Source organism: Thalassoroseus pseudoceratinae, from assembly GCF_011634775.1.
In the GTDB taxonomy this organism is placed as follows: Bacteria; Planctomycetota; Planctomycetia; order Planctomycetales; family Planctomycetaceae; genus Thalassoroseus; species Thalassoroseus pseudoceratinae.
This window is the reverse complement of the sequence record NZ_JAALXT010000003.1, coordinates 865073-922743: the sequence shown is the minus strand read 5'-3', so window position 1 is coordinate 922743 and position 57671 is coordinate 865073. Positions and strand designations below refer to the sequence as shown.

The 57671-nt window shown below is 54.0% G+C and carries 44 protein-coding genes (2 of these 44 running past the window's edge); 24 read left to right on the top strand and 20 right to left on the bottom strand.

Going from position 1 to position 57671, the window contains the following annotated elements; all coding sequences use genetic code 11:
• From G6R38_RS13585 to G6R38_RS27850, 7 genes are all read left to right on the top strand, one after another.
• On the top strand, positions 1–415 hold the 3' portion of the coding sequence (locus tag G6R38_RS13585; protein ID WP_166826140.1) for an ABC transporter ATP-binding protein. Its footprint begins 533 nt before the window's first position; 415 of the gene's 948 nt are visible here — the last part of the coding sequence; its start codon lies beyond the left edge, outside the window; it ends in the stop codon at positions 413–415.
• A gap of 75 nt (positions 416–490) precedes the next feature.
• A complete protein-coding gene (locus tag G6R38_RS13580) occupies positions 491–2539 on the top strand; it encodes an ABC transporter permease (protein WP_166826137.1) in 2049 nt (682 codons plus the stop codon).
• Positions 2536–3948, top strand: a complete 1413-nt coding sequence (locus G6R38_RS13575) for a hypothetical protein (RefSeq protein ID WP_166826133.1) — start codon at positions 2536–2538, stop codon at positions 3946–3948. The genes G6R38_RS13580 and G6R38_RS13575 overlap by 4 nt, the downstream gene beginning before the upstream one ends.
• Positions 3949–4092: 144 nt before the next feature.
• A complete protein-coding gene (locus G6R38_RS13570; protein ID WP_240928190.1) occupies positions 4093–4554 on the top strand; it encodes a hypothetical protein in 462 nt (153 codons plus the stop codon).
• 11 nt (positions 4555–4565) lie between these two features.
• Complete coding sequence (locus tag G6R38_RS13565) at positions 4566–4865, top strand: hypothetical protein (RefSeq protein ID WP_166826127.1); 300 nt, start codon at positions 4566–4568, stop codon at positions 4863–4865.
• A gap of 54 nt (positions 4866–4919) precedes the next feature.
• Positions 4920–6950, top strand: coding sequence for an NAD-dependent DNA ligase LigA (ligA, locus tag G6R38_RS13560; RefSeq protein WP_166826124.1), 2031 nt, complete (start codon positions 4920–4922; stop codon positions 6948–6950).
• A gap of 143 nt (positions 6951–7093) precedes the next feature.
• Complete coding sequence (locus G6R38_RS27850; RefSeq protein ID WP_206028573.1) at positions 7094–7615, top strand: hypothetical protein; 522 nt, start codon at positions 7094–7096, stop codon at positions 7613–7615.
• Positions 7616–7732: 117 nt separating this feature from the next.
• Here G6R38_RS27850 and G6R38_RS13550 read toward each other — a convergent pair whose 3' ends face one another.
• Positions 7733–8611, bottom strand: a complete 879-nt coding sequence (locus tag G6R38_RS13550) for an alpha/beta hydrolase (protein WP_166826121.1) — start codon at positions 8609–8611, stop codon at positions 7733–7735.
• Positions 8612–9168: 557 nt separating this feature from the next.
• On the opposite strand from G6R38_RS13550, the gene G6R38_RS13545 reads away from it, so the two are divergent.
• Both G6R38_RS13545 and G6R38_RS13540 read left to right on the top strand, forming a co-directional pair.
• Complete coding sequence (locus tag G6R38_RS13545; RefSeq protein ID WP_166826118.1) at positions 9169–11013, top strand: vWA domain-containing protein; 1845 nt, start codon at positions 9169–9171, stop codon at positions 11011–11013.
• 120 nt (positions 11014–11133) lie between these two features.
• A complete protein-coding gene (locus tag G6R38_RS13540; RefSeq protein WP_166826115.1) occupies positions 11134–13077 on the top strand; it encodes a vWA domain-containing protein in 1944 nt (647 codons plus the stop codon).
• Between the two features lie 63 nt (positions 13078–13140).
• Here the strand turns inward: G6R38_RS13540 and G6R38_RS13535 are convergent, their stop codons facing one another.
• The gene (locus G6R38_RS13535; RefSeq protein ID WP_166826112.1) at positions 13141–14187 is read right to left on the bottom strand and encodes a bile acid:sodium symporter family protein; all 1047 of its coding nucleotides are present in this window, start codon (positions 14185–14187) and stop codon (positions 13141–13143) included.
• Between the two features lie 646 nt (positions 14188–14833).
• Between G6R38_RS13535 and G6R38_RS13530 the strand changes: the two genes are divergently transcribed.
• The 6 genes from G6R38_RS13530 (at position 14834) to G6R38_RS13505 (ending at position 22823) form a co-directional block, all read left to right on the top strand.
• Positions 14834–15673 carry a sigma-70 family RNA polymerase sigma factor gene (locus tag G6R38_RS13530; RefSeq protein ID WP_166826109.1) on the top strand — a complete coding sequence of 280 codons (840 nt, stop codon included), beginning with the start codon at positions 14834–14836 and terminating at the stop codon, positions 15671–15673.
• Between the two features lie 104 nt (positions 15674–15777).
• Positions 15778–16389 (top strand): nitroreductase family protein, encoded by a 612-nt coding sequence (locus G6R38_RS13525; RefSeq protein ID WP_166826700.1) that lies wholly within the window; start codon positions 15778–15780, stop codon positions 16387–16389.
• A gap of 555 nt (positions 16390–16944) precedes the next feature.
• Entirely contained in the window at positions 16945–17577 is a 633-nt protein-coding gene (locus G6R38_RS13520; protein ID WP_166826106.1) for an RNA polymerase sigma factor, read from the top strand.
• Complete coding sequence (locus tag G6R38_RS13515) at positions 17574–20936, top strand: protein kinase domain-containing protein (RefSeq protein ID WP_166826103.1); 3363 nt, start codon at positions 17574–17576, stop codon at positions 20934–20936. The genes G6R38_RS13520 and G6R38_RS13515 overlap by 4 nt, the downstream gene beginning before the upstream one ends.
• Positions 20937–21052: 116 nt before the next feature.
• Positions 21053–21538, top strand: coding sequence for a hypothetical protein (locus tag G6R38_RS13510; protein ID WP_166826100.1), 486 nt, complete (start codon positions 21053–21055; stop codon positions 21536–21538).
• A gap of 148 nt (positions 21539–21686) precedes the next feature.
• Positions 21687–22823, top strand: a complete 1137-nt coding sequence (locus tag G6R38_RS13505; RefSeq protein WP_166826097.1) for a hypothetical protein — start codon at positions 21687–21689, stop codon at positions 22821–22823.
• A 20-nt stretch (positions 22824–22843) separates the two neighbouring features.
• On the opposite strand, the gene G6R38_RS13500 is transcribed toward G6R38_RS13505, so the two are convergent.
• From G6R38_RS13500 to G6R38_RS13490, 3 genes are all read right to left on the bottom strand, one after another.
• Positions 22844–23578, bottom strand: coding sequence for a BON domain-containing protein (locus G6R38_RS13500; RefSeq protein ID WP_166826094.1), 735 nt, complete (start codon positions 23576–23578; stop codon positions 22844–22846).
• Between the two features lie 238 nt (positions 23579–23816).
• Positions 23817–24797, bottom strand: a complete 981-nt coding sequence (locus G6R38_RS13495; protein WP_166826091.1) for a hypothetical protein — start codon at positions 24795–24797, stop codon at positions 23817–23819.
• A 148-nt stretch (positions 24798–24945) separates the two neighbouring features.
• Complete coding sequence (locus tag G6R38_RS13490; RefSeq protein WP_166826088.1) at positions 24946–28836, bottom strand: secretin N-terminal domain-containing protein; 3891 nt, start codon at positions 28834–28836, stop codon at positions 24946–24948.
• A 234-nt stretch (positions 28837–29070) separates the two neighbouring features.
• Here G6R38_RS13490 and G6R38_RS13485 point away from each other — a divergent pair, with 234 nt between their 5' ends.
• Entirely contained in the window at positions 29071–30204 is a 1134-nt protein-coding gene (locus tag G6R38_RS13485; protein ID WP_240928189.1) for a Gfo/Idh/MocA family protein, read from the top strand.
• A 38-nt stretch (positions 30205–30242) separates the two neighbouring features.
• Here the strand turns inward: G6R38_RS13485 and G6R38_RS13480 are convergent, their stop codons facing one another.
• From G6R38_RS13480 to G6R38_RS13470, 3 genes are read right to left on the bottom strand one after another with little or no spacing between them, the layout of a single operon-like run.
• Positions 30243–31961, bottom strand: a complete 1719-nt coding sequence (locus G6R38_RS13480; protein WP_240928204.1) for a serine/threonine protein kinase — start codon at positions 31959–31961, stop codon at positions 30243–30245.
• Positions 31939–32571, bottom strand: coding sequence for a sigma-70 family RNA polymerase sigma factor (locus G6R38_RS13475; protein WP_166826080.1), 633 nt, complete (start codon positions 32569–32571; stop codon positions 31939–31941). The genes G6R38_RS13480 and G6R38_RS13475 overlap by 23 nt, the downstream gene beginning before the upstream one ends.
• Positions 32572–32624: 53 nt before the next feature.
• On the bottom strand, positions 32625–33821 hold the full coding sequence (locus tag G6R38_RS13470) for a C45 family autoproteolytic acyltransferase/hydolase (RefSeq protein ID WP_166826075.1): 1197 nt from the start codon (positions 33819–33821) through the stop codon (positions 32625–32627).
• Between the two features lie 227 nt (positions 33822–34048).
• Here G6R38_RS13470 and G6R38_RS13465 point away from each other — a divergent pair, with 227 nt between their 5' ends.
• The 4 genes from G6R38_RS13465 (at position 34049) to G6R38_RS13450 (ending at position 41041) form a co-directional block, all read left to right on the top strand.
• A complete protein-coding gene (locus G6R38_RS13465; protein ID WP_166826070.1) occupies positions 34049–34813 on the top strand; it encodes an exodeoxyribonuclease III in 765 nt (254 codons plus the stop codon).
• Positions 34814–35001: 188 nt separating this feature from the next.
• Positions 35002–37011 (top strand): thioredoxin domain-containing protein, encoded by a 2010-nt coding sequence (locus tag G6R38_RS13460; protein ID WP_206028571.1) that lies wholly within the window; start codon positions 35002–35004, stop codon positions 37009–37011.
• Positions 37012–37071: 60 nt separating this feature from the next.
• Entirely contained in the window at positions 37072–39411 is a 2340-nt protein-coding gene (locus G6R38_RS13455) for a BatA domain-containing protein (RefSeq protein WP_166826061.1), read from the top strand.
• A gap of 166 nt (positions 39412–39577) precedes the next feature.
• A complete protein-coding gene (locus tag G6R38_RS13450) occupies positions 39578–41041 on the top strand; it encodes a sigma-54-dependent transcriptional regulator (RefSeq protein ID WP_166826055.1) in 1464 nt (487 codons plus the stop codon).
• A gap of 101 nt (positions 41042–41142) precedes the next feature.
• Here G6R38_RS13450 and G6R38_RS13445 read toward each other — a convergent pair whose 3' ends face one another.
• Positions 41143–43926, bottom strand: coding sequence for a response regulator (locus tag G6R38_RS13445; protein WP_166826051.1), 2784 nt, complete (start codon positions 43924–43926; stop codon positions 41143–41145).
• Positions 43927–44179: 253 nt separating this feature from the next.
• Positions 44180–44551: a hypothetical protein gene (locus tag G6R38_RS13440; protein ID WP_166826045.1), complete on the bottom strand. Its 372-nt coding sequence runs from the start codon at positions 44549–44551 to the stop codon at positions 44180–44182.
• A gap of 601 nt (positions 44552–45152) precedes the next feature.
• Here G6R38_RS13440 and G6R38_RS13435 point away from each other — a divergent pair.
• Complete coding sequence (locus G6R38_RS13435) at positions 45153–45626, top strand: PA2169 family four-helix-bundle protein (RefSeq protein ID WP_166826038.1); 474 nt, start codon at positions 45153–45155, stop codon at positions 45624–45626.
• A 75-nt stretch (positions 45627–45701) separates the two neighbouring features.
• Here G6R38_RS13435 and G6R38_RS13430 read toward each other — a convergent pair whose 3' ends face one another.
• The 5 genes from G6R38_RS13430 to G6R38_RS13410 all read right to left on the bottom strand — a co-directional run bounded on the left by G6R38_RS13430 (position 45702) and on the right by G6R38_RS13410 (position 49403).
• Positions 45702–46187: an ExbD/TolR family protein gene (locus tag G6R38_RS13430; protein ID WP_166826031.1), complete on the bottom strand. Its 486-nt coding sequence runs from the start codon at positions 46185–46187 to the stop codon at positions 45702–45704.
• Positions 46188–46233: 46 nt separating this feature from the next.
• Positions 46234–46644 carry an ExbD/TolR family protein gene (locus G6R38_RS13425; protein ID WP_166826022.1) on the bottom strand — a complete coding sequence of 137 codons (411 nt, stop codon included), beginning with the start codon at positions 46642–46644 and terminating at the stop codon, positions 46234–46236.
• A gap of 62 nt (positions 46645–46706) precedes the next feature.
• A complete protein-coding gene (locus tag G6R38_RS13420) occupies positions 46707–47513 on the bottom strand; it encodes a MotA/TolQ/ExbB proton channel family protein (protein ID WP_166826019.1) in 807 nt (268 codons plus the stop codon).
• A gap of 250 nt (positions 47514–47763) precedes the next feature.
• Complete coding sequence (locus G6R38_RS13415) at positions 47764–48498, bottom strand: response regulator transcription factor (RefSeq protein ID WP_166826016.1); 735 nt, start codon at positions 48496–48498, stop codon at positions 47764–47766.
• Positions 48495–49403: a sensor histidine kinase gene (locus G6R38_RS13410; protein ID WP_166826013.1), complete on the bottom strand. Its 909-nt coding sequence runs from the start codon at positions 49401–49403 to the stop codon at positions 48495–48497. The genes G6R38_RS13415 and G6R38_RS13410 overlap by 4 nt, the downstream gene beginning before the upstream one ends.
• 397 nt (positions 49404–49800) lie before the next feature.
• On the opposite strand from G6R38_RS13410, the gene G6R38_RS13405 reads away from it, so the two are divergent.
• The 3 genes from G6R38_RS13405 to G6R38_RS13395 all read left to right on the top strand — a co-directional run bounded on the left by G6R38_RS13405 (position 49801) and on the right by G6R38_RS13395 (position 54394).
• Positions 49801–50556: an ATP-binding cassette domain-containing protein gene (locus G6R38_RS13405; RefSeq protein WP_166826010.1), complete on the top strand. Its 756-nt coding sequence runs from the start codon at positions 49801–49803 to the stop codon at positions 50554–50556.
• 57 nt (positions 50557–50613) lie between these two features.
• Positions 50614–53040, top strand: a complete 2427-nt coding sequence (locus tag G6R38_RS13400; protein WP_206028570.1) for an ABC transporter permease subunit/CPBP intramembrane protease — start codon at positions 50614–50616, stop codon at positions 53038–53040.
• Positions 53041–53287: 247 nt separating this feature from the next.
• The gene (locus G6R38_RS13395; protein ID WP_166826007.1) at positions 53288–54394 is read left to right on the top strand and encodes an amidohydrolase family protein; all 1107 of its coding nucleotides are present in this window, start codon (positions 53288–53290) and stop codon (positions 54392–54394) included.
• On the opposite strand, the gene G6R38_RS13390 is transcribed toward G6R38_RS13395, so the two are convergent.
• From G6R38_RS13390 to G6R38_RS13370, 5 genes are all read right to left on the bottom strand, one after another.
• Entirely contained in the window at positions 54388–55065 is a 678-nt protein-coding gene (locus G6R38_RS13390; RefSeq protein WP_166826004.1) for a nuclear transport factor 2 family protein, read from the bottom strand. The two genes, G6R38_RS13395 and G6R38_RS13390, sit on opposite strands and share 7 nt — an antisense overlap.
• A 208-nt stretch (positions 55066–55273) precedes the next feature.
• Entirely contained in the window at positions 55274–55771 is a 498-nt protein-coding gene (locus G6R38_RS13385) for a hypothetical protein (protein ID WP_166826001.1), read from the bottom strand.
• Positions 55768–56292, bottom strand: coding sequence for an RNA polymerase sigma factor (locus tag G6R38_RS13380; RefSeq protein WP_166825998.1), 525 nt, complete (start codon positions 56290–56292; stop codon positions 55768–55770). The genes G6R38_RS13385 and G6R38_RS13380 overlap by 4 nt, the downstream gene beginning before the upstream one ends.
• Positions 56293–56428: 136 nt before the next feature.
• Complete coding sequence (gene pstB / locus G6R38_RS13375) at positions 56429–57238, bottom strand: phosphate ABC transporter ATP-binding protein PstB (RefSeq protein ID WP_206028588.1); 810 nt, start codon at positions 57236–57238, stop codon at positions 56429–56431.
• A 165-nt stretch (positions 57239–57403) separates the two neighbouring features.
• Positions 57404–57671: the 3' end of a PstA family ABC transporter permease gene (locus G6R38_RS13370; protein ID WP_166825992.1), read on the bottom strand. It continues 938 nt past the right edge of the window; 268 of the gene's 1206 nt are visible here — the last part of the coding sequence; its start codon lies beyond the right edge, outside the window — the gene reads right to left on this strand; its stop codon occupies positions 57404–57406.

The window sequence follows — 57671 nt, the reverse complement described above, 5'->3', positions numbered from 1 at the left end:
TCAGGAGATGAAGGAGATCATCCAAGGTCTGCGGGAGCAAGGCAAGACCGTCGTGATCTGCGGTCACTTGCTGCCGGACATCGAAGAGATTTGTGACCGAATTGCGATTCTGTACAGTGGTGAATTGAAGGTCTTGGGCCGGTTCGACGAACTGTTGGTCTCGCAGGGGGAAACGCAACTGCTCACCAGCAGTCTCAGCGAAGAAGCCATGGCAGATGTGCGGGCGGCGTTGGCGAAACACGGTGCGGAAGTTCGCGAAGTCACGCATCCGACGAACAGCCTCGACGACCTCTTCGTGAATACCGTGAAGGAAAGTCAAGCTCGTCCGGGACGCCGATTCGTTCCTTCGGGGCAATCGCAATCCAGCGGTGAAACCGGCGACAGCCCCGCAACCGCGAGTTCAAACGACGAGTAATCCGGGGATTGAATACCGCAGCCATTTTCCACCATTTGATTATTCCTTGTTTCTTTCTTACGCGGACTGCCACCCATGTCCTTTGATCCCACACCGTTCGATTTTTGGGCGGGATTGTTGAGCTGGGGAATTGTCTTCGGGCTTTTCCTTCTCGTTGCCATTCTCATGGTCTTCGCCGCCGCATTGTTGTCTTCAAAATTCCGGTTTGGTGAAGCGTTTTCGCGAGTCTCCACCGGTCTCACCGCTGCCGGTTCGGACCTGTTCCGACTGTCTTGCGGTCGCATTTGGGCGTTGACTCAATTGACGATTCGCGAAGCGATCCGCCGGAAAATCTTGCTGGTGTTTGTCGTCTTTGGGGCGTTGTTTATGTTCGCCGGTTGGTTCCTGGCGGACTCGGAACTGCCGACCTCCGAACAGCAGGTGGAAGTTCACGTTTCCGTCATGCTGCGAATGATCAGTTGGTTGACGCTGCCACTCGTGCTTCTGATGTCTTGCTGGGGAATTCCCCAGGACATCAAGAACCGCGCGATGCACACGGTCGTGACGAAACCGGCTCGGCGTAGCGAAATCTATCTCGGGCGACTCTTCGGCTACAGCGCGGTGGGAACGTTGATTCTCGCCGTGATGTCGGTGATTGGTTACTTCTGGATCGTGCGACTCGTGCCCGCATCCGCGAAAGATGCCTTGGTGGCTCGCGTTCCCATTTACGGGAACCTGTCATTCCTTGGTCCCGGTGGTCAGCCGGCTCAACTCGGTGTGAATGTCGGCGACGTCTGGGACTTCCGGAGTTACATTGCCGGTGCGACCCAAGCCGCCGCAATTTGGGATTTTGATGGCATTGACGAATCCGATACCGTCAGTTTGCCGGTTCAGTCAGAGGAAATCGAGTCCTTCAGTCTCGACCCCAGAAAGAACGAAGAACAGCCTGCTGATTCTGGCACCGAAACCGCCGAGCGATTGCAACTCGAGACACACTTCGAATCGTTCCGGACCAACAAAGGCGACATGACGCAGGGGCTGCTTTGTCGCATGCGAATCGTTCGCGATCTCCGGAACCGCACCGCTCGGGCATTGGGCGCCGGCGTGAGTTTTCAAGAGTTGACCGGAATCATCGAAGAAGGGGAATTCGAGCAAGCCGCGATTCGGATGGCGGAATTCTCCAACGGGATCGAGACCGGTGCTCTTGAGGTCAGCAGTGCGGAATTGAACGCCGCGGCCTCCGGCTATCGAGACTTCGCTAATTTAATGGAACCATTTGTCGGGCAAGATGTCGGTTTTCCCGCAAGTGAGTTCGTCTCAGCGGCCAACGCTGTGGTGAGTGCTGGCGAAAACGGAGATGTCAAAGCGTTTGCCAGTGCCTTGAAAGCTCAGAGCGATCTCATCCGCGACAACGCTGAAGCACTCAATGCGAAATTGACCAACCTTGCAGTCGATCACTTGTTCCGCGTCAGTGAATATCACGGAGACCTGCACTACATTCCCCGGGAATTGTTTAGCGAGACCGGTGAGCAAGTCGACTTGTTCAATGATCTCTGCCACGGTGGACGCCTGCGAGTCGAGATTTTCTGTCTGAGCCCTGGCCAATACCTCGGGATGGCTCGCCCCGACTTGTTCATCCGAACGCCCGACCGTCCATTTGCGTCGGCCTATTTCAAAGCGGTCGCCGGTGACTGGATGATGATTCTTCTTGTCGTGACGTTCGGCGTGACTGCAAGTACATTCGTCAAAGGCCCGGTCGCCACGCTGCTCACGATCACCTTGGTCATCGTCGGAGCGGGATTCTATCCGTTCTTGGAGAAGTTGGTGCTCGAAGACCGATGGGGTTCGATCGAGTCTGTGAAACGGATTATCGATCACAAGAACCCGACTGTGGATCTCGAACAATCACGAAGCCAGGAAATCATCGAGCGGTTTGACTCAGGGATTCTTGGCGGGCTGGAAGTGGTCTACAAAACATTTCCGGACTTCCGTGTCTATAATTTGTCTCCATACGCAGCGGCTGGGTTCGATGTTCCGTGGTCAGCGGGACTTCTACGTGCAGTCGCCACGACAATTGCTTATTTCATACCGTGTTTTCTGCTCGGATATCTTTCCTTGCGATTCCGTGAATTGGAGTCCAAATGAACAATCTGTCCGCTCAACAGCGAAAATTGGTTTATCTCGGCGGGATTGTCCTGCTGTTGATTGCCACAATTCTTTTAGGGCGTCCATCTTCGGGCCCCGAAGATCCTGGTGGCGTTCTGGCACAGCAACGAGTTGAATACGAACTCGGTGAAAGCACGCTGGGGAATGTCGACCCATCGAGTGCCGCCATGAATTTGGTGCTGCTCGGGATGCGTGGCATTGCCGTCAATCAGCTGTGGATGCAGCACGATGAAATGAAGAAAGTGAAAGCGTGGGGTGAGATGCGGGCTTTGGCCGACAGCATCATCACACTCCAACCGCACTTCCTGGATGTGTGGCGTTATCACGGTTGGGACCTGGCGTACAACGTTTCGTCGCAGTGGGATGCCGTCGAAGACCGATATTTCTGGGTCAAAGAGGGCACGAAGTTCACCAAGGAAGGCCAACAACGGAACCAGAAGTTCCCCGAATTGGCGTGGGACGTTGGTCGACTCGTCGGTCATAAGATTGGTCGGTCTGATGAATGGCGGTTCTTCCGCAAGTTCTTCCTCAGCGACCCTGATCCGAAATTTGAAGGCGGGATCGATCCCGAAGTCAACGATCTCCGACGAGACAACTACCTGGCCGCTCGTGATTGGTTCGTCGAAGCGAATCGGATCGATTCACTTCCCGGCATTCGCCAGCACATTATGGCCCCGATGTTGTTCCGGCATTATCCTTCGCGGTCATACTTCGACTACGCGGATGCCTTACAACGCGAAGGGAAGTTCACCGACAAAACGGAATTGGCCTGGAGCCAAGCGTATCAAGATTGGATCGAGCGTTTCGGTCGCGAAGAATTTGAAACCAGTGCCGGCAAAATGTTTCTGGAGTCCACATCCGAAGAGATGCGGGAACTCGCTAAACGAGAAGGGATCGCGCCGGAAGAGAAAATCCGTCGCTGGCGGTTCTATCAAAACCTGACCAACTATCGGTACTGGCGGGAACGGGCTCGGTTGGAGAGCGATCCCGAAATGGCTCAGGCTCACCAAGAAATGTACGAAGGCCGACTGGCGTTCAAACGCGGAGAGTTTGTGTTTGGTCCCGATGGAACTCCGCCGGAATCGGTTCAGAAGTTGGAATCTGGCATGAAGAAGTTTTCCAACATGCTGAAGAAGGCGTCCGAAGTGCAAGCCAACTACGAAGACAAAGAGCTTCGCGAAGCCAACAAATACGATTTGGCCGAGGACCGCAACTTGGTGGAGGAAGGCATGTTGGCGTTGATCTACTGGCGTCGAGCATTGGAGCAGAACAATCGCGACATCCCCAGAGATTACCCTTTGAAATGGCTTTGGGACCGTGAACAGGAAAACATGGCCGAGTACCTTCAAGAATTCGAACGCGATTTGCGAACGGTTCCGGAGTCGTAGTCGCGACGCTCTGTCGGCAGATCGTCAGAATTCATCGTGAGTATCTATTCAGTGAATGAAAGGGCTAGGTTTTCTTTGTTTGAGGAATTCGAGTATGAGCGTCAATTTCGTGAGGCTTGGAACGCCGTCCGGATTGAACGCTCAATGCCATACACGCTCTTCACTTTCGGAGACAACGAGCTTCCTTACTACTTAGTTCTTGAGCCCGATGAACCGGGTGGCATGGTCGCCGTCCGGCGCGGACAGGTGAATATCACCCGCCCGCAATTAATTACACCAGACACGCTTCGACCAGAGTTCCAAGACTTCTTCGACGAAACCGATGGAGAGCACATGATTGATTTCTTGCTCTCCCGAACGGCGGCATTCTCGAATCTCCGCATGGTGAATCGGCGGGGTTCGGAGCGTCTGGTCACAGATAGTGTCGAGGAAGCGGTCGCCAAGCTCGAGCGTGAACTTGACGACGAAGAGGAAGACCGTGTCGCAATCCTGAGCGGTCCCAAACCACTCGCGGGAATGGCCGTTTTGCGGTATGTTGCCGATCGCGTCACCGAAAGCGCGCCAGGAAATATTCAAGAATTGCGAGATCGAGGCTTCCTTTCGTAAGCTCTTTGCCCATGAGCAACCAACCGCACCCATCCAACGACGATTCGCAGTCCCATCATCTCAATTTCTTTTTTCGTTTGGCCGTCGTCGTCGCTACTGTCTTTGTGGTAACAATTCTTGCCTTCGTGGCGGCAATTTTCGGTGATCCAACTTCACCCGCAATCCGTATCATCAACCATTACGGTGGACAAATGATATTGTGGGAAGTGGTCGCACTGCTTGTTGTCGTCGTTTTGGCAATGGTGGTCGATCAATGGCGAAATCGGAAGCCACGGGAAACTCTCACCGAACGCCCGACCTCAAAGCATTGACACACCACCGGTTTCACGCCATTCCACTCGGTTTCATGTGAAGGGTTTCCGTCAATGTCGGCTCGTGTGAAAACCAAAATTGAGAAGTTGCGTACGGAACTCGAACGGCATTCGCGACTGTACTACGTCGAAGCACGCCCCGAAATCTCGGACCTGGAATTCGACAAGCTCCTGAAAGAATTGGAGCAACTTGAACAGAAGCACCCGGAATACGATTCTCCCGACAGTCCTACGAAGAAAGTTGGCGGGGAACCCATCAGTGGCTTCGAGACCGTCGATCATCGAGTGCCGATGCTCTCGATCGACAACGTCTACGACGAAGCCGGCGTGATCGAATTCGACAAGCGTGTTCGGAAGCTTCTTCCCGATCAGAAATTGCATTACACGGTCGAATACAAAATCGATGGCGTCGCCCTGGCGTTGTTGTATGTGGACGGCGAACTCAAACGTGGCGTGACGCGGGGTAATGGCGAGCAAGGCGACGATATCACGCATAACGCCCGAACGGTTGGTGGAGTTCCGCTACGTTTGGCAGGCAAGAATCCGCCAAAGGAACTAGAGATTCGCGGCGAAGCCTACATCGGGAATGCGGATTTTGCCAAGTTGGTGGCTGAACAAGAGCAACGCGGCGAACAGCCGTACGCGAATTCACGGAATGCGGCCGCTGGCGCTTTGAAACTTCTCGATCCGAAACTCTGTGCAAAACGAAAGATTCGCTTCATCGCACATGGCGTGGGCTATTACGATCACGACTTCAAAACGCATCAGAAGTATTTAGCATCCCTCGCGAAAATGGGAGTTCCGGTCACGCCGAATGTCGAGGCATTTGAGACCATTGAATCGGCTCTCGAACGTGCGCACGTGCTAGCGGAAGACATTCATAGTCTAGATTTTGAAGTCGATGGGATCGTCATCAAAGTCGATGAGTTCTCCCTTCGTGATCAGTTAGGATCGCGAGGAAAAAGCCCGCGTTGGGTCATTGCATATAAATGGGAACGTTACGAAGCGGCCACCAAGGTTAACAGCATCACGGTCCAAGTGGGAAAAACGGGCACACTGACCCCGGTCGCGGAATTAGACCCCGTGCAAATCGCCGGCACGACGGTTGCACGTTCAAGTCTTCACAACTGGGATGAAATCCACCGGTTGGGTGTCCAAGTGGGAGACCACGTCATTGTCGAAAAAGCGGGTAAGATCATCCCGCATGTGGTCCGCGTTGAAGAGCACCTTCGTGACGGCACCGAAAAACCGTTTCCCCAGCCTACAGAATGCCCAGAATGCGCAGCTGATGTGACGCAAGACGAAGGCGGTGTGTACCTCCGGTGCGTCAATCCACAGTGTCCGGCACAACTCCGCGAGACGCTTCGGTATTTCGCCAGTCGGGAAGGGATGGATATCGACGGACTTGGTATCAAACTCGTCGAACAGCTTCTCGAAGCCGATCTTCTACGTTCAATTCCCGATCTGTATCGGCTTTCGAGCAAACGAGAAGAGATTCTGCAACTGGAGCGGATGGGGGAAAAGTCGGTAGATAAGCTGCTCGCTGGCATCGAACAATCCAAAGCCCAGCCATTGTGGCGACTGCTTACGAGTTTGAATATCCGTCATGTAGGGGCCAGTAGTGCTCGGTTGCTCGCGGATCGCTTTGGGACCATGGACGAATTGCAGAGTCAAGACGAAACGGCGATCGCGGACGTCGACGAAATCGGCCCCGTGATTGCCCACTCGGTCCATAGTTTCTTTGCCTCTGAGGTTGGAAAAACGTTGATCGATGAACTCCGAGAACTCGGACTGAATTTCGGTGAGCCGGTTGAAAAAACGGAGTCCGGTGCCAACTCGGGCGTTCTGGCTGGAAAGACGGTTGTGGTGACCGGAAAACTCAGCGAGCTGGATCGGAACGGTGCGAAGGAGTTGATCCATCAGCACGGCGGACGGGCATCCGGGAGCGTATCGAAAAATACCGATTATCTCGTCGCTGGTGAGAAAGCCGGTAGCAAGCTATCCAAGGCTGAGGAGTATGGCGTGAAGGTTCTGACCGAACGCGAGTTCTTAGACCTGATCGGCGAATCTCCAAAAACACCCTAATTTGCCCATTTTGTGCTTGTTATCTACTGTCACAACAATCATCATGACTCTCAGTTTCGCCGCAGGGGCCCGCTTTCCATTTCAGGGCCACGATGTGCGATTGAGCCACAATTGATTGACATTGGGAAATTGGAGGGGAACAAATGAAGTTGTCTCATTCACTCGCAGCGATCGCTGTGCTCGTTTTCGGCACGCAATCGTTCGCAGGTCACTGCTTCAAATCTTCGGAACCAGCATGCACGCCGACCTACACAACTTGCGAGCCGGTTTACTACGAAGTTGAAACGCCTTGCACATCTTGCGAGACGGAAGTGGTCGTCGAGTGTGAAAGCTGCCACGCGGAACCGGCATGCGAAGGCTGCTCTGAAGCGGAAGTCATCATTGTCGAAGAGCACATCGTTCCAGAAGCGGAAACGGTGATCATCGAAGAAGTCGAAACACCAGAGCCAAAGAAGCCGGAAGCCAAAAAGCCAGAGGCGAAAAAAGCTAAGAAGCCAGCGGCCAAGAAACCAGAAGCCAAAAAGGCCAAGAAGCCGGGCGCGAAGAAGGCCAACAAACCTGCTGGGAAAAAACCCGCTGCGAAGAAGCCAATGGCAAAGCCAAAGGCCGCTCCAAAACCACCAGCACCGCCAAAAGTCCCAGCGGCTGAGAAAGCCACGACATAGTCGCGAACGTTCAATGAACGATCCCGCTCAAAAAACAAGCCGGCTCCGAACACACGGAGCCGGCTTATTTTATTGGGTGTCAGCGCAGCACGAGGCGATCGTTGCCAAGTTGACTCATCAGGCAGCCGACCGTGTGGTGACGTCGGCGTGGTTAAAACCCGTTGGCTTCCATCGTTCCTCCAACCATTGGGAAACGGTTCCCAAGATCAACTCCCATTCGGGTTCACTGTGAAGTTCATGGAAACAACCCGGAAACTTATGGAAGGTCCGATCGGTAGACGAGGTCCGTGGCAACCACTGTTCGGGGGCGTCCGGATCGACGATCCGATCTTCCCCCGCTTGCAGGATCAAGAACGGCTGTGTGATCTGGTTGGCTTGATCCCAGACGGTTCTCAATGCCGACTGGATCGCGAAAAACCAGCCAGCGGTGACGGAGCGATGGAGCAACACATCGGCTCGGCGATCGTCAACGACATCTTGACTGCGAGAAACGTCTTCATGCTGGATCGGTGTGCGGAACCGTGTTTTGGGCACTACCCAAGAGAGCACTCGACCAACGGCCTTCGTGTGAGGGGGAATCGGCACGCGGATTCCAAGCAACGGTGAACTCAAAATGAATGCTGGCACCAATTCGGGATCAGCTTGGGCCAAGCGTGCGGTGATTAATCCCCCCATGCTGTGTCCGATCCGAACACATTGATGAGGAGCAATTCCCAAATGCTCCTGAATGCGGCGTTGGTCGTTCAAGTACTGATCGAAATGTCGCAAATGCATCGGAACACCATCGGACAGACCGTGCCCCCGATGATCGTCAATGACGACATTCCAATTCCGTTTCAAGAACCAATCCACAACATGCCGGTATCGCGCACCGTGTTCGGCGGCTCCGTGGACCAGGAAAATCGTGCGATTTTGTGGAGTTTGAGGACGAGAGTAGTGCCGAACGAACAGGCGTCGTCCATCACCACTGGTCACCCATGCTTCAGTGTAACGCATGTAAAGCCTCCCAGGGGACAGGTGTTCCTCAGAAGAGAAGAACAAAGATCGGACATAAGTCGATCCCTGAGACATCGATCGCCGTATCAAAAGGCGTTGATCATTGATAATAACTAGTATCGGCCGGTCCATTGTTCTGCCGACGATGATTTCAGGTCCGCCCGAAACATTGATTGGCCCTGTCCGGAAATCATGCAGAAAAACCGAGTTTTTCTATTTCTAACCGATTCCGAGCAATTTTCGACGAACAGTATGCTGTTCTGCTGGGTAAGGTAGGTAGAAAAACTGTGGAAATATTGGAAATTGTGGACATTTTCATGGTGTTCTGGTACTCTATTTGTGACGAGGATATCTGTGCGCTGTCACGATGTCTGACAGGTTCTCAGTCGTCCTTACGCGGATGATGTAACCCAACCGATTCCTGCCCCAACAGTGTGATGTCCGATCTTCACACCATCCCAGCCAAACCTAAGGAGAATTCGGTGAGTCTTTCTGCTCCCAATCCTCAGACCAATTCAACGGCTGTATCAGATTCGAAATCTCAGTTTTCGAGTCTCATGGAACTGCCGTCGTGGGCAATTAGTTGCGTTTTGCACGTCGGTTTGTTGCTCTTCCTCTATTCGATCACGCTCTACATGCCTCAAGATGAGGAGACCGTGATCGATACCGCGATGAGTGATGAAGACGTCATGCCCGACGAATTCAGTTTCGATCCGACAATTACGGACCAGCTGGGCACTGACAGTCTGATGAACACACTCAGCCCGTCGCAAGCAGCGATGACGCAGGCAAATTCCGATCCGCAGGAGCAGTTGGAGAAGGAAATCGATCAGGAATTGGTCGACGTCCAACAACCGCAACTCGATGTGATGGCCTCGCCTCAGCAGACCGAGTTTGTGGATACCATTGATACGACCGGCGCGACCGACTACGTCGGCGGCGTGGAAGGATCGATGGATCGGTTGACCGCAGAAATTGCAGGCTCTCTCCGTGACCGTAAAACGCTGGTTGTATGGGTGTTCGATGCCTCACTCTCTCAGCAAGCGCGTCGTGACGAGATCGCGGATCGGTTTGAGAATGTCTATCAGCAACTCGGGCAACTCGATGTAGATTCCGGTCGGGCATTGCAAACCGCTGTGGTCAGTTTCGGAAGCAGCACCAACTTCATCACGCCCGAACCGGTCGACGATGTCGGTGAAATTGTAAAAGCCATTCGACAAATCAAGTCCGACGGCACGCCGACTGAGAACGTATTCGGTGCAGTGAACCAAGTCATCAACAAGTGGCGTTCCTACCGTACGAAACTCCGTCGCAACATGATGGTCATCGTTGTGACTGACGAACGCGGCGACGACTTCGAATACCTGGAACAAGCCGTGCAGACCGCCCGTCGCGTGGGTGTTCGCTGCTACTGTGTTGGCAATGCCGCTCCATTCGGACGGGAAAAAGGCTATGTCCTTTGGAAGTACGAAGACGGGGGCGAAGAGTATCTGCCAATCGAGGCAGGTCCCGAATCGGTTGCGATGGAACGGTTGCGGTTGGGTTTCTGGGGCGGTCGTGGACGTGACCTTGATCAGATGTCTTCTGGCTACGGTCCTTACGCGTTAACTCGTCTTTGTGCGGAAACCGGTGGGCTGTATTTGGTCGCCGAAGACAGTATCCGTGGCCCGCAGTTCGACTTCTCAGTGATGCGGAATTATACGCCTGATTATGGTCCAATTCGCGAGTACGAGAAAGAACTGGTCAGTAATGCCGCCAAGGGAGCTTTGGTAACGACTGCTCGAATGACCAACGCCGATCGCGTAGTGACGCCGCAACTGGTCTTCCGGGCCGATTCCGACACAGTACTTCGTCAGCAAGCAACCGCTGCTCAGGAACCTGCCGCTGTCTTCGACTTCAAACTACGACAGATGCAATCCATGTTGGAACGTGGTGAAAAAGACCGTGAGAAGATCGTGTCTCCACGTTGGCGAGCCGCCTATGACTTGGCAATGGGACGCGTGTTGGCCATGCGAGTGCGGGCCTATGGTTACAACGTTGTCCTGGCGGACATGAAATCCAGCCCCAAGAGCTTTGAGAAGAAAGGGAGCAATCACTGGCGATTGGTACCTGCAGCGGATGTTCTTGGTGGACCGAGTGTCAAGAAACTTGCCAAGAAGGCCAAAGAGTATCTTACCCGTGTTGTTGACGAGCACTCAGGCACGCCGTGGGCCGAACTCGCCGAACGCGAGTTGAGCCAAGAATTGGGTTGGGACTGGCAAGAGTTCGCCGTCGCCGTGGCATCGGCAAACCGAGGCGGAAACAACAATCCGAATCAGCTGCAATTGGCCGACGAAGAAGAGAAGAAGAAGGAAATGAAGAAGAAAGCCGCTCAGAAAAAACGGGTTCGTCCCGCGCTCTGAACGCTGTCTTTAAGTCATCAAACCCTCTGTCACGGAAATTTTGACGGAATCCACCTGAGAATATGAATGCTGCCCGCCACCGCAACGGATTTAGCGAGCGGAGCGGCCTAAGGGAATGCAATGTCCAAAGCTCCTAACGCCTCGACATTCTCATCCGTCGGCGTGTCGATCGTTTTTCACGGTATCCTGCTGTTTGGTTTATTTCTGATCAAACAGTCGCTTGACGAACAGCAGGAAGAAATTGTCGTGGAGTCCGTGCTGAATGAAGATCGAATCGAGGAGGAGTACACGCAAACCCTCGAACTTAATCCGACTCCGGCTGACAGCATGAACGTCGTTGCTGGCGGAGCCGTAACCGGGGCCGTTGGTGCGGCTGCCAGTCCGGTATCGGCGGCAACACAGAATGTTGAAATCGACAAGCTGCTGGAAGATCCCCAAGTCGAGGTGAATCCTGGCGACATTACCCGGCCTGGTGAGGGCGAAGTCGCGATGGACCTGGGCGAAGGGGAAGTCACTGGAGAGACTGGTGCGGTTGTCGAAGGCTACGGAGCGGCCTTGAGTCGATTGACCCAAGAGCTTGTGCGGATCATGCGAGATCAGCGAGTCCTCGTTGTCTGGCTGTTCGACCAATCGGACAGTATGAAAGACGACCAAAAGGAAATCGCAGCGAACTTCCATCAGGTGTATGAAGAGTTAGGGCTCGTTCAGAAAAAGGACGATAAAATCCGCGAGAAGGACGAAGTGCTTCACACCGTGATCGGGGCATTTGGACAAGGCGTCAACTACCTGACTCCCGAACCAACGACCGACGTCAAAAAGATTCGCGAAGCGATCAACAAAATTAAGATCGACGAAAGTGGTTTGGAGAATCTCTCCCAAGCCATGGTGCAAACGTTAGAAAAATACGGCCCACGTGCTGTCCGGCAGAAACGTCGTTTGATCGTCGTGGTCGTGTCTGATGAATCTGGCGACGATGGAATGGGCGTTGAAGAGGTCGTCGCACGAGCTAAGAAAATCAAAAGTCCAATCTACATTTTGGGACGCGAAGCGACGTTTGGATATCCGTATGCTCGGATTCGCTGGCAAGATCCGAAATACAACCTTTGGCATTGGTTGCGGATTCGACGTGGCCCGGAAACATCGTTTCCGGAATGCCTGCAATGGGACGGATTGCATCAACGATGGGATGCGTTCAAAAGTGGATTCGGTCCCTATGAACAGGTTCGGATTTGCAAAGAAACTGGTGGCATCTACTTCATTCTTCCCGGTGAAGAAGAGGACCTGACAGGCGCAGGCGCACAAGATAAGCGGAAATTCGATTTCCTCGATATGAAACGCTACACGCCACTGCTCTTGCCTCGTCGGGAATATGCGGCTGAACGGCAACGCAGCCCATTCCGCAAGACCATCTTTGACGTCATCGCTCGTTTGAATCCCAACAAAGACGCGGTGGACAAGGGGTTGCTCCCACTTTATGACCCGAACCTCAACATTCGAGAGCACTGGTATCCGCTGAACGTCGCTGAGTTCCGTCAGGAAGCTGCCAAAGAGGTTCAGAAAGCGGCTCGTGCGATGTCACTCTTGAATACCGGAATTGGACTTTTGGAGGGCGTCGAGAAGCTTCGCGACAAGGAAGATTCCGACCGCTGGCGGGCAGCCTACGACTTGGCTTACGCAGAATGCTTGGCCTACCGTGTGCGGCTGTTCCAATATCTGCTTGCGATGGATGCACATGCCAACAACATGCCGGAGCCCAAGAACAAGAAAGACAACCGGTGGAACGTTGGACGGACACCAAAGATGATTGTGGCAGATGAAGAGCAGTTCAAACGGCTGAAATCGGCTTTCAACTTGAAGATGGATCGGGACGAATACCTCAAGTACGTGGAAGATCAGGAAACGTTCGCCCGTGAGATGTACGCGAACGTCATTAAGAACCACCCAGGGACACCATGGGAACGACGGGCTCAGTATGAACTTAAACGTGGGTTCGGAATGCGTTTCTATAGTGTCTTCCGTGACCCGAACTACGATCGTCTGGATATCAAGTTGCCCAAACCGTAATCAAGCTTGCCTGGTAGTAACCTGAGGCAATGCAATTTGAATCTAAGGACCGATGTGGCCCAATCAGCTGGCCACATCGGTTTTATTTTTGGCCAAATAGCCGGCCACTGCGGTATCAATGAAGAGTTGCGACGCATGAAACATCAACATCGGGAAAACCGCAAACGGCACACCGACACCCTCACCAAGTAGATTCGGATTGCCAAGCATCGTCGGGTCGGTCGCGATCAACACTCCAATGGGAAGTGTCTTTTGACTAGCTGCGAAGAGAACCGCTTTCATATCGTCGCGTTTGAAACCGAATCCACGACTCACTGCCCAAGCTCCCACCATCGCGATGAGGTGCAGAGCAATACCGGACGCCAAAACCAGCAAAATCGCCCATGTTCCTGGTCCGGCTCCGTTACCGTTGAGCGATTGCCCACCACTGATCGACGCGAGAAGAATCAACGTCAGAATCAGCAACTGCGCGACGACTCCCAATTGCGTTTTGTTGCGTGTGGCCCATTCGCGTGGTGACTTAGCGGTTCGGCACAATTGACCAAGAAGGCAAGGCAACAATACGGATAAAGCCAGACGCCACATCATTGCAGCCGGATCAAGATCGATGGATTGTCCAATCAGGAAGGCAATCCAGAACGGTGTGACAAGAAAGCAAACTCCGTTCGTGAACATCGTGACCATCAGCGAGATTGCGTCGTTGCCGGCAGCTTTGCGAGTCCACACGGACGCAGCCGCCATCGTGCAGGGAACACTCGCAGAAATCGCAAGGCCGATCGCGAAGTCTGGTGTGAGCTGCATCTTGGACAACGGAAACGCGAGCAATGGCATCGCTGCGTAGTTGATCAGAACGGCAACGAGAACCGGAAACGGCGATCGGATCGCCTCCCCGAGTCGCCGACTTTCGAGACTAAACGACATCAGGAATAAAATTGTTGCAGTGGCGAGACGCGAATATGCGCTCATGAAACTGATGAGCCCTGCCGGCAATCCACTGGCGATTTCCTGCCAATCCGTCGGCGAGACGCGAACGCCCACCCCGAGTCCCAGCGGAATGACAATCAACAAGCTTGCTAAGAACCACTGTTTCCGAATGAACGCAACACTCATATCGACCTACGATCCTTTGCTTGCCTTGATGACACATGCTTTGTGAAAGTCCTCAACGACTCCGTCGCTGCCAGAGCATACCGCCGACTTTCGCTCGCAACTGTTGTAGTCGCTGATGATCCGAGGCACCAGCAACTTGATTCCTTCCGGACGTCGATTCGCACGATCCTCTCGTTCGAAGCTACGTATGAAATGTTCAAAGACGTAGACCAAAGAGACCTGGTCTTGCAGCACAACCGTCTTCGAGTTGCCCGTCTCACAAGGTGTATTCGCTGTGGTGTCGTCGATTTCTCGCTCGGGTGAGACTCTTCTTGGACATGCACGCAGGACGAAATCGCGTAATCGTTAAAACCGATATGGTCCCCCTACCTGCCCGGCCCTCCGGAAATTGCCTGGTTTGCGTGGTCTTTGTTTCCAGGGCGCGCGGAGTTTTCGTCGATGAATTGGGTAACGTCGCTTGACCTCATTCACGAGTCACACGGTCGTTCGCTTGGTGCTCGCACCGTCGCCGCTCGAATCATGAATTACTTTGACATGCGATAATGTTGTGCCTCAATCGGTCGTTCAACATCGACTTACCGAATTGAAACATCAGCACGGACTCGCTTTCGAATATCCCGCTCCTCAACACGAAGACCCACCTGTTATGCAGAAAACTTCGCGTCGTCGCTCTTCGTCGGCCGTTCAATCCCCGTTGGAAACTTACCTTCGGGAGATTAACGAAACGCCACTCCTGAGTGCCCGGGAAGAGAAGGAACTCTCCAGAGAAATTTCTAACGGGAACAAGGAAGCCCGTGACCGCATGGTTCGAGCGAACCTGCGGTTGGTCGTGAACATTGCCCGCGCATACACCGGGAAAGGATTGCCACTGCAAGATTTAATCGAAGAAGGAAACCTCGGGCTTCTGCGAGCGGTCGAAGGGTTCGACCCTACAATGAATACTCGCTTTAGCACCTACGCCAGCTATTGGATCAAACAGTCGATCAAGCGAGCCTTGGTGAATTCCGCGAAGACAATTCGCATTCCGGCGTATATGGTCGAACTGCTCACCAAATGGCGACGAGCGACTGCTCAACTGCAAGACAAAACCGGCCGCACACCGACGCCGGAAGAGGTCGCCAAGGTTCTTGGGTTGCCGAAGAAGAAGTTGAAAATCGTCAAGAAAGCGATTCAACTCTATAATTCGACGCCCCAGTCGGACAACCCGGAAAGTGGTTGGTCGCTGGGTGAGATGCTCGCCGACGACCGGGCGAAAGGGCCGGAATCGGAATTGATCGAGAGCGACAACATCAAGCATGTCTTCGAGATGCTGGACAACATGGATGAACGCGAAGCAACCATACTGCGAATGCGATTCGGACTGGATGACTCGGAACCACGGACTCTCAAAGAGATCGGCGAGACACTCGGTTTGACACGCGAGCGGGTTCGGCAGATCGAGAACGAGGCCCTCGGAAAACTGGCCAAAGGATTGGACGGTGAGTGAGACGTCTGTGTAAACTTGGTTGGCGAACAAGACCGGGGGCGGGTGAACTGCTCGCCCCCCGGAACGGTGAACTCGGAAATCAAATTACGCAGGGATGGAGCATTATGGACAAACCCGCTGAAACATCGTTTGAAGTTCACGAGTTCATTCGGGACCGCTGGAGTCCGCGGGGATTCGCCGACAAGTCGGTTGAGGATGCTCAGTTAGGAAGTTTGTTAGAGGCGGCACGGTGGGCGGCGTCTTCTTACAACGAGCAACCTTGGCAATTTTTCGTGGCAACCAAGCGGCAACCGATGGAGTACCAGAAACTTCTTGCCTGCCTCGTGGAATTCAATCAAAGCTGGGCTCAGACGGCCCCCGTGCTGTTGCTTTCCGTGGCGTCAACAAGGTTCGCGCGAAATGGCAAGCCGAACCAACATGCTTGGCACGATGTTGGTCTAGCGTCGGCAGGTTTGTGCATGCAGGCGACTTCCATGGGGTTGGTCTGTCATGGAATGGCGGGTTTCAACGCTGCCAAAGCGAGAACCGCTTTGCAAATCCCAGATGGTTATGAACCGGTCGCGGCTTGGGCTATCGGGTATCAGAGTGACGACCTGTCCGTATTGCCTGAGAATCTGCGTGAGCAAGAACAGCAACCCCGTGAGCGAAAACCTCTTTCGGATTTCGTTTTTACCGGAAGCTGGGGACAGTCAGCAGCTTTTTTGAAAAGCGATTGAGCCAAAGCCCGCCACCGAACTGCTGTGTCGTGCTGTCGTAGCATCGATCCCTGCAATGAGGGACGTAATCTCCAGTCGCAGAAGATGCGAAAAGTCGACTTTCAACGATGTTGACGACACATCCGACAGCCTGACGCACCTGTTCTTCGTTTGACGAAACAACATCGGTGACGGTCTTTGTCTCAATCACGTTATCCGGTGCACCATGTTTCGTGGGACACCGGGTCACGTCTGGGAAATAAGCAGTTTTTGTGCCGTTCAATAATTCATTGCACCATTCCCTTGTGGAAATCGTTAAACTTGACTGTGAGAATGGTTTGCAACAGTCGGATGACGTGAGGATCTCACGTAGCGTCCACAATGAGGGTTCGACAAATCGCTGTCAGATGCTCATTATTGATTCAAGACGGTCGACAATCGACCAACTTGCTTTAACAATATGTTGCAAACCTTCGGGCTATTGTGAACTTGGCTAGCAATTTGATCTGGTGCGTGGGTTCCTCGTTGAATTCGCTGTGGAACTTGTGATCTCCGGTGATAGGGAATGATGCGACTATGGCCGTTAGCACTCGCGAGTCGTTGTTGCTGAGATTAAAGCAGACGAATGCAGAAAGCGTTTGCAACCAGGAGGCGTGGGTGCAGTTTGTTGAGCTATATGGGCCGATTGTATACTCGAGATGTCTCCGTGCTGGCCTGCAATCCGTAGACTCACAGGGAGTCACCCAGGACGTATTCTTTCGAGTTTACAAAGCGATCGGACGTTTTGATTACGATCGCACACGTGGCCGGTTTCGAGACTGGTTGTATCGAATCACTCAGAACGAGATTTGCAGATTTATCACCCGAGGTCGCAAGAACGCCGACGCGGTTGGAGGTGGCTTGGCGGATCACTTGCTTGACCAGTCGACCGAGCATTCGGGGAGCGAGTGGAACGACGACGTCAATCAGCGAATCTACGAATTGGCCTCCGAGCGAGTGCGAGATGCCCTCCCCAATGACTGGTTGGTCTTCCAACAACTCTGGGAAGAATCGAAGTCTCCTGCCGAGGTTGCAAGCTGCTTTGGAAAAACACGTGCCTGGGTCTACCAGGTGAAATATCGCGTTGTGCGGCAGCTGGAAGCCGAAGTTGAGCGACTGTCCGAAGATCAATTTCCGTTTCAAGGTTTTTCGTCGAGAGAAAAATCGTGACGCGTGCTTGTCCGACCCGTGACGAATGGACGCTGTTCCTCAAACAATCTCCTCTGGAATCCGTCGATTTCGAACTTAGCAACCATTTAGAAGGTTGCCAAAGCTGTAGTGAGGTTGTCGAGGAACTCTGTGAGAATGACGCTCTTCGCGGTTACGCGGATCACCAATCGAGCCGGGTTCGGATTGCGAACAGTAGCGATTGGAGATTTGTTCGCACACGTCTCATTGCCGCTGGAAATACGTCGCTCTCCGATATTGACCTGGAGGAGGCAGTCTTCATTGAGGAAGAGCCGCCTGAATCGCTGGGACGTTTCCAACTAATTCGGAAACTCGGCGAAGGTGCGCATGGAGTTGTCTATCTCGCGAAAGACACCGTTATCAAGCGAACGGTCGCGTTGAAACTGCCTCGACATACCGCACTGACAGACCCTAATCGTCGTAATTCATTCGTCAAAGAAGCACAAGCCTCTGGGTCACTCCAGCATCCGAACATTGTTTCCATCCACGAAGCCGGCGAGATCGACGGTGTCTGTTATTTGGCGGCGGCATACGTTGACGGTCAAACATTGGCGGAGTGGCTTGAAAACGAAAAACACCCGATTCCTCCACGCACCGCGGCACAGATCATTGCCGTCTTGGCTGATGCCGTTCAACATGCTCACCAGTCGAATATCATTCATCGGGATCTCAAGCCGACCAATATTTTGATTGATACGAAAGTCCCATCCGCTGACCTCGCCTTCCGTCCGCAAATTACAGATTTCGGTCTGGCCAAAATCTTGGATGTCGAGGAACAAACGCGAACAGCGACCGGGGTGATCAAAGGAACGGTAGCCTACATGGCTCCTGAGCAGATTCAGCAAAAGGATGTCGGACCGCATACAGACATCTTTGCGCTGGGAACCATTCTCTATGAACTGTTGACTCGCCGAACACCATTTCAAAGCGACAGCCTTTCCCAAACGCTGAGAAGTGTTCTCGATGATCCGCCGACTCCCCCGAAACGCCTCGCCCCATCCGTTCCACGCGATCTGCAAGCGATTTGTCTGAAGTGCCTCGAAAAACGTCCGCAAGACCGATACGCCAGTGCGTCGGAATTGCGGGACGACTTGGTTCGGTACTGCAATGGCGAGGTTGTCACGGCGAACGCGACCAGTCCCATTGTGTCAGCCTGGCGTTGGGCAAAACGCAGACCGTCCTGGGCGGCCTTGCTTCTGACGGTCATCCTGGCATTGTCGGCTGGTGTACTGGGATTGAGTCTCCATGTTCGGCAACTGGCGAAAGTCAATACAAGTCTGAAAGTCGTCACCGGTGAATTGGCTGATGCCTTAAAAGAAGCGTCCGTTGCGCGAGCACAGGCTGAAGACAGTGAACAATCGGCTCGGCAGTTCGCTTTGCAATCGCAACGCATGTCATACTCATCGGATATGCAACTCGCTGCTCGTTCTTGGCGTGACGGCGAAATTCGGCAAGTTCGTAGTGTGCTTGATCGACACATCAGCCAGGGGACACAACCGGACCTGCGAGGGCTGGAATGGAACTATCTGGACTACGCCATCAGCCTTCCTTCAGATTTAGTGATGCAACTCAGTGCGTCAATTTACTGGATCACTTGGTCCCCGAATGAAGAGCAAGTCGCGATCTGTGGTTCCGATGGAATCGTTCGCATCATCAACGCTGAAACGTTCCAGGTCGAGCAGATTTTTGAGACCCAGCAAGGGGAACTCAATTGTGTTGTTTACTCGCCAGATGGTCAGTTCCTTGCATCATCCGGCGATGACGGGACGGTCAAAGTCTATGATCTCCAAGATGGATCGATTAAGACGCTGCAAGCGCATGACGGGCTGGCCTTCGGTCTCGTCTTCACACCCGATGGCGAATCGTTGTTCAGTTGCGGGACGGACTCGCGGATCGTCCGATGGAACACGAAAACCTGGAAATCTTCCCATACGTTCAAAGGTCACGTCGCACGCGTCGAAGCGATTGCGGTCTCTCCAAACGGCAGATGGCTTGCATCTTCTAGCTACGATCACAGAGTGGGAATTTGGGATCTTGAGACAAACGAAAACGTCGAACTTCTCCGCCCGATCCCGGCCCACCATATCTTCTCAGTGGCATTCTCGAGTGACAGTCGCTTCTTGGCCATCGGTTCTCGGTCCGGAAATTTCGAGATCCGAGACACAACCCGTTGGGAACGCCTCATACGGATGCCGACTGCGGATCCGGTTCAACGGGTCCAGTTCCTCCCGGACGGTTCGAAGCTTGTTACCGCAGATTCGGTCGGCGTTTTGAGATTGTGGGAGATGGGAACCGATGCTGACACCGGTGCCCCCAACCTGAGTCTCCTGCGTGCCTGGTGGAGCGAATCAGATCGCATTTACGCGACAGCACTGGGAAAACAGGGCCAAACTCTCTGGACAGGTAGCGAAGATGGAAAACTCAGAGTGTGGGATCTTTCGTCATCGCCGTTGCACCAGAACACGAATACGCCGGGAATCGACGTCGATTATGTTTCGATGATCGGCCCCGATGAGGCGTTGATTTCGAGCCGACAAAGCCTCTACCGTTGGAAACCGAGTCGGCCGAACGAATATCAGACCGTCGTTGAGGGCCGAGGACCATGGTTGAAGATTGCGGTATCTCGAAACAGAAAACATTACGCAGTCGGAAACTCCCAAGGAGAACTGTACATATGGAGGGACGGGCAAGAGTCGCCACACGTGCGGCCTTCTGAAAAATGGCCATTCGGATTTCCACGGGCATTCTCTCAGGATGGTAAACGCTTAGTGTTCACGGAATGCCCAACGACTCTTGATACTGGCCGAATGCACCTTCTGGACACTGGGACAGACGAATCGATATGGAGTTGTGAGAACGTCGGCCCTGGCAACGGTGTTTGCTTCTCTCCTAACGGGCAATATCTGATTTACTCAGTCGGACACCGTGTTTACGCTCGCGACCTTGAGACCGAAGAGAATATCGCCCTTGCCAATGTGCATACGCAGACGGTGCGTTGGATCGACTTCAGTCCGGACGACATCCATTTCGCAACCGCGAGTGAAGACGGCACGTGCTGCTTGTGGAACTCCAAAGACTTTCACCGAGTTCACAGATTCAGTACGCACGCCCATGCCATTCGGGGAGGACAATTTGGCCCCGACGGTCGCACGCTATCGACGATCGATGCTTTGGGAATTCTCAAGATGTATCAAGTCGAATCCGGGCAGGAACTGTTGGAATTAGATATCCAGCACCGAAATGGGGGAGGTCTCATCTCGACGAACAACGGCCAAGCTTTGCTGACGTACTGTATGAAACGCGACCGCTTGTGCGTTATTCCGTTTCGCTGGCCTCGATAACCTCCCAACTATTGACGAATTAACAGGTTTCAGCCGATCGGTATCGGTCTTGTTGGAAAATCCAGTCTACGGTAGGATTCGCCGCTCTCGTCAAGTCAAGTGGCCACAGTCGTGCTATGAACTACCGTGTCAAATCGATTGGAAAAACGTGTGCCGGGACGGGCAAACCGCTCGCGCCGGGATCGGTCTGCCATTCGATATTGATTGATGAAGACGGCGAAACAGTTCGTCGCGACTTTTCGGAAGAAGCCTGGGAAGGCCCTCCGGAAGATGCACTTGGCTATTGGCAATGCAAGGTGCCAGAGTCACAAGCCAAACGGCGACCGTTGGATACAGAATCACTGTTCGAGTTCTTCGAAGACTTGAACGAGGATTGCAATCACGCCCAGGAGAAGTTCCGATACGTGGTCGCATTAATGCTATTGCAGAAACGTCGGCTCCGGTTGGAAGGTTCTTCTGATGAAGACGGACCCGTGAAGTTGGAACTGTATGGGAGTCAGGGTGAGGGTCCTTTTTTTATGAAGGACTTGCAATTGCGACCCGAAGAAATTCAGGCGTTGGAAGATGAATTGACGAACCAGATTGAAGCCGACGAAGACTAACGCAGTTGACTTTTGATCGTCACGGTTTCTGTCGCGTCGAGGCCAGGAAACTAGGACGTTTCAAGCCTACCGCGGATACCGAAACCGTAAGACGGCCGCAGACGATCACAAGCGAATTCCGAACATAGTTGACAATGGAGAGGCATGGATGCACTCACCGATCAGAACGCCCCGATGGTGCGGCGCAAAAACTGGTTCGGGACGAATTCGTCGTCGGATTGTTGCGACGGTTGGTTGTGCCCTGCTGAGCGTCAACCTTTCGGGCTGCAATTGGTTGCCGACCCGTCAGGAGGTGCTCACGCCGATCCAGCCGAATCTCTCGCAAACGGATCTCATCGAGCATCTGAATGCCAACATTCGTCAACTTCACTCATGGAGTTGTCTCGATGCCCAAGTCTCAACCAAAACGCCGATGCTTCCGGTGAAGCTGTCTCTTTCGGCGATTATTGCCGTCGAGCGGCAACGAAACTTCCGCTTGCGAGCGTCGGTGCTGGGCAGCGAAGAAGCCGATTTCGGATCGAACGATGAACAGTTCTGGTTCTGGATTCGACGCGGCGACCCGTACCTGTTTACGGCTCGTCACGAGCATCTTCCCGCAGTTTCCGAACGGTTGCCGATTCCATTTCAGCCGGATTGGATCATGGAAGCGTTGGGCGTGCGAGAGATCGACCCCAGCAAAATCAAACTGCAACAGCCCGGACCTTCGCCGAATATCGTCAACTTCGTGCTCGAAGAATCGCTGGCGTCGGGTCAGAAAATTCGGCGAGAATTACAAGTCGATCGGAACTTGGGAATTGTCCTCGGACACAGTTTATATGACGGGGCGGCCAACCTTGTGGCGAAGGCATCGCTTAGCGATCATCGTCGTGAGCCATCTGGCGTGATCATGCCGCACCGTGTCGATCTGGAATTCCCGCTGACTCAGATGGAGCTGACGATTGAACTGAAAGAGATCAACGTCAATCCTTCACATCTGCCTGCATCCATGTGGGAGTTGCCCCACCTTCCGAACGTTCGTCAGTATGACATGGGCGAGCATCTGGCCCGCACGAATCCAACCTACTCCGGCGGTGGCGTTCAGCAAATGCAAGGTGAGCAATTTGCCGAAGCTCCTCCATTCGCCGTTCCGGACGCTCCCCTTGAGCGGCCACCATTCGCACAGCCGACCGATCCACCCGCCGCCGGGGCATCGCCATCGACTGGGCCGGGCTGGCAACCATCCGCGAACGCCCCGCAAGCCCGTCCGCCAGCGGATAGTCTAAGACTGCATATCCCCGCTCAATAGCCAAGACAGACAGCCTGCAGCTACTCGGACACGACCTTAAGTTCGTTCTTGATACTGCGAATCCCCGGTTCGAGTCGGGCTAATGCCGCCGCCAGCTTGCGGGAATTTTCGTCTGGGACCGTGCCCTTCAAGACAGCGGCTCTTCCCTCGCCAACCTCAATCGTAACGCTCTCCAAGCCCGGTCGTCGTGAACTGAGTGTGCGATATTGTCGCGTCACCGCCGTCCGAATGACCGTCGGGGCGGGCGGTTCGTAATCGAAGGCAATCTTCTGACGGGGACGAATCACTCGCTCGCGTGACGAACCGGTGTTGTTCCTGGGGGTGAAACGATTGGCGTTTCCACCACCGGGGAAGTTGAACACGGGCGTTTGAGCACCCACATTCTGCCCGGCGAGCCGATTTCCTACAAACGTCCCGTCCGTATTTCCACCACCGGTAAAACCCTGACCAACCGTGGAACCAAACCCGCTCAGCCCACCTTGCAGCCCGATGTTGTTTCCACCTGGGACATTCGTACCGCCTCCAACCGCCCCGGCTTGTGCGCCTGCTTGCCCACCAGCCACCGCTCCAGCAGCACCACCGCCACCAGCACCGAAACTTGAAGTCGCTCCACCAAACCCAGTTGCACCGCCGGTATTGGTCGTTCGGTTGGTCGAAGAACCGAACAATGATTGAGCCAAACACTGGTCCGCCATCAATCCAACTACGAAACAACTCGTGATGGCGAAAAACGGTAATCCGCTACGCAGCCGCATCTTGGTTCCTCCCAATTGATCTCAATCGTTCTGATCAATTGTAACCGCGTCTGGCGGAGTGCGGAGGAAAAATTGAAGCCTCTCTGGAAGATTCCCACGGATGGTGTCAGGATTGACACTCGCGTCTCGATCGAGAGGTATAGGCAAAAAAAAGAAGGCTTCCGGTTTATGCGGAAGCCTCATGCATTTCGGTTTGAATTTGCCCGTCGACTCGGGACCCGATCCGTATCGGAACGAACTATTCGAAGAGTTGGGATGCTTCGGTATAGCCAGAGTCGTCGGAGATTGGTCGGAAGTCACCATCGAAACGATGGCGAATCGGTTCCGGCGATGAATCCCCGGCATCATCCGTTCCCGGTGCGGCCGTCAGACGGAATCGTTTGGACCGCAACGGTTGCAATTGCGGCTTTGATGGCGTTTCGTCCTCGAACATCTGCGTCGCGGTCGTCTTCGTTGGTGTCTGAGGAAGTTGTCGCTGTTCGGAACGTTCCTTCTGGAGAGCATGAAGTTTCTCTTGGATCGCTGCCATTTCCTCTTCCGTAAATGGCATGGTTTTCGCCGAAGTCGCCGCCGACGGTTTGGCTTGATGGCTGGCCTGTTGCACAGCGGCTTCGTAATCTTCTCGACTCGGATTGATCGGAACCGTTGATTTCTTCATCGTGAACGAGTGCGGAACGGCATCGCGTTTCGGCACGTCTTTGGGCATCGGCCCCGGAAGAGTCACAGCAACCGACTCAGAGAATACCGGTGGCTTACCCTCTTGTTGGATCCGTACGCGAAGGGTGCAACGAGTTTGGTAAGGATTGTCCTTCGTGTAGGGAACGAACACGTTGTAGCTCGCACCGAGTGTGCCATCGGTGATGTGTGTATTCCAGGCTTCCGGTGTGAAGTCGAATTGATGAATCGGTTTCTTCCGTTCTTCGATTGTTCCGGTGTCGTCAAACAGGTAGATGCGGATGTTGCCATGAACCTTGACGGGTTCCGCCATAGTTCGGGTGAAGAACATGACCTGCCCTGCAAACCCGCGTGATGGCAAACCGTTGATCCCGGTTCCTTCTGCCGGTTGCCAAACGGAGACCACCTCCACCGCCGGATTTTCCGCTGTGGCCTCCGGGAATTCCCTCGGACCACCAAACCATTGGCGAACGGAACTTCCTCCACCACATCCGGAGACAGTCAGTAAGCCAACAAGCACGAAACATGCGAGTCGTGGACTCATAGCTTTTCTCGCTCAACTGGATTGCAAATTCAACGAAGGAAACTGATTCCGCAGACTTCGGAAGAAAACGGCTTCAGACATCACCCATCAACAGAGAACGGTCGGGCACGGCCGCTTCGGGCAACCATGCTCGACCATCCGAAGAACGTTACTGTCGTGGCGTCGAACTGAACTCCGCGGGCTCGACTTTCGACGTTTGTTGAAAGCCACTCATCGGAACCACTGTCGTCGGAGTGTCGTCTTCGCCAGGAATCACGGGGGACGGAGCCGGTACTCCCGGAATCGCTGGTGCAGCAGGATTCACGGGCGTGACTGGCGTTACACCATCCGACATTCCCGGTTGATAGTAACCCGCGTCACCATCGTAGAGCTGATCGAGTTGACCATCGACACCGTCAGCCGGGGCAGCGGTCTCACCTGGGATGGCGAACAGCGGTCCGTGGATTTTCTCGGCTTCGCTTTCGATGAAGTGCATCCGTTCGGACTCGACCTGCTTAATGAGTTCGCTATCCGCGTCGTTGTAGACGACTCGAGGCGTCAGGAAGATCAGCAATTCCGTCCGGCGGGTCCGTGTAGAATCGTACCGGAATGCTTGGCCGAGGATTGGGATGTCCCCCAACCACGGAACTTTTCGTTCGATCGTGTCGTCGTTCTTGGTGATCATCCCACCGAGCACAACCGTTTGACCGTTCGGCACACCGACTGTGGCACGAGCCGTCGTGATGTCGATGATCGGCGATTCGATGACCGAACCCGTGGCCGGGTCAGCGAGCAACGGCACACCCTGCGCGGTCAACGTACTCTTGACGGCGGAGATATCCATGACGATGTTGCCTTCGACGTTGATTCGCGGTGTCACGGTCAGGATGATCCCGGTGTCGACAGGTTCAACAGTTGGGACTGGTGTTCCCAGGGCACCGAATGTCGTGAACCCGTTGATTCGTGGCACTTGCGAACCGACTTGGATTTCCGCGAGTTGGTTATCCAACGTGCGGATTTGCGGTCGGCTGAGGATGTGAACTTGGCGACGTGCCGCCAACGCTCGGATCAACACGCTCACTTCCGAAGAACTCGCCGACAGAACCAAACCACCGAAACCAAGGTCGCCATTGACCCGTCCCAGTGAAAAGTTCGACAGCCCTTGTTCACCAACAGCAGACGGATTCGTAAAGCCCGTGGCTCCCGTTGTGGTGTTGAAGTCACCAGCAACGTTGTTCCCAAGCGGCTGTGTGTTGTTGAAGTTGTAACCAGGAGAAATTGGCTGCGAGAGAATTCGCTGGTTTGTTGTTTGCACACCGTTAGGTGAAGTCACCGTTTGGCTGATGGTGCTCAACTGTTCGAGCACGGCGGCGGAACGGCTGAACAAGACATCGTCTTGGAAACCGAGTTCCACACCAAATTCGTCGGTGTTATCCAGTTGCACCTCGACCAACATCGCCTGAATGACCACCTGAGGAGGCGTTTGATCCAATTCCGCGACAAGCCGTTGAATTTCCTCGAAATAACGCGGCGTCGCTGAGATCAGCAGGCTATTGCTGATGGTTTCGGGAACAACGATGATTTCCCGTTCCAACAGTTCGGTCGTGCTGACCAATTCGGGATCGATCTGCAATAAATCGCGTTGTCCCTGGAGGAACTGATTGATCGCGTTCGCGACATCAAGAGCCGGTGCGTTCCGCAATTTGACGACGATCGTTTCCCGTTGACGGACATCGGTTTCGTCCAGTCGCAAGAGGATCGCTTCGACGATTTGCAATGCATCCGCACCACCGACAGCGATGACACTGTTCGTCCGCGGGTCGATCGAAAATCGAAGTGGTACCAAACCGCTACTGGCATCTTCCGCACCGGCGACTTGAATTCCGCCTTGGTCGGCGTCGTCGGCCGGCTCGAACAGGGTTTCGAGCAGTGTCGCCATTGTCGCGGCATCGCTGTTCGCGAGCGTGAAGACTTTGATTTCCGCCACGGTTGGCGATGGTTTATCCAATGCGCCGATCAATTCCTTCATCAGATTCATGGTCTGTTCAGGAGCCGACACCAACAACGAATTCGAGCGAAGATCGGCCGTCACCGTGATGCTGGCGAGCAACCCGCTGCGTGTCGTTTTCATTTTGCCGTTGGCGTCGGTCAGGAATTCCAGCACGACCGATTTCACATCGCGAAGTTCTTGAGGTACGTTCTGTTGGCCACCACCGATATTCCCGGATTGCCCGGTATTGGCGAGAGCCGGATTGAGCACGCTGGAAATAGCCAAGTTGATTGTCTCAGCAAGTTCATCCGCGATCGCGTGTTTCAACGGAAAGATTTGCATCTTGTTGATCGCCGCGGAGAAATCGCGGTCAATTTTCCGGATCACAAGTGCAATCTCAGCTAAGTCGTTCGGGCGAGCTTGAACGATGACCGAGTTGGTCCGCACGTCCGGTAACACTCGGATTCGATGACTCAACTGCGGTGTGGTTGCGGCGTTGTCGTTGTTTCCGCCTTGGGTTGCTTGTTCTTCGTAGAACGTTTGGAGTTGCGTGGCGACCTGGGCGGCGATCGCATGTTCCAATCGGAAGACTTCGATTTCCGTGTTTGGATCGACAGGCTTATCGAGTTCATCCGCAAGTGTCAGGATGGACTCCATGTCCACTTCCGGAGCCAAGATCAATACGGCATTCGGACGAGCGATCGGAATGAATCCAACCCGTTGACGGACATCGCCTGTGCGATCACGCAGTGTGGCCAATCGTTCGTAGACGGTCGCCAACAATTGCGACAACGCCGTGGAATTCACGTGTTGCAGCAACAGCAACCGCACGTCGGCCGTGGTCCCTTTGCTGCGTTGTTCGATGTCACGAATAATCTTCATCACGGCATCGACGTCGGCTTGGTTCCCGCGAAGAATCATCACGCCAAGGTCAGGCACGGATTCAATCGTGACGTCACCCCGCAGACGCCCAACCATGTCGCTGATATCTTGAGCGTTCATTTGGTCGGTTCGCACGATTCCCTGTGCCGGGGCACGTTGCTCGTCTGCCGGTTGGTCATTTTGGGGAGCGGCTTCGTTGCCTTGTTGTTGCCAAAGTGCCGCGACTCGGTCGTTTTGTTGAGCCCGCGATTGAATTTGGCTCATCCGCCCGAATTGCGGAGCCAACTTCTGCCCGATGCGACTAGCAGCCGGGTCCGCGACGATTCGGAAGCTCTTTCCGAACTCCGGGTTGTCAAGCACCTTCAACAATCGCTCGATTGGTTGAATCGCGGTATCGGCTGCTTTGACAACCAACTCGTTTCGATCGACATCAATGCCGACGGCAAACTGAAGCTGTTGATTCGTGTTGGATTCAAAAACCTCGAACGCCGGCAAACCCTTTGGACCGTTATCACTCAACTTGGCTCGGGACTTCAGAGCGTCGTAGAGTGGCTTGGCCACATCGCGAGCGGTGTTCCGCATTTGAATGGTGTGAGTGACATACCGGATTGGCTTCGGTTCGACGTGCTCGCTACTTGCGGTCGCAATCGGGGTCTCGACGTTGGTCGCTGGTTGAAGTCGTCGCGGTTCCGGAACGCTGGTTTCTTCTTTGCGAGGACGGATCGTCGAGACACTTCGCCCCCGATGTTTTGGAGGCACGATTTCTCGCGGCGGAGCCTTCTTCGGTGCCGAGTCGGTCTTTACACGAGGCCGGTAGCGTGTGCGGGCCGATTCGTTATGCACGACCATCAAGAACTGGTCTTTCTGCAAGATGCGAAAGTTCTGCTCCTGCAACTCCACGTTGAGAATCCGAACCGCTTCATCGCGGGAGTATTTCTCATGGTCGGTCCGTGTGAGACGCCCACGAGGAACCTCATGCATGACGAGTGTGGAACCAGTCTGGTCGGCAAGTTTGCCTAAAATGTGAGGCCAGTCGGCATTGAAGAATCGCAGCGATGCGTTCTTCTCCTCCCAAGTCGTTGGGTCTGGCGCTTCGGCGGCAATACCAGTGGCGTTGACAGCAAGCATATTGCAAGCGACGAGGAAAACCGTCATCCACTGCAATGCGGAACTGCGATAGTGCGGCACGAGCCAGCCTCCTAGAGCAATGTTCATTACGCAGCGACGGTTTCTCGAAACCGTACTACGGACCAATCCAGCGAGAACCAATGTTCTCTTCACTCGTATCGGTTGTTTTTCGATGTCAATTGAGGCAAAGTTTGCGGGTTATGCCGGTGAACCGAGTGAAACGCGAGAGACTTCAAGAATCTCGGGTGCTTGCTCCAAATTGATTCATGTTTTCCAAGTCCCAAGGATTCTCTCTTGAACTCCCCGCCTGCGGATTTTCTCGACTTGCACCATCTCCCGCAAATTCCCCGTTGTGATGATGTGAGAATTGGCTGCGTGGGGTCGGGGTTCATCATGGCGGATTGCCATTTGGTCGCGTATCGCCAGCATGGTTTGCAGCCAGTGGCGATTTCGTCCAAGAACCCGCACAAGGCACAAGATGTGGCCGACCGGCACGAAATCCCTCTGGTCTACGACACTTACAAGCAGCTCCTGACGGATTCCGCAATCGAGGTTCTCGATATTGCCGTCCCGCCGGATGTCCAACCGGACGTCATTCGAGACGCAGCAAATTACGGACGGCATCTGAAGGGGATACTCGCTCAAAAACCGTTGGGGAGGAATTACGCGGAGGCGTTGGAACTGGCCACGCTTTGTGAAAACGCAGGAATCACGTTAGCCGTCAATCAGAACATGCGGTTTGACCACTCCGTGCGGGCGGCTAAACATCTTCTAAATCGTGGCGACCTTGGTGATCCGGTGGTTGCCACACTCGATATGCGTGCCATCCCCCATTGGATGCCGTGGCAAAAACGGCAGGGATGGGTCACGCTGCGAATCATGAGTATCCATCACTTGGACACCTTCCGTTATTGGTTCGGGGAACCGCAGCGAGTATACGCGAGTGTCCGTCCCGACCCACGCACGCAGCGGCAGTTTCCGCATGAAGACGGCATCGCCATGTACATTCTTGAGTATGCCAGCGGTCTGCGGGTCTCAAGTTGGGACAATGTCTGGACTGGTCCCGATTTCGATTGGTCCCCCGATGAAGACTTGAACGATATCGGAATTCGCTGGCGGATCGACGGCACCAACGGCATCGCGCGAGGGACAATCGGTTGGCCTGCCTATCCCGAAAGGCAACCAAGCACGCTTGACTTCGCGACGGATCGCCAACCCGGTCAATGGTGGAAACCGCGTTGGAACGAAGTGTGGTTTCCCGACGCATTCATCGGACCGATGGCCGATTTACTCTCGGCCATTTCGGAAGATCGAATGCCGATGCTCAACGCTCGGGACAATCTTCGGACCGTGGCTCTTGTCGATGCGTGTTACGAATCCGCTCGCCAACATCGCGCGATCGATCCGCGGGAGATCTCCGAGGACTGATCGGTTTCATCTCACGCAGCATCCGAGCGGATCACGAATTACGGTAACCGGCGATGATCGAAGTGTCGGCTCAAGATCCGGACACGATAGACTTGGAACGCCACCATGCAGCCTTGGAGTATTGTTGCGAACAGGAAAATGACGGTGTAGTGCAGATGCTCTGGAGCGGCGTCGGTGCGGAACGCCAGCAATGCGATCACCCCCAAAACGGCACAGACCAACGTGAAAAGTACGAGTCGAACTCTGAAGAACAAGCCCGAGCACGTCACGAGTGCGGGATAGGCCACCAGCAGCGGACCATACGGCCCTTCCGTTGCAGCGAGGATCAGCGTGAGCAACACGACTTCCGTGCCGGACCACAAAAAGCGTGTCAGGTCCGCAAGATGGTCTCGGTGCATCATTTTCTGAAACACAAACGCCGAGACTCCCCAAAAACCCAGCACACCCATAATCCAGGAATGACGTGCTACAGGGATGTCATCAGCCGACCAATAATTGACTTGCAGGACGATCATCGCAAGCACGACACCGACCAGTCGTGCCGCCAATGCCGGTTCGCGACGCCCCCAACGTTTGACTCGCGAAACCAATCCGGAACTCTTCGATTGAATTGGCTCCCGACGCAAGTAGCGTTCGAGCTCGTTCGCCAAATCACCGGCGGACTCAAATCTTGCACCGGAGTCCTTCTCCAAACAACGGTGACAGATCACCTGCAGTTCTTCGGGAACATCACGACAAACTTGGCAAATGAGCGTTGGTTCGCCTTCGAGAACATCCACAAGTGTGTCAAGGACGTTGTCTTGCTTGAACGGCGGACGACCGCAAAGCAGTTCATAAAGGATCGCACCGAGACTGTAGATATCGCTCTTCTGAGAAATTTGCGACATCCGCCCCGCCGCTTGTTCGGGAGCCATGTAACTCGGTGTGCCGATAATCGTGCCACTTTGTGTCTGACCACTGTCGCGGGAGTCCGTCAGCATCTTCGCCAAACCGAAATCCGTGACGAAGGGCGTTCCGTTTTCGTCGATCAGAATATTCGAAGGCTTCAAGTCACGGTGCAAGAGTTCGTGATCATGCAAGAACTGCACCGCTCTGGCAACATCCGCCACAATGCGAGCGGCTTCGTCGGCTGGTAACGGTTTGTCTTCGATGAGTTGCGTGAGACTTTGACCTTCGATGTAGTCCATCGCAAAAAACGGTTGACCGCCGACATCACCGACTTCGTGGATCCCCACGATATTCGCGTGCCGTAATCTCCCAGCGGAACGGGCTTCGGCATAGAACCGCCGCACCTGATCGGCCGACGCCAAATGACTATGCAGAATCATTTTGATGGCCACGAACCGTTCCAGATCGCTCTGCCAAGCCTTGTGGACGACCCCCATTCCGCCGCGGCCCAACTCGTGGATCAACCAGTATCGACCAAACTGTTGCGAGCCCGGAAAATCGGCGGGGCAGCCCTCATTCGACGACTGAAACTCTTGGGAGTCATGGGAATTCCACAGGATCGTCGAAGCCGATGCGTCCCCGTCAGTACGGCTACCGTCCGAATCGTCGTCCGCTAACTGTTCTAAATGTTGGAGACACTCGAAGAATTCGTGGGCATCGGGATGGTCGGTTTGAACAGCTTGCAAGCTGTCACCATCCCGTGAATGAAGTGCTTCGACGTACGCATCGAGCGCGTCAAAAAGTTGCTTCTCGACGGCTTCGTGTTCCAACTCAGTGGGCGAATCTTCATTCGGTTCGGGATTGGTCATTGTCACGCAAATGATCTCGAAGTTTCTGCACGGCTCGGGTCCACAGCATTTGGGTCGCCGGTCGTGATCGCCCTAATTGATCGGCGATTTGATCGAACGGCAAACGCTGAAGATTTCGCAAGATGATGACTTCCCGATAATCGTTCGGCAACCTCGAAACCGCGTCGGCGATTCGCAATTCCATTTCGTTTCGCATCGCGGCCTGCGATGGGCTTCCATCCGACGCTGCTGGTTGTGGATCGTGATCATGAGAATTGTTCGGACGAGCTTTGTTCCAACTGACTTCGCGTTGTTGCTGCCGTTTTTGAGTTCCGCGATAGCGACGAACGATATCCTGTGTGTTGTGTTTCAAGATTTGCTTCAGCCAGGCCAGCCATTCCGCTTCGGTCTGGCCCCGGAACTGATCGAAATCGCGATGGGCGTCCAACAGTGTTTGCTGCACGATGTCCGAAGGGTCGACCCGGCGTTGCAGCCAGCTCTCCACTTGAGCCTGAGCAAGCACCCCGACGAAACTCCGACACCGAGCAAACAACTGGTCGCGAGCTTCTGCATCTCCTTGTCGTGCCGAATCGAGCAGATCCGCCAGCGATGGAACAGAAGCATTCGACATTGGAATTCCCAGGTGACAGATCGTCTACGTTCGAACTAGAGCCGCTGCGATAATTATTTCGCGGAGACACGAGTGGATTCCGGCGAAACCTTTTGAGGCGATCGTTGCAGTAGTTCGGACAATTGAAAGTGATAATACGGCTGGACGGCGGCGGGTTTGCGGTCTGCTGATGCATTGGCAACCCAGAGCTTTGTCGACTTCGGTGCGAACAGCACGTTATGAAGATTCGACTTCATCGCGACGCCTGGGTCCATCATCGACAACGCCGTCGGCACATCGATCTTGCCGTGCCCCGCTTGCGTGCGACGCACCAACTCGTGATACCGATCACCAGCCGAAAGCAAGGCACAATCTTTCACGGCTGTCGGCAACAACTCATGTGACGTTCCCGGCTGCACGAGTTGGATCACATCCCAAGACGCTTCCATTCCCACCGCTTCGTTTGTCTTACCATCAGCGAGCACATAATAGTACTCGCAAGTTCGCTTGTTGTTCCGGAAGACGTTGATCGCCTCTTCCAGGTTGTTCGCCGATTCCAACACCTCTCGCACAAGAAACGACATCGGCACACCAGCCCAACGCCCGAAACCGCCGCCACCCATCTCGCCGATCGACACGTGGTTCGCGTTCATCCCCGTCACCGACCCAATGAACCCGGCATACGACACATTCACGAATGGGATTCCACCATCCGGCTCGGCAACAATCAGGACCGCATGCTCCTGCAATTTCCAATCGACGGCGTAATCCAACACGCGACCGTGATAAAGCGTGCCGTCAGTGGTGGCGGAATTCATTACGGCGAATCCGCTGCAATGGAAAAGCTCGGGAATAAAGTTGCCCGATTCCACCGACTCAATCGGCAATCCGGAACCCGCAGCGAGACCTTTCAGTTCCTCAAAATACTTCTCCGGAACGTGCGACCGTTGAATCCCGATGATAATGCGAATCATCATCGCCGGCGTGATCTTCACACCCTTCCATTCAACGAGTGCGGTCTGCCCTTTTTGATTGATGAGGTAATCGAAATTCGCCCGAACGGCTTTGCGAAGTAGCGTTCCGTGTTGGAAGCCCATCTCATAGGGCGTGCCTTTCAGGTGCAGCACGCGATACCCGTTAATCTCTTCGAGCCAACCTTTGCCACAGGTGGCGATTGTTGTCGATTGATTTCCTTCGATAACAACCGGATCGGCTTGCACATTCGACGAAAATAAAACGACGAATGCGATTGCGAGCAGATAACGAAGCATCAGCAAACTCCTCCAAGGGGCGACGGTTTCGAATGGCCCGATTATGCCAAACTCGGGCAGCGGGAACCATCTTGAATCGAGAAATGATCACTTGTGGAGTTGAATTCGGGCAATGCAATCAGCGAAAGTCACGCGAGGACTGGGGTCGATCAACCGGAAATCTCACGGCCCACCCTCTCAACAAGCATATAGAAAACTCTCCATCGACGACTGGCGATTGAAGTATCATGCGTATCACGACTTGGAATGTGAACGGACTCAGAGCGGCATTGCGGAAAGGATTCGCGGATTACCTCGATGTATTGCAGACCGATGTGCTGTTACTCCAAGAGATTCGCGTCCGTCCCGAGCAACTTCCGAAAGAATGGGCCGAACCCGATGATTGGCACGTCCATTGGCACCCGGCTGTACGCGGCGGATATGCCGGTGTGGCGATCTGGTCACGGGAGCCGTTCGAGGTCATCGGCACTGGCTTGGATACCGCCGACCCGGAAGGTCGCGTGTTACGCGTTCGCATTGATGATACGGATTTCGTCAGCGTGTATCTGCCATCCGGTTCATCGGGCGAGCACCGTCAAGCGGCTAAAGAAGTGTGGATGGACAGTTTCGCTCCGTGGATGGCCGAGCGTTACAACGATGGTCGGCCAGTCGTCGTCGGAGGGGATCTCAACATCGCGCACACCGAGCAGGATATTTTCTACGCCAAAGGGAACCAAAAAAATTCCGGTTTCTTGCCGCATGAACGAGCTTGGTTTGGCGATCTGCTCACTAGTGGTTGGCGGGATTTGGTCCGTGAGCATTTCGGCGATGTCCAGGGGCCGTATTCGTGGTGGTCGAACCGTGGTCGGGCACGCGAACTCGATCGCGGTTGGCGAATTGACTACCTACTCGGTAATCAACAAATCGGCGAGAAATTTCAATCCGCGGAAATCCACCGCGAGGCCGGTCTCACGATTTCCGATCATGCCCCGGTAACGATTGTGACGGATTGAGGTCACCCTGAGGTCCGGGCGTTGGTGAGTCACCCACATTGCCGATGGTCCGTCCAACTTGAGACCGTCTCGGCCAGCACCTACGATGAAGCAAACGGACTGGGGAACTCCAGCTCGATGCTCATGACTAAATTTTGGCCAGATTGTCTTTTATGTCTCCTAATTCGTCCTCGTCAAAAAATCGCCTCGTGAACGAAACGAGTCCGTATCTTTTGCAACATGCGGACAACCCCGTTGAGTGGTATCCCTGGGGACCGGAGGCGTTGGAAGCCGCCCGTGAGCAGAACAAACCGATTTTTCTCTCCATCGGTTATTCGGCCTGTCACTGGTGTCACGTGATGGCACACGAGAGTTTCGAGAGCGAGGAAATCGCGAAGTTGATGAACGACTGGTTTATCAACGTGAAAGTGGATCGCGAGGAACGGCCGGATCTCGACCAAATCTACATGAGCGCTGTCGTCGCGATCACCGGCAGCGGTGGTTGGCCGATGAGTGTGTTTCTCACGCCGACCGGTGAACCGTTTTACGGCGGCACGTATTGGCCTTCCGCACCAAAGTTTCAACGACCGGGGTTTCCGCAAGTCTTGGCAGCGGTGAATGAAGCCTGGACCGATCGGAACGAGCATGTTCACGAACAAGCGGATAAGCTGACGAACGCGATTCGCGGGATGGATGCGTTTGACGCCTCCGCATCGGAACTATCGCCGGACCTGATGACAACGGCCGAGAAAAAGCTCGTTGGTTCCGTGGACCAACGTCACGGCGGTTTTGGATCGGCTCCGAAATTCCCGCATCCGTTCGATCTTCGGGTTTTGCTGCGTTGTTACAAACGGAGCGGCAATGCGGACACGCTCGCGGCTGTCACACTCACGCTCGACAAAATGGCCGCCGGCGGGATTTACGACCACCTTGGCGGCGGCTTTCATCGTTATTCCACAGACGCCATGTGGCTCGCCCCGCATTTTGAAAAGATGCTCTACGACAATGCCCTGCTCGTCCCGGCATATCTCGAAGCGTATCAAACAACGGGGAACGCCGAATACGCCCGGATCGCTCGCGAGACGCTCGACTATACACTTGGAGAAATGACGGATACCAACGGCGGTTTCTACAGCACGCAAGATGCCGACAGCGAAGGTGAGGAAGGCAAATTTTTCGTTTGGACGCTGGACGAAATCCATGAGCACCTGGGGCCGGATCGTGCGGAGATTTTCGCCGAAGCATACGATGTCACTCCCAATGGGAACTGGGAAGAAAAGACCATTCTCAATCGCACGACGCAAGGATTAGGCTTTTCCAAATCCGAAGCGGATTTGCTCGCAGAGTGTCGGCAGATTCTCTACAACGTTCGTGAACAACGCATCAAACCGGGTCGCGACGAGAAGATTCTCACGTCATGGAACGGATTAATGATCGCTGCCATGGCGTTGGGAGCCCGTGTTTTGGGAGACCAACGTTATGCGGAGGCCGCCGAAAACAGTGCCGCGTTTTTGTTGGAGACCCTGCGGGATGATGACGGCAGTTTGCTCCACAGTTTCAAAGATGGTCGAGCCCGCTTCAACGGCTATCTCGATGATTATGCCTGCCTGATCGATGGCTTGGTCGAACTCTATCAAACCACGTTCAACAATCGATGGATCGAGGCGGCAGTTGCTTTGGCCGATCGAATGCAGGAGCAATTCGCGGATGATGAGAGTGTCGGTTTCTTCTATACCAGCCGGGATCATGAAGAACTCATCGTGCGGCAGAAAGACAGTCAGGACAATGCCACGCCTTCGGGGAACGCGATGGCAGCGACGGCCTTATTGAAGTTGTCGCGATTGACTGGCCGATCTGAATGGGAAGACATCGCCACCCGCACGCTGGAAATGTTGGCCACGCAAATGACCTACGCACCGTCAGCTTCTGGGCAATCCCTGATCGCGTTGGACTTCCTCACCGGACCCACACGTGAATGTGTCCTGTTCGCTGATTCTGTCGAATCCGATCTGCAAGAACTCAATCAGCGATTCGTCCCCAACAAGGTCGTCGTCGCGGTGTCAAACTCGGAGACCACATCCAAAACGATCGATTCGCTGGTTTCAGGGAAGACAAAGATCAACAACCAACCAACACTTTATGTTTGCGAACATGGAACTTGCAGCCAGCCGGTTGTTGGCGTGGACGAAATTCGAGACGGATTCAACGCCCTTTCGTAGACGCTGCATAAGGTCTGACAGTGTGCTCAACGGCCGGACGGATATTTTGAATACATCATCATGAACAATTTCTTCAATCCGGCCATGTTGTTGGGGCTGTTAGGCTTGTCGTTGCCGATCCTCGTGCACCTGATCAGCAAACGGCGGTACGACGTCGTCCAATGGGGAGCCATGCAGTTCCTCGAACTCGGGCGGAATCAGCGTCGCAAACTTCGGCTCGAACAGCTGCTTCTCATGCTGCTTCGGATGGCGTTGATCGCCCTGATCGTCTTTGCTTTGGCACGCCCGTGGGTGAGCAGTCGTTGGTTCTCGTCGATCGCCGAGCGGAAGACGCGGGACGTTGTGCTCGTGATTGACGGTTCTTACAGCATGGGTTTCGAAGGTGGTGGGCTGACGCCTCATCAAGCGGCCGTCCGTTGGGCTCACCGACTGATCGACGAACTCAACAGCAGTGACACCGTGATGCTGATCGATTCCCGTGATCAAGTACGGACCATCATTCCCTCGCCGTCACATGATCTGGAAATGATTCGAAAAGAACTTGATGAGATCCCCTCACCGTCGGGAACCTCGGATTTGTCGGCAGCGGTGGGGAAGGCCGTCAACTTGCTCAGTCAGGGAACCAACACGGCTCGCGAAATCGTGGTGCTCACTGATGGCCAAGCACTTGGTTGGCATGCTCACGAGAATTCCACCTGGGCCAGAGTCGACGAAGCCGTTGCCCAAGCCAAATTCCCGCCGCGAATTTGGGTCGCGGACATGACAAAAATCGACGGAGCCAACGAAAACACATCATCGCTCACCGATCGCCCGAACTACGTTGTCGACCGGATCGAGCTCTCCCGAGAAACAACCGTTCCAAGTTTTCCGGTTCGGATTCAGACCAAGATTAGTCGTTACGGAGCGGATAGTGGGAACACCATTCGACAAGTCGATTTGGAAATCGACGGGCAACGCCTCGCCGACCAACGCCGCACGGTCTCGCTCTCGCCGGGCGAAGAGGAGACCGTGGAATTCACCTATCGATTTCCCACCGTCGGCTCCCATTTGGTGAGTATTGTGATTGAGAACGATGCCCTCCAAGGTGACAACCGTGCCGACGCGGTCATTGTTGTGGAAAATGCATTTCCTGTACTTCTCATCGATGGCGATCCGTCTCTCGAACCGACGAAAGGCGAAACGTTTTTTCTTCGGGCGGCTCTCACACCATCTGTCGCCGAGACCCCATTGATCCAGGCGACCGCCATGCCCTTGTCTGTCTACACGGCTGATCCGCCTGACTTGTCGGACTTTCGTGCGGTCGTGCTTGCTGATGTTCCTCAATTGGCGGATGACGAGTGGAAACGGTTGGAACAATTCGTGGAGACGGGCGGTGGCTTGTTTATTGCGCTCGGGGATCAAATTGACCCGAAGAATTACAACGCCCGTGGATTCGCTGACGGTGAAGGTTTAATTCCCTATCAGTTAACCGCGATTACAAGCGATGCGGAGGGGGCGAATGTCCTCAGCGGAAGTCTCGATTCCACGTGGCTCACGATGCATCGCCAGGACCAAGGCGGCGAACTGCATACCGTCCGATTTCTGAATTGGTGGAAGACCGAACTGCCACCACGCGACGCTCCTCTCGATGATGAGCAAATCGAAGCCCTTCCAACCGTGGCGGCAAGGCTCGAAACGGGCGATCCGCTGCTGATCGAACAGCGATTCGGTTCGGGACGCGTCGTCCTAGCGACCTCCCCGACCGATTTGCATTCCGGCTGGAATACCTTGGCGGCTCGTCGTGATGTCTTCGTACCGTTGTTGCACGAGTTGATCTTCTACCTGGCGGGGCAAAGCTCAGGACGAAACACGGAGTCTGGTTACCCGCTCAGTTTCCCCGTTGCGGAGGATATCGACCCATCGCAATACGTCTTCCGCGATCCCGCAGATCGTGAACGCCCTCCAACACCATATGAGGACGACAACGGCCGACTATCATTGCGATTAATCGATACCGATCTGCCTGGTGTCTACCGGCTCATGGAACAGTCCGAAACATCAACGAAGAAACCCGAATACTTCGTCGTCAATTTTGATCGGTCAGAGTCCGATCTTACACCGTTGACCGATGCAGACCGCTTGTCGCTGGAACGCGACGGCCGGCTGAGTTTCCTTTCCGGTCGGGAGGAACTCGTTGATCGAATGTACGACGATGCTCCCAATGTTGAACTGTTCCGTTTCTTGATGTTGGCTTTCCTGGTCATATTAGTTGGCGAAGTTTTCCTGACGCGGCAACTTGTGCAAGGCGGGCACGCGGAACTCGATGATCTCGTGGCACCGACAGACGGATTGGCAGCAACTGCCGACAAAAAGTGGGATGCAACGGAAGACGAAGACGATGAATTCACCCGCGAATGGTGACCTAATTTGCCGAAAACCACCCGGTTCAACTTGAAACAATTCGGTTTTAACCAAGTTTACACTCTGGGCTCTTGGACGTTTTCGTGCTCCCAGGTTATCATTCTTCCATTGCAGTTGGATCCGTATTCCAGGTTGCTTGACGGTTGAAATCATAGAAGGTTGACGCATGGCGTCCGTACTCGTCGTTGATGACGATCGAACAATTCTCCACCAAGTCCGTAAATCGCTTGCCGATCACCAAGTGCACACGGCCAACAATTCGGCTGCTGCATTATCCTCGATTCGTGAGCATCAACCGGACTGCGTGCTGTTGGATATCATGCTTCCCGGGACGTCCGGCCTGGAAATTTTCCGAGAGATTCGGGCAATTGACAGCAAACTCCCGGTGATTTTCATCACGGCCGGGAGTAGCAGCGAAACGGTGATCGAGGCGATGCAACTTGGGGCTTACGATTACCTCGTCAAGCCACTCGATCTGCCGGCAGTGGTTCAGTTGGTCGAAAAGGCGCTGGAAACGCGTCGGCTGATGAACACTCCGGTCGCCATCGGCAAGGGCGATGCCGTCGCGCAGGATTCAGATTTGCTGGTCGGCCGCAGTGACAAGATGGTGGCCGTTTATGGTCAAATCGGTCGTGTTGCCGCCCAGAATGTGACGGTGTTAATCCGAGGCGAAAGTGGGACCGGTAAAGAATTGGTCGCCCGCGCCATTTATCAGCACAGCCCCCGCGTGAACGAAAACTTCATGGCGGTCAACTGTGCCGCGCTGCCGGATGCTCTGCTTGAAAGCGAACTCTTCGGTCACGAAAAAGGCGCGTTTACGTCTGCGGATTCTCGGCGAATCGGGAAGTTTGAACAATGCGACGGCGGAACTATTTTTCTCGACGAAGTCGGTGATATGGCTCCGCTGGTGCAAAGTAAAGTTCTTCGACTCCTGCAAGAACAGAAGTTCGAACGCGTCGGGGGCAATCAAACGTTGCAAACCGATGTTCGCATCATCGCTGCAACGAATCGAAACCTGGAGGAAATGGTCGAAGACGGAAGTTTTCGGGAGGACTTGTTCTACCGACTCAACGGTTTCACAATCCATCTTCCACCACTCAGCGAACGTGGCGGAGACTTGGAAGTCTTAATCAAATACTTCCTGACACGGCTCACCCCGGAATTGGGCAAAGACCACATCGAAGGCATTTCCCCTGAAGCTGGGGACTTGCTGAAGAATTATTCCTGGCCAGGGAACGTTCGCGAATTGCAGAGCGTGATACGCCAATCTTTGCTCAACGCCACCGGAACGGTCATCGTCCCCGACTTCCTGCCGCCGAAAGTTCGTGAGGGACAAGGCAAAGCGGATGCAGCCTCACCGACCAACGCATCTACTCACTCGGCAAACCCCGAGAGTGATCTCCAACGGTTTGTGGACCAGAATCTTTCGAGCAACACTCAGAATTTGCACGAACAGACGATCGATTTTGTCGAACGATATCTCCTGGGCCGAGTTCTCGAATTTACGTCCGGCAACCAATCCCAGGCATCGCGTATTCTCGGGATTACACGGGGCAGTTTGCGGAATAAGATTCGATCTCTCGGCATCTCGATCGAGCAAGTGATCAATGTCGAAGACGAAACCGATTAGAGCAGGTTTCGTCTTGAAAGGCTGATGTCAGACGTCGTGGATTCACGGGCGAACAATCGGTCGGGAATACCGCAAGTACTGCGTCGCTCGCTTGTGGTCACTCACGAATCGAACAATTTGTCGCGGTTCTGCAACGCCAACTCGGCGGCCTGGACCATGCGGCGGCTTCGTCGTTCCAACTTCGGTATCAAGGACGTTGCTGAATCGATTTGTCCTGCGCTCGCAAGTTCCTGAACCTTTGCGGCCAAATCAGATACTGTTTGTGACGAATCGAAATTTGAAAGAAGCCCTTTCAGGCTGTGCGCGTTGCGTTCGAGCGTTTCTGCGTCTCGCTTGAGGGCGTCCCGTCGCATATCCTGGAGTAACGGCGGAATGTCTTCGATGAAAAACTCGAGCATGTCTTCAAGTAGTGACTTATCGCCACCCAATCGAGTCAACGCGGAGTCGAGGTCTAACAACTCCATGGGGGGATTTGCATCCCACGTGTAGTTATCCACATTCGCCCTTTCTTCCGATTGTTCCCGGAATACATGGCCCTCGATGAGGGTAATCAATTTGCGTGCATCGACCGGCTTAGAAAGGTACCCGTTCATCCCGGAGTCCAAACATTTTTCACGATCCCCCCGCATGGCGTGTGCGGTCATCGCAATGATTGGAGTGTTCCGGAGTCGTTCGTCGGCTAGCTCCCGAATTTGGGTCGTCGCTTGGAGTCCATCCATAATCGGCATTTGGACATCCATTAAAACTAAGTCGATCCCTTTGTCATCTTCGACCAACATCTCGAGAGCGCTGCGGCCGTTGGGAGCAACTTTGACGGAGTGGCCGCGTTTTTCGAGAAGTCGCGTGACCACTTTCTGATTCGCAGGCGTGTCCTCGGCTAGCAGAATCCGCAACTTTCGGGGAGCAGGCTGCTGCAAATCTCGTTGAAACCGAGGTGTTCTGCGGACCGGAACCCCGCCAATGAAAGACGCGATCGTATCCCACAGATCGGATTGTGTGACCGGTTTTTCCAAGAAGGCATCGATGGAGAGATTCTTGATTCGTTCCCGAAACGTTTGCCGATCGGCGGAGGACAACATCAGAACCGTGGACTCTGCAAATTCCGGATGTTGCTGGATCTTCTCTGCCAGCGTGAAACCATCGACTTCCGGCATGAGCGCATCAAGTATGACCAGTGGAAACGGCTGACCTTTTTCCTTGCGTGATTTCAGAACCTTGAGTGCATCGTTCCCGTTGGACACGCTGACCGGTTTCATCGACCAACCTTCCAACGTGCGTTCGAGCATGTGGCGACTGGTCTGGTTGTCATCGACGATCAGAACCGGCAAGTTCTCGATCGAAGAAAGCTGCTGAGGGTTTGGAGTGCCTAAGTCAACCGACTTGTTGGAAACTTGGAACTTGGCATCGAATGTGAACGTGCTGCCCTGACTTGGTTCGCTCTCCAGGGTGAGCCTTCCGCCCATCAGACTGACCAGTTGCGTCACAATCGCTAACCCCAGGCCGGTTCCACCGTACGTTCTTGTCGACGAGGAATCAGCTTGCGTAAACGGCGCAAAAACCTTGGCCTGGTGTTCAGCAGCAATCCCAATACCGGTATCTCGGACTCGGAAGATAATTCGCACGCCGTCACTGTCACGGTCCCCCAAACTGACGCTCAGTTCGACTTCACCGGCTTCCGTAAACTTGACTGCGTTCGAAAGCAAATTCGAGATGGCTTGCCGCAATCGGAGCGGATCGCCCACGAGAGACGTCGGCACACCATTTTCGATGTTGCAAATCAGTTCCAGGCCTTTCTCATAAGCCGGTAAACTGACCGCCTTCATCGTGCTTTCGACGACTTCTTGCAGTTCGAACGGGGCGTTTTCGATCTCGAAATTACCGGAATCCAATTTGGAAAAGTCTAAGACATCGTTCAGCAGATCCATCAGCACCCCGGCTGACGTCCGGATGGTTTGCAGATAGTCTCGGAGTTCGTCTGTCAATTCCGCATCTAGGGACAAGTCCGCCATGCCGATGATGGCATTCATTGGTGTTCGAAGTTCATGGCTGACATTGGCCAAGAACTCCCCATGCGCGCGACTCGCTCGTTCCGCCTCATCTTTGGCGACTTTCAGTTCCCGCTCGCGTTGCACTCGACGTGTGACGTCGCGTTCAATCGTCGAGACCAGCACCATGTTCCCTTCCAAATCGAGGATGGGAGACATCGTGAGGCTTACATGAATCGGTTGCCCATCCTTCCGAATTCGCATCGTCTCGCGGTTCCGGACTAATTTGCCACGGAGCAGTGTCTCGCGAAACTTGTGGGTTTCGGAAAGCCGATCGGACGGCACGATCAGTGAGATATGTTGGCCGACAGCCTCCTCCGAGGTGTAGCCATAAATCCGCTCGGCACCCGCATTCCAATCCACGATGTGATCGTCGAATGTCTTGGCGATGATGGCGTCATCGGAAGACTCCACCAGCGCTGCCAATCGAGCCTGCTGGGCGTTGACTCGGCGTTGCTCGGTCACGTCGAATAAGACCAACAGCACCTTGTCCGATTTTGTATTCGCCGAGCCCGCAAGTGGTTGGGAGTTGATGACATAGCTACGCCGAGTCTCGGGTGTGACACCGATCTCTATTTCACACCCATCCGTTGGCTGCGACAGGGCGAACGTCTCTGCGATCAGTTTCTGAAAATGTTTCGAATGCGCCGGGCTATTAGGCAAGTCCAGAATCGATCGTCCTCGCGTCTCCTGCCAATCCCATTGCACCAGCCCTAAGAACGTCGAATTACACCAAAGCAACCGTTGCCGAGCATCGATGATCAGCAACGGTGTTTGGATTGTCTCGAGAATCTGCGGGGTGTGGTCTTGCCACCACTCCGCAGTGAGTGAATCTGGCATTGAGTTCTCGCATTGCTCGTCATGACTCTGGAGGTGACGATCCCCACTCAGTTGGATTCAGCAGGCAAATTGACAGGGTGCTTGTTGAACCGGATGCCCATCGTATCTCATTCGGTAGCTCATCATCCACCCCAACTACCTGGCAGAAAGCAAACGCTTGGAGGCAACTTCGGCAGCAGTCTTACGCAGGCTCGCGAACACATCCGACTCTGTTGCTCGAGTGTCACAACTCAGGTCAAATGTCATCGGGCGACTACGTTCGGGAAGTCATCTGCGGATCGACTCGATATTCCTCGTAGTTGCGACTCTGCACGCTTGGGGGAGTGGTGCCGGGGGCGGTCTCATCTTTTTTTGAGTGTTCCGCCAACTCCTTGGCTTCCTCCACCTCGGCTCTGTCCGCTTGGCGATTGAGTTGGATGTAATGAAAACCTGCGAATGTCAGAACCACACCTGATAAGATGGTGCCAAGTGCCACAAACGCCCATCCACTCATCAACTCGGGCATTAACAAGTAGAGCAGCCAGGTACCGCTCCAGATGACCAGCATCGCGCCAATTGCAATATACCGGACCGCCGTACCATTGTTTTCTTTTTCATGATCTCGATTTGTTTTTGAGTGAATCATTGGATATCTCACTTCAAGTTTGAGTTGATGTTGGTGAATGTCTGACTCTTAAGCAAACAACGTTCCAATCGGTCGACCTTAAACACTCGATATCCAACGATGTGAGAAGGCCCAATGGGGTTTGCGCCCGTAACCTACGTGGCGAAAACAACTTACGGATTAAATTATCAACAAAGCTTGTCGCGGTTTTCCGGTCATCGGCACTTGGAATTCATCGAGTCTTCACGGAGGCCAGACATGCCAGTTCACAGACCACAATGATTGGATCTCGACCAACGGAACCGCTCAACGCAATGCGGTTCTGCGAGGGTGATATCAAGGCGGTTTGTACAGATTCTGCTAAAAATCCGGCGTTTTTTGGGTGACTGGCAGAGGTTGTCGTCACATCAATTTTATCTGCCAATCCCAGGTGAAAACGCGATTCTTGGGCTTCCCCGGCTATCACACGGGCCTTGAGATCAGCGATCAAGTTCGGGGCGGACTCCTCAGTTGGCATTCCCTTTGCTTTACGTTTCTGTCGAATGAAATTTGCCCAGAACAGTGACGCCCTTTATGTGACGGCGTCAGGGGCGATCAGAAAGTTTTAAAGGGAGATCAACACATGGGTTTGGAAACAAAATCTGACCTTCGCAAGGAAACTGTCGAAGGTCTGCAGAAGCTGATCCGTTATAACATTGACTCTTACAAGGGTTTTCGCGAAGCCGCCGATGAGGTTGAAGATCAACGACTGAAATCGTTGTTCACGGCGATCGCTCAAGAACGGTCGGACTTCGCGACGGAGCTTCAGAACTTTGTCGAATGGAATGGTCAAGAAGCCGAGGACGATGGCTCTGTTATGGCGGCCATGCACCGGGTGTGGATTGACGTTCGTGCCTTGTTCAGCGATGGCGATTCCTACGCGATTCTCGCCGAAGCCGAGCGTGGCGAAGACGAGATCAAAGAAGCCTACGAGGAAGTCCTCAAGGAAACGGCCGGAAGTGCAATGAATGACGTGCTGCAAGCCCAATATGTGAATGTCAAGAAGCAGCACGACCAAATCCGCGACCTCCGCGATGCGTTCAAAGCTGCGAAGTAGAGACGACCGCGAAGACTGACGAAATCTTTAAACGGCCATCGGATTCGAATCCGGTGGCCGTTTTTGTTGGTCCATTCACTCTGGGACGACAGATTTCGGGGGAATTTTGGATCGATCGGCCGCATACTGAATGCTTTCAAAACCTGCCGCCCGACACGCGTCATCGACGCGAACCCAATCTTCAGCGACAATATCGCCACCGACGTCCAAGATAACGGGGCTATCCGCCGCGATTTCGCCGAGACTCTCGAGTGCTGCTTCCAACTCGGCCAAATCCTGAAACTCACGTTGATTCAGTTCGACAAATGTGCCATCTCCGCTCGGGCTGGGATACAGCGTTAACCAAAGTTCCGTCACCGTCGGGTCCGGTTCGGCCGGGGGATTGAGATCGACGGTTTCCGTGCTTCCTCGTGAAAGATCAATACCCAACAGTGATTCGGGTCGGTGTCCCAGAGAAGCACAAACGAAGAAGATCAGTAGCAAAAACACGACATCAATCATTGGTGTCATTGCCTGATCGGAACGGATCGTGCGATCTCGACGAGAATTGGGGACACGCATTTTCGGGGGCACTCCATGACTCGGCTCATGCAAGCTGTCGCTAATTTCACTTCAACATGACGGCGTACTTGAAGGTGACGCCGAACTTCGCACAGACCGCCATGATTGGTTCGACGAATCGAAACGGGACCGTCTTGTCGACCCGCAAATGAACCTCCAACCGTTCGCCTTGTTCTCGCTGGGCCACTTCGACCATTCGTTCCAGTTCGGCTGCATCAACGTTTTGGCCGCGAACCCGTAATTCTCGGTTTGCGGTGATCGTCACGACAAGCGGCAGCGATTGCGGATTGTCGGTCTCTTGTTGTGTGGCGACTGGCAGATCGATCGGCTCAGCGTTGTCACTCCGCACGAAATGACTGGCGACGAGGAAGAAAATGATCAGCAGGAAAACGATGTCGATCAGCGGAGTCACATTGAACCGCAAACTCGTCCGCGATTGACGTGAGGGAATCCGCATAACTGAAGGACCGGGCAAAATCGTCGATAGGTCGGGCGATTAAACGACAATGGCTGTGATGGTCACGTGGATTCGCCAGATCGCCGACGTTGAGCGGCGGTTCGGCGACGCTGCACGAGTTGCCGGCGATAGTCGGCAAAGACTTGCTCGGCGGTCAGGGAACTCTCCGCCACCAGTTCGTCGATTCGGTTTCGGAAGAACGCGAAGGCCGCGAATGCGGGCACAGCCACACTCAACCCAAGAAGCGTGGTGACCAATGCCTTGTAGATTCCTGGCGCTAATTCCGAAACCTGCGGATTGGATTTGGCTTCGAATTCCAGAAACGCGTTGATCATCCCCCAAACGGTTCCCAGCAACCCCAACATCGGAGCGAGTGTGCCGATCACATTGAGATATTCAATCTTTCGAAACAGTCGAGCCGACTGCTCGGTCGCGGAATCTTCCATGGCTTTCTCGATCGAAGAATAGTCGATCTCCGCCTCGGAAACTCCCGCGGCAATCACATTCCCAAGAAAGCTTGGGTTCTCGTGACAGGCCTGTTTGGCCTCCTCGAATTGTCCCCGTAAGATCAAGTTATGTGTATGCTCCGCCAAGCCTTTGGGCATAAGTGCGGATCGACGGATACTCAAAATATGTTCCACGACCAACGCCACGGTCGCGACGCTTAACCCGACGATGATCACTCCCACCAAGCCACCGGCGCGGAACAATTCCCGCAGATCGAGTTCACCATCGTTCGCGGGACCGGCAGCCGTCGTGTTCACGCTGCTCTCTTGAGCATACGCGACCCCACCCATCCAAACGAGGGCCAACGCAAAAGCCAGGAACAGACGTTTCCAAGGCAACTGACAAACCACATTCCAACGCATTCCATGCACTTTCTGAAGCCATGTCCGTTCGACCAAGTTTCGTTCTCGTGTCGCGACCGACGCTGTAAAACCATACGGAAACGCCAGCGTTTTGGCGAGACACGTGCACTCAACGTAATCTCAGAACAAATTCGCAATCCGTTCGAGTCGAAAACTTCAGACTCGCAGGAGATCCGCGTGGGATACGCCCGGCCAAACGATAACTGCTGACGCCTCGGATTCAAAGCCGAGTTTCCAAATCGACCGGGATTCAGTCCTGTGAGTCCGGTTTGACGAATCGGTAGCCGGTCCCGCGGACGGAAAGAATGTATCGCGGGTCGGCAGGATTCGGCTCAAGCATTTTTCGAAGACGAAGGACAAAGTTGTCAATCGTCCGCGTCGCGAGTTCTTCGGATTCGCCCCACACATCTTTGAGGATTCGCGAACGGCTCAACACGTGTCCTTCATGTCGAATGAAATAATCCAATAGCTCGGCCTCGCGGCCAGTGAGTTCGTAAACAGCGTCGCCGACCGCGAGCGTGAAGCGGCCCAGGTCGAATCGGACATCACCGAATTCGAAGACCTGATCCTGTGTGTTCTTCGATGGCTGTTCGGTTGGTGGCTCAGGACGATGCTGTCGCTGATTGACTAAATTACGAACTCGGCTAAGCAATTCGCGGAGATCGAACGGTTTGGTGAGGTACTGATTTGTCCCGGCATCGAAGGCCGCGGATCGATCTTCACTGAGTGACCGTGCGCTGAGGACCAAAATCGGCAGGTTCGGTTGCAAAGACCGAATGCGACGACATGCCTCGTAGCCGCTCATGCCCGGCAACATCAGGTCGAGCACAATCACATCAAAATCCGCAGGAGATTCCTCTTGTTCGAACAATTCAACGGCCGACCGCCCATCCGCGACGTGAGTGACTTCGTAACCTTCCTGTTCGAAGTTGAATTTCAACCCCGTCGCCATTGCTATTTCGTCTTCGACAATCAGGATTTTCACTCGACTGTTCTCCCCGGAAGATCGACTTCAAAAACGGTGCCGACTTGCTGAGGACCTTCGCGAACTTGGATTCGCCCTTTGAGAAATCCGACCAGTGTCTTCACAATATATAGCCCTAAACCGGTTCCCTTTTGCTTGCGTTCCAACTCGTTCCCGACCCGGAAGAAGATGTGAAAGATTTTCTTCCGCAGGTTCACTGGAATGCCAGTCCCGTTGTCGATGATTCGCACAACCACTCGATCCCGGCCACGCATGAACGCTTCTACGACAATTTTCGGCGGAGTTCCGGCATATTTGATGGCGTTATCGAGCAGGTTGGAAAAAATGGTTTCCAACAGAAGCCGTTTTCCATGGAAGACGCAATTCTCAAGTTGATACTCCATCACCTCGTCACTCTCGACTTTGTGCCGAACACAAGCCGTTTCGGCGGTTTGCCTAAGGAACTCGGGCACGTCAATATCTTCCGGTTCGGATTCGCGTCCCAATTCATCGAGCCGACCGACTTCAAGCAGGTGGCTAATCAACTGGTCCAAACGCAGTAGCTCCCCTTCCATGACATTGTAAAAGGAGTTCCGCTGATCTTCATCGAGTTCGCGAATTTGCAAAGTTTCAAGATATAACCGCAGGGACGCGATCGGCGTTTTGAGTTCGTGGGTCACGCTGTCCACAAAATTCGCTTGCTGCTGGCTGACGCGAACTTCTTTGATCGTCAGCACCATGTAGAACGTCAGCCCGACCAGAACAACCGCAAATGCCACCGTGCCAATCGTAAGAACCGGCCATTCCTGAAAACTCGCCGCCAACACAATCCAACCAATCATCAACGCAATGTTCAGCATCATCAGCGAGATGCTGATGGTGATCGGCCAATGAAGTGTGCGGCGTTTTCGTCTTAGCGGAGGCATGTCAGACAACCGGACGCAATTCCAGTGAGGGTTGTTGAGAGGAGTGAGCGGCGTTTATCGCGTGACTCATTTTAACAGCCAAGATTTATCGGAAAACATTAGCAGGGTAAAAATTCTAGGACCGCCGATGCGAAAAATGCGTGTTGCCACGAATTTGCATCACGTTCACCACATCCGACTAATCGCAATGAGTTGACCGAGTGTTCGTCAAGAACTCCTCAGAACATGATGCCCGACCACAACAAGTGTGCTAGACTTACGTGGTTGGATTGGGTTCGCGAAGTCAATTCTCAAATGATCCCGAAGGATTCGTGTGGATGCCCAAGCTCAGGACGAACTGGGCGAAACAGAATTGTAAACGGCTCTCGCACGTCACGTTGCGGAAAATGAGTGCTCAATGATTCACGTGCAGAACTTGACCAAACGGTTCGCCGACCCGTCGGCCACAGTGAATGCGGTGGACGGTGTCAGTTTCGACGTTCGACCCGGCGAAATTTTTGGGTTACTCGGTCCAAACGGAGCCGGGAAGACAACGTGCTTGCGGATTCTCAGTACGGTTCTGAAGCCCACGAGCGGGCTCGCCGAGGTGGCTAACTACAACGTCGCAACGCATCCGGCCGAGGTGCGTGCGAACATCGGCTTTCTGTCAGGCAACACGGGAATTTACGACCGAATGACCGCCTACGAAATGGTGGAGTACTTTGGTCGACTCTACGGCTTGGATGACGAAACGCTCCAAGAGCGGATCGATACCATCTTCGACACGCTGCAAATCCATGACTTCTCGGATGTGCTCGGTTCAAAGATGTCGACCGGCATGAAGCAGAAAGTTTCCATCGCCCGCACAATCATCCACGACCCACCCGTGCTGATTTTCGACGAACCGACATTAGGGTTGGATATCCTTGTGGCACGGAATGTTCTCGAGCAAATCGCGAAACTGCGTGAGCAGGGCAAGTGCATCATTTTCTCGACGCATATCATGCGTGAGGTGGAGAAGCTTTGTGATCGCATTGCGATTATTCATCGTGGGCGAATTCTCGCGATTGGCACGAAAGAGGAACTCGAAGAGCAACACCACGAACAGGATGTGGAAGAGTTGTTCTTCGACCTCATCACTGAGCACGACCGGGCCAAAGCGTTAGCCGAGTAATGCGAATTGCGGAAAACCAGACGGACGCGAAATTGGAATAAAGGGTAGGATCGACTAATGCGTTGGAAGAACATTCGCTTGATCTTCACCCGCGAGGTTCGCGATCAATTGCGAGACCGGCGGACGTTGTTCATGGTCGCCGTGCTGCCGATCCTGCTGTATCCGGCGTTGGGGTTGGGCATGGTGCAGATGATGCTCCTGTTCAACGTCCAAGCGCGGACAGTGGTCGTCCTCGGCGCCGATGATTTGCCGACCACTCCCTCATTGCGTCTCATCCAAAAAGGCAATTTCAACGCCCGGTATTTCGACTCCCCTGGTGAAGTCGAGACTCTACGGGTGATTGCCGATCCCGACGATACTGAATCGCTGAAGCACAAGGACCGTTTAGACGGCATCCTGGCCAGCGAGTCAAAGATTCGCAAACTCGTCAATCAGATTTGGCAGCTTGACGAAGAAAAAATCGCGTGGATCAAAGAGCGTCACCCGGCTGGCGATGTGTTTCCCAAACAGAAGGAGATGCAACAACTCAAGGACGAATTGGCGGAAACGACTGCCGGTGCGGATGTGGTGCTCCTGGTTCCGAAGGATTTCGCTGAGCATATCCACGACTTAAATCGGAAGATTGCAGCGCGAGAAACGATTGATCTCGATTCCAGCGAACGGCCGTATGTGATCAAGAATAGCGCGGATGAAAAGTCGATGGTGGCCGCCCGTCGTGTGCAGGGGATTCTCGATCGTTGGGAAGATGCCGTCCTGCAACATCGACTCCAAGAAGCATCGTTACCTCAATCACTTCCGCAACCGGTGAACCCGATCCAAGTTGATCTGGCGGAGGATAAACAGCGGTCCGCATTTGTGTGGAGTCAATTCTTCCCGGCGATCTTGGTCATCATGGCGGTGACGGGGGCGTTCTACCCGTCGGTCGATTTGGCTGCTGGCGAAAAAGAACGGGGAACGATGGAAACCCTGCTGATCAGTCCCGCCGCTCGCAGCGAAATCGTGATTGGCAAGTTTCTGACCGTCCTATTGTTTAGCATGGCAACAGCATTGTTAAATCTGGCGAGTATGGGCTTCACGAGTCGCTATATGGCCTCGGTCGCTCAAGACGGCATGATGGAGAAACTCGGGAATCTCGCCCCGCCCTCCGCCGCAGCGATCATTTGGATGATCGTTCTCCTGATCCCGTTGGCCAGCCTGTTTAGTGCTCTATGCCTAGCATTAGCGACGTTCGCACGCAGCACCAAAGAAGGGCAATATTACCTAACGCCATTGCTGCTTGTGACGATGGGGCTCACGGTATTCTGTTTGTCACCGGGTGTCGAAATTTCCCCGCTGCATGTTTTTCTGCCGATTGTGGGCGTCGCGCTACTGTTGAAAGAGGTTCTCGCAGACCCCACCAGCACACTCGCGCTGACGTATGCGTTGCCGGTTCTTATGGGAAGCATCGGTTACAGCTTGCTGGCTCTGTGGTGGGCGATCGAGCAATTCTCGAAAGAGAACGTCCTGTTCCGCGAAGCCGAGCGTTTCGATTTGCGATTGTGGGTGCAGCACCTTTTCCGCGACAAAGAAGCCACACCGTCATTTGTGGAAGCATTTTGCTGCTTCGGGCTGATCATGATGTTGCAGTTCTTCTCGATGCAATACATGCAACAAGCGGCTGTGGCGAGTGCGCAAGACCCCACCGGCGTGAAGGGGTTGCAACAGTTGCTCGTTCAGCAAATCGCACTCATCGCAACGCCGGCATTGTTGATGGGGGTGTTGTTCACAACCGACTTCCGACGCACATTTCGGTTAAGGATGCCATCGTGGTCGGTGTTAGGCGTCGCGGCGATACTGCCATTCTTCTTGCATCCGCTCGTCAAGGAGATGATGACCCTGCTCGAGCCGTTCTTCCCGCCATTGCCACCCGGCGTGGTCCGTGTGATGAAGACAATGTCGAGTGATCAACAACCGTTGTGGCTACTCTTGCTTGCGTTTGCCGCGACTCCCGCGATCTGTGAGGAAATCGCTTTCCGCGGGTTCATTCTGAGTGGATTGAGTCGCACTCGCCGTATCGGACTAGCGACCGCGTTGTCCGCGATTGCATTCGGCATGATACACATGATCCCTCAGCAAGTCTTCTATACCTCGCTTATGGGCTTGGTTCTCGGGTTGATCGCCTTCCGCGGGGGAAGCCTTTTGCCACCAATTGCGTTTCACTTCATTTTCAACGCATTAAATGTCGTGCTCAATCGATATGCGGCCCAGGAAAATGTCATCGCAACTTTGGAAGGCCCAGTGTTGAATTGGTTCTTCGCGTGTGAGGATGGTGGCGTCACCTACCGCTGGCCGTTGCTGACGGTTGCTGCAATCGGGGCTTCTTTGGGAATTTATTGGTTGATTTCCAAGCGATCTGACCCACGTGCGCTGCCTGTGATCAACGACCCGTTCGCAGCAGATCCATCCCAGAAACCGATGGAGCGTTCTGCAGTCGGCGTTTCCTAAAGAGGAAAACTGTCGTCAGTCTCGGGGAAGGGGCACGACTCTCGCATATACGGAAATCCTGTATCATACGGACCACCGCGAGACAGACGCCGCGACCGTCCGAGACAAACTGCTGGAGAAATGGTATTCGATGGAACCGATCCGAGTCCAATTTCGTTGGGTTTTTCCGCCCAACGGGTCGCCAATCGAGAATGCCGTTGTCACGTTTGAAAAAAATCGTCTAACCGATTTGGTCGCGAATCGAGCGGTGCGAGATACACCTCGGCGTCTCAACGCGGCACTAATCGCAGGTGTTGTGAACGCTCACACCCATCTCGAATTCAGTGACCTCCAACAGCCGCTTGTGGTTTCGAGTCCATTCACCGCTTGGATACGCGTTCTACTTCAACATCGGCGAACCCGAAATGTGGCCGTCGCGGAGACGATCGCCACGGGTTTGCAAGAAGTCACGCGAAATGGCACAACCCTCGTCGGAGAAATCAACACAACCGGTGATCAACCGGCGTACCACACATCCGAAGCCCGTTGCGTGGTGTTTCGAGAGCTGATTGGTCTGTCCCCCGAGACAATCTCGGACCAACTCCAAATCGCTAGAGATCATCTCGAGTTGGCCGATGACAACGGGCGTTTCCTTCCCGCCCTCAGTCCACACGCTCCGTACAGTGTCCATCCGACTCTGCTCGAAGAAATCGTACAAATCTCAGGGGACGCGTCTGCACCGATCGCGATGCATCTTGCGGAGACACTTGCCGAACGGGATTTATTAGAGAACGGAACTGGCGAATTCAGAACGATGCTCGAAGAGTTCGGTATTTTCTCATCCGAGCTGTTCGGCGGGCGACGTCCCTTGGATGAACTCCGCACACTCGCTCAAGCTGAGCGGGCTTTAGTTATCCATGGCAACTATCTGGATGACGATGAAATCGAATTTCTGACTGGTCAACTGCAGATGTCGGTCGTGTACTGTCCACGAACACACGCCTACTTTGGTCACCAACATCACCCCTGGCGAACACTCATTGACCGTGGGGTGCGTGTCGCGCTGGGCACAGACAGCCGAGCGTCCAATCCAGATTTGAGCGTCTGGGAGGAGGCCAAGTTTCTCCGCAGGCAGCATCCGGACTTTCCGCCACAACAGCTACTTCAAATGGCGACAATCAATGGAGAAGCCGCATTGCTCGGCGAAGACGCCATCCTCCCAGAACTCGAAGGTCGGACAGTCGATGATCTCAGTGTGATCGAATTGCCCCACCAAGAGAGTCGTGACCCATACGGATTACTATTCCACCCAAGCAGCCGATGTCGTTCGCTAAGTGCTGTTCTCAAATCCGTGGTGAACGATCAAGCTCAATAGCTTGGTGGCCCCGTGGGAACGGGTGTGTCGACCAATTTCCATAGCCCATCCGCTTGCCGGCGGGTGCGGATTCGATAGGACGGCAAGTAGAACTCGACGACACGCCACTTCCCGTCTTCACGCTCCGCCGTGTACCGACAACGCCCTTCGAATACACCGACCGCTCGGAATGCCACAACTCCCGTCGCCTGGTCTCCATCTGAGTTGCAAGTGCAATCCGTGATATACGAAGGACGAATCACGGAGGCATACGCGGGTTTACCGTCACCGTACACCGCTTCGACGATATCATCCTTCTTCGCGCCAAATGGGCCGGTATATCGGAATTCGTCGAGAGCTGTTGGTGCAGTCTGAGCGACCAAACTCGGATCGTAGGCTAGCAATAAGAGCGTCAGCTTCTGATCGTCGATGTCAGACAACAGCGTCGGCGGATGCCTAAGTACTTCGTCGAACTGTTCTCGCGAACAGGCCGCCGCGGAAGGGATTAACCAGGACGCCTCTGCCACACTCAAAGTTTTGGAGGTCGTCCACCCCGGAGGCGTTTTCGAAGACTCAGCCGGTACCAATTGCGAATTTTCAGTCGCTTTTGCAGATGGATCTGCTGGACGAAGCTGATCGCACCCCTGTTGTCCGAAGACAACAATGAGGATTCCCAAAGTCAACCGCTGCATGAATGAGGACCCGCGACCGATTGGCCATTTAGAAGCAATATGAATTCCAAACCTAGTGTCATTCACTCGGCTTGAACGCCGATCCGAATGAGTACGCGCGGGCAGACGCCCGGTTCACACCATAGATTATAGGTGTAAACACCATAGATCATAGGGAAGACGACGCACCGATTGAAAGCGTAAAGTGGGATTCCCAGCGAGTTTTTGATCAGCGGGATGATCGTCGCACAGCCGGTTCGGCAACTGCGGGTGACTTAATCGGGGGCCTTGGCTTCTCCTCGTCGATGGGAAACACCTGGATTTCCCATTCCGGTAGTTCCGAACCGGGATGGGTTTCCGAATCGGTCAGGCGAGCAGGTTCAATACGGTGAATCGTCTCAACTGGCGTGCTTTCCTGTGCGTCACGAATCGCCGTTGAGGTTGGTGATGGGGGCGACTGGGACGGTTCTTCCATCGGCAGTGCAACTGTGGAACCCACAGACTGCCAGGACGACCATGTCAACCATCCGGCTGTAGCCGTACATAGAACCACCAAACCGGCCACGACCAGATGGTTCTTCGGCCCACGCTTACGACGCGCCACTTCCGCTCGCTCTGTGTGGGCAGATTGACAGCGAAAAGCCGCTGGGGTTTCCTGAGTGTAGAACTTGGTCAATAGCTCATCGACTTGATCGTCGTTCCAACTTTTCCCCGTTGAAGAAGTCATGTCGAATCCACCCCTGCTTGTTCCAAGAGACGACGCAGTCGTTTCCGTGCCCGAGATAATCGCATATCCACAGCCGACGCAGTCGTTTCTAACTCATCCGCAATTTTCTGCGATGACCAGCCCAATGAGTAACGGAACACCAACACGGATCGGTCTTCGGACGACATTTCAGCCAGCGTTTGACGAACAATCGCGTGTTGCTCTTGATTGAGCAGACTTTCACTCGGAGGTTGGTTTTCGCCCGGTGTTCCATCCAGGAAATCCACCGACTTAGCCGCAATTTTTTGATGGCGAGCGAAGTCTCTGAGCCAATTCCGTCCCACACGCACCAGCCAAGATTTCACATCCCGGATGGTTGAACGGTCTTGCTGCTGCAACCGTGCGAAAACTTCCTGAACGGCGTCGTAAGCTAACTCCGACTCGTTGCAATGCGCGTAGAAAATCGCCCAAAGTTCTTTCGACAAACTGACATAGATGGACTCGACCGAAGCCGCCCCGAATTCAGTGTGTTGTTGTGTCATGTCTGATCCGATCGCCAGATCGGATCGATACCGCCGACCATCTCCAACTCGGACCTATTCGAAATTTCCGAATCTCACCGTTTAAGACGCTCGGAATTTGAAAACCTAACCAGAAAACTCAATCGATCAACAAGAATCATCCAAATCGACCGGTGATATAGTTTTCCGTTTCTTCGCGATCGGGATTCGTGAAGATTTTTTGAGTCGGACCGAACTCAATCAGTTGGCCTTCGTACAAGAACGCGGTGTAGTCGCTGGTTCGGGCGGCTTGCTGCATGCTGTGAGTCACGATGACAATCGTATACTCTTGGCGAAGTTCCGAGATCAGGTCCTCGATGGCAGCCGCGCTCTTCGGGTCGAGCGAGGAGGCCGGCTCATCCATCAAGAGCACTTCGGGACCAATGGCGATTGCGCGAGCGATACACAAACGCTGCTGCTGGCCGCCCGACAAACCCAGGGCAGATGTATGTAACCGGTTCTTGACCTCCGTCCACAGAGCGGCCTTCTTCAAAGACCACTCGACCAATTCGTCCATTTCGGACTTAGCCACCTTCATGTGTAGACGTGGGCCAAAGGCGATATTGTCGTAAATAGTTTTCGGGAAAGGATTGGGCTTTTGGAAGACCATGCCCACCCGACGCCGCAAATCGACCACGTCGGTGCGTCGGTCGAGCAAATCCAAATCATGCAGTTTCAGATGTCCTTTGGCGTGAGCACCGTCGACCGTGTCGTTCATCCGGTTGATCCACCGCAGGAACGTACTTTTTCCACAACCACTTGGCCCGATAAATGCCGTCACTCGCTTCTCGGGGATCTTCATGTGAATATTGTGTAGCACATGGAAATCGCCATACCACGCATTGAAGTCGCGGACTTCGACAGCCAACGCGAGTTCGGTTTCTTCAGTCTGCGGGGCTTGCGAGTTCGTTTTCAAGGCCTGCGACATGTTGTTGAGCGCTCCACTTCTGCGTGAAGACTCATCAACCCCGTTCGACGCTTCAACCGAACTGATCGCGGTTTGAGATGGTGAGAGCGAAGGCTTGTTCATTGGCTCGTTCGGTTGCGAAGTCGTCATCGAAAAAAACTCTTTCGGAGTTCAAGTCCGTTACCGTTACGACAAGGGCTTTTGCAATTTCTGGCGAAGAATGACCGCTGCTGCATTGAACAACAACAACACCCCTAACAGTACAATAATGCCCGATGCGGCGACATCATGAAATTCTTGAATAGCTTGACCCGACCAATAGAAGATTTGTAGCGGAAGCACCGGACTGTCACTCATTAGACTATGTGCCATCACCGTCTGAGACGTCACACCGGAAATAATGACGATCGGTGCGGCTTCGCCGATTGCCCGGCTCATTGCAATAATGGAACCG

Excerpts from the sequence above, each read along its gene's own strand:
- G6R38_RS13580 (WP_166826137.1), top strand. The coding sequence starts at position 491 with ATGTCCTTTGATCCCACACCGTTCGATTTTTGGGCGGGATTGTTGAGC.
- G6R38_RS13575 (WP_166826133.1), top strand. The coding sequence starts at position 2,536 with ATGAACAATCTGTCCGCTCAACAGCGAAAATTGGTTTATCTCGGCGGG.
- G6R38_RS13570 (WP_240928190.1), top strand. The coding sequence starts at position 4,093 with ATGCCATACACGCTCTTCACTTTCGGAGACAACGAGCTTCCTTACTAC.
- G6R38_RS13565 (WP_166826127.1), top strand. The coding sequence starts at position 4,566 with ATGAGCAACCAACCGCACCCATCCAACGACGATTCGCAGTCCCATCAT.
- ligA (WP_166826124.1), top strand. The coding sequence starts at position 4,920 with ATGTCGGCTCGTGTGAAAACCAAAATTGAGAAGTTGCGTACGGAACTC.
- G6R38_RS27850 (WP_206028573.1), top strand. The coding sequence starts at position 7,094 with ATGAAGTTGTCTCATTCACTCGCAGCGATCGCTGTGCTCGTTTTCGGC.
- G6R38_RS13550 (WP_166826121.1), bottom strand. The coding sequence starts at position 8,611 with ATGCGTTACACTGAAGCATGGGTGACCAGTGGTGATGGACGACGCCTG.
- G6R38_RS13545 (WP_166826118.1), top strand. The coding sequence starts at position 9,169 with ATGGAACTGCCGTCGTGGGCAATTAGTTGCGTTTTGCACGTCGGTTTG.
- G6R38_RS13540 (WP_166826115.1), top strand. The coding sequence starts at position 11,134 with ATGTCCAAAGCTCCTAACGCCTCGACATTCTCATCCGTCGGCGTGTCG.
- G6R38_RS13535 (WP_166826112.1), bottom strand. The coding sequence starts at position 14,187 with ATGAGTGTTGCGTTCATTCGGAAACAGTGGTTCTTAGCAAGCTTGTTG.
- G6R38_RS13530 (WP_166826109.1), top strand. The coding sequence starts at position 14,834 with ATGCAGAAAACTTCGCGTCGTCGCTCTTCGTCGGCCGTTCAATCCCCG.
- G6R38_RS13525 (WP_166826700.1), top strand. The coding sequence starts at position 15,778 with ATGGACAAACCCGCTGAAACATCGTTTGAAGTTCACGAGTTCATTCGG.
- G6R38_RS13520 (WP_166826106.1), top strand. The coding sequence starts at position 16,945 with ATGGCCGTTAGCACTCGCGAGTCGTTGTTGCTGAGATTAAAGCAGACG.
- G6R38_RS13510 (WP_166826100.1), top strand. The coding sequence starts at position 21,053 with ATGAACTACCGTGTCAAATCGATTGGAAAAACGTGTGCCGGGACGGGC.
- G6R38_RS13505 (WP_166826097.1), top strand. The coding sequence starts at position 21,687 with ATGCACTCACCGATCAGAACGCCCCGATGGTGCGGCGCAAAAACTGGT.
- G6R38_RS13500 (WP_166826094.1), bottom strand. The coding sequence starts at position 23,578 with ATGCGGCTGCGTAGCGGATTACCGTTTTTCGCCATCACGAGTTGTTTC.
- G6R38_RS13495 (WP_166826091.1), bottom strand. The coding sequence starts at position 24,797 with ATGAGTCCACGACTCGCATGTTTCGTGCTTGTTGGCTTACTGACTGTC.
- G6R38_RS13480 (WP_240928204.1), bottom strand. The coding sequence starts at position 31,961 with ATGACCAATCCCGAACCGAATGAAGATTCGCCCACTGAGTTGGAACAC.
- G6R38_RS13475 (WP_166826080.1), bottom strand. The coding sequence starts at position 32,571 with ATGTCGAATGCTTCTGTTCCATCGCTGGCGGATCTGCTCGATTCGGCA.
- G6R38_RS13470 (WP_166826075.1), bottom strand. The coding sequence starts at position 33,821 with ATGCTTCGTTATCTGCTCGCAATCGCATTCGTCGTTTTATTTTCGTCG.
- G6R38_RS13465 (WP_166826070.1), top strand. The coding sequence starts at position 34,049 with ATGCGTATCACGACTTGGAATGTGAACGGACTCAGAGCGGCATTGCGG.
- G6R38_RS13455 (WP_166826061.1), top strand. The coding sequence starts at position 37,072 with ATGAACAATTTCTTCAATCCGGCCATGTTGTTGGGGCTGTTAGGCTTG.
- G6R38_RS13450 (WP_166826055.1), top strand. The coding sequence starts at position 39,578 with ATGGCGTCCGTACTCGTCGTTGATGACGATCGAACAATTCTCCACCAA.
- G6R38_RS13445 (WP_166826051.1), bottom strand. The coding sequence starts at position 43,926 with ATGCCAGATTCACTCACTGCGGAGTGGTGGCAAGACCACACCCCGCAG.
- G6R38_RS13440 (WP_166826045.1), bottom strand. The coding sequence starts at position 44,551 with ATGATTCACTCAAAAACAAATCGAGATCATGAAAAAGAAAACAATGGT.
- G6R38_RS13435 (WP_166826038.1), top strand. The coding sequence starts at position 45,153 with ATGGGTTTGGAAACAAAATCTGACCTTCGCAAGGAAACTGTCGAAGGT.
- G6R38_RS13430 (WP_166826031.1), bottom strand. The coding sequence starts at position 46,187 with ATGCGTGTCCCCAATTCTCGTCGAGATCGCACGATCCGTTCCGATCAG.
- G6R38_RS13425 (WP_166826022.1), bottom strand. The coding sequence starts at position 46,644 with ATGCGGATTCCCTCACGTCAATCGCGGACGAGTTTGCGGTTCAATGTG.
- G6R38_RS13420 (WP_166826019.1), bottom strand. The coding sequence starts at position 47,513 with ATGCGTTGGAATGTGGTTTGTCAGTTGCCTTGGAAACGTCTGTTCCTG.
- G6R38_RS13410 (WP_166826013.1), bottom strand. The coding sequence starts at position 49,403 with ATGCCTCCGCTAAGACGAAAACGCCGCACACTTCATTGGCCGATCACC.
- G6R38_RS13405 (WP_166826010.1), top strand. The coding sequence starts at position 49,801 with ATGATTCACGTGCAGAACTTGACCAAACGGTTCGCCGACCCGTCGGCC.
- G6R38_RS13400 (WP_206028570.1), top strand. The coding sequence starts at position 50,614 with ATGCGTTGGAAGAACATTCGCTTGATCTTCACCCGCGAGGTTCGCGAT.
- G6R38_RS13390 (WP_166826004.1), bottom strand. The coding sequence starts at position 55,065 with ATGCAGCGGTTGACTTTGGGAATCCTCATTGTTGTCTTCGGACAACAG.
- G6R38_RS13385 (WP_166826001.1), bottom strand. The coding sequence starts at position 55,771 with ATGACTTCTTCAACGGGGAAAAGTTGGAACGACGATCAAGTCGATGAG.
- G6R38_RS13380 (WP_166825998.1), bottom strand. The coding sequence starts at position 56,292 with ATGACACAACAACACACTGAATTCGGGGCGGCTTCGGTCGAGTCCATC.
- pstB (WP_206028588.1), bottom strand. The coding sequence starts at position 57,238 with ATGTCGCAGGCCTTGAAAACGAACTCGCAAGCCCCGCAGACTGAAGAA.